Source organism: Bacillus cereus group sp. BfR-BA-01523, from assembly GCF_022662615.1.
Taxonomy (GTDB): domain Bacteria; phylum Bacillota; class Bacilli; order Bacillales; family Bacillaceae_G; genus Bacillus_A; species Bacillus_A mycoides.
Genome location: NZ_JAKUDX010000017.1, coordinates 1 through 57671 on the forward strand (window position 1 = coordinate 1; position 57671 = coordinate 57671).

Below are 57671 nucleotides of genomic sequence, written 5' to 3' on the forward strand. Positions count from 1 at the left end.
AAACTTCTATTATACTAATACGCTTGATAGAAATACGATTAATGCTGTTAATACTACCGCTCCACTTGCTGATCCTACGAAGTCACCTTTTGTTACTTGTAATACTTGCTCTTTCATATCTTTCATTCTCCCTTCATTTATCTTTTGTTACAAAACTTCTATTATACTAATACGCTTGATAGAAATACGATTAATGCTGTTAATACTACCGCTCCACTTGCTGATCCTACGAAGTCACCTTTTGTTACTTGTAATACTTGCTCGTTGTTCATAATTTTCATTCTCCCTTCTCTTATTTTTGTTACAAAACTTCTATTATACTAATACGCTTGATAGAAATACGATTAATGCTGTTAATACTACTGCTCCGCTTGCTGATCCTAAGAAGTCACCTTTTGTTACGTTTAATACTTGCTCGTTGTTCATATCATTCATTCTCCTTTTTTATAAGTTATCTATATGTAATTACTAAGAAATGATTAGTTCATAGTTTTCATGTTAACGTTACATTGAAATTAATTACGTAACGTTTGTAACACTAATGTAACATAACTATTATTACGTTGCAATATAATTACGTAAATTTTATTACACTTTTTTTACGTTTTTTTAAATTAACACTCAAAAACCTTGTTTTAATGCGTTTTCTACTACAATCATATTTGTAACACTAGTGTAACATTAAGGTCATAAAGCGAAATATAATATTATTCATCTCTATTTTGTTAAAAACCAAAGTGAAACTTTAATCAACGAGAGTTCCATTCCCTACTAATTATTCCCCTCACCAATCGCACTTTTACTAGAAATTAATGCGGGATAAAATACTATCTTTCCAAGATAAGTTTATATGTTTCCTCTATATAACTATGTATAATGGAAACAAAGAGGTGGTCATTTTGAAATTAATCGCACTAGATATGGATGGTACACTACTATCATCTAATCTTGAAATCTCCAAAGAGAACTTACAAGCTATCCAAACCGCAAAAGAGGCTGGTCATATTGTAATGATTTGTTCTGGCCGCGCGAAAGAGGATGCTTTGAAATTATTGGAAGAATATAAACTATCTCTTCCAGTTGGAGCAAGCAATGGGGCAATTGTTTATGTAGACGGAAAAGTAATTAACTCGCGTTGTTTACAAAATGATAAAGTATACAAGCTTGCAAAATTACTAGAATCTGAAGGTTTTCCATATAAGTTGTACACAAATAAAGGGGTTTACTCTCCTTATACATGGCAAGATCAAGTTATGCAGGCATTCGAAGAAAACAAGCATACACTAGATGTTACACTTGAGGAACTTGAAAGAATTACAGAAAAACAAAAGAAATCAAACTTAATTACTGATTTCCAAAAAATCGAAGATGTCGTAAATAATCCAGAATTAGAAATATCTAAATTCTTTATTTTGACATTTAATGCTGCTCATCGTTCGCAGCTATTGCAAACTTTACAAGAAGATACGGATATTTCAGTTACGGCATCAGCTCCTACTAATGTAGAAATTATGGATAAGCATGGCCATAAAGGCAATGGTTTGCAAGAAATGGCAGCTTATTTCAATATACCAATTGAAGATACTGTTGCAATCGGCGATAACTTTAATGATGTGCCAATGTTACAAGTAGCTGGCTTATCAGTTGCAATGGGAAATGCCGAAGAAGATGTCAAAAAACTATGTGACGTTGTAACATTAACAAATAATGAAAACGGTGTTGCTCATGCAATTGAGCAATTTGTATTAAAACAAACTTCATCTAGTAAATAAAGTTCAACTTTAATCAGAGGCGGGGTTCCTCTGATTATTAGTTGAACCAATCGGGCTTTTACGGGCAGTTAATCTCCCACCTAACTTCCCCGCATGTGTCGAATTTTCAGGTGGGAGTCTTACTGCCCGTTAATGCGAGGTAAAAAAAGGACTCTTTCACATTTTGAAAGAGTCCTTTTCTTTTACACATGATGACAAGCAACAAAATGATCTTCACCCACATTACGGAATTCTGGTACATTCGTTTTACAAATATCTGTAGCAACGGGGCAACGTGTATGAAAACGGCAACCTGATGGTGGATTTGCAGGACTTGGAATATCCCCTTCTAGAATAATCCGTTCTCGCTTAACCGTTGGATCCGGTATTGGCACTGCTGATAACAATGCTTTTGTATATGGATGAAGCGGATTCGCAAATAACTCATCACGTGATGCTGTTTCCACAATAGTTCCTAAATACATAATTCCAATTTTCGTACATAAGTGCTCCACAACACTTAAATCATGTGAAATGAATAAATAGGATAATCCCTTTTTATCCTGTAATTCACTAAACAAATTAATGATTTGCGCTTGAATAGATACATCTAATGCCGCAACAGGCTCATCAGCCACAATAAATTCTGGATCTAATACCATTGCCCTTGCAATAACGATACGTTGACGTTGCCCACCGGAAAACTCATGAGGGTACCGGTCAATATGATACGGCGCTAAACCACATAACTCCAATACTTCTATCACCTTTGCACGGACATTTTCTTTCGTCGCTAGTCCGTGAGCCAACATTGGCTCACCAAGCGCTTCTCCAATTCTCATTCTTGGATTTAATGAGCTAAATGGATCTTGAAAGACGAGCTGCATATTAGGACGATGCTTTCTCAGCTCTTCTTTTGATAAAGCATGAACATCTTGACCTTTAAATTTCACTTCACCTTCTGTTTTTTGAACGAGACGGAGAATTGTTTTTCCTATCGTCGTTTTCCCACTTCCAGACTCTCCTACAAGGCCAAACACTTCTCCTTTATCAATTGTAAAGCTTACCCCATCTACCGCTTTCACATGTCCAATCGTTCTACTAAATACGCCGCCCTTAATCGGAAAATACGTTTTTAAGTTCTTCACTTCTAATAATGGTTCACTCATTGCCCAGCACGCTCCTCATATAACCAACAAGCTACTTTATGATCCTCGTCATGCACATTAAGATTTGGCGCTTCATTTTTGCATATTTCCATGCAATGTTCACAGCGACCACTAAAGTAGCAAAACTCATCTAAGCCAACTAAATTTGGAACTTGCCCTGGAATAGAATAAAGTTTATCTGTTCGTTTCCCCATTACTGGTTTTGATTTTAGCAACCCTTGCGTATATGGATGTTTCGGATTTTGAAATATCTCTAGTACCGGTGCCTCTTCAATAACTTTTCCACCATACATAACGACAACATAATCGGCCATTTCTGCTACAACACCTAGATCATGTGTAATTAATAAAATCGATGTTTTAAATTCCTCTTTTACTTGCCTTAGTAAATCTAATATTTGCGCTTGAATCGTAACGTCCAGAGCTGTTGTCGGTTCATCTGCAATTAATAACTTTGGATTACAACTAAGTGCAATAGCAATCATAATACGTTGTAACATACCACCGCTTAATTCGTGCGGATAAGAATGGACAATTTCATCAGCACGAGCAATACCAACTTTACGAATTAATTCAATTGCTTTTTTGTATGCTTCGTTTTTGCTAAGTAGTTCATGCTCTCTTAACGTCTCAACAATTTGCTCTCCAACAGTAAAGACCGGATTAAGCGATGTCATCGGTTCCTGGAAAATCATCGCGATATCATTTCCTCTTAAACTACGAAGTTCTTTCTCTTTCATTCCTAAAAGACTTTTTCCTTCATAAAGAATATCACCACCAACGATGCCGCCAGATTCAGCAATAAGTCCCATAATAGATAAAGCCGTTACACTTTTCCCGCAACCTGATTCGCCTACTACACAAACTGTTTCACCTTCTCGAACTGAAAAGCTAACATGATTGACAGCCTTTACTGTACCTTCTTCCGTCTGAAAGTGTGTTTGTAAATCCTTTAGCTCTACTACTGCTTTACTCATGCTTCCTCACCTACCGCTTCATCTTTGGATCTAATGCATCACGAAGTGCATCGCCAAGTAAATTAATTGATACAACTGTTATAAAGATTGCAAAACCAGGCGGAATCCATAACCACGGACGCTTTTGGAAATCGATTAATGAGTTTGCTGCACTAATCATATTTCCCCACGATGGTGTAGGCGGGACAACGCCAAGTCCTAGGTAACTTAGTGCAGACTCTCCTAAAATAGAACCTGCAACACCTAATGTGGATACAACAATTAATATCGGCAGAACATTTGGGATTAAATGATATACAATTTTCCGGTAATCGTTTATCCCGAGTACATCAGCAGCTTGCATAAACGATTGTTCTCGCAGCGATAAAATTTGACCTCGTACGAGGCGTGCAAGTCCTGGCCAACCTACTAAACTTAAAATGATCATAATGACATAAAGACGATAATCAGATGGTACTTTCCATTCTGATAAAATAGCTCCCATTATAATAAGTAACGGTAATCCTGGCATCGACATTAAAATATCCGCAAGACGCATTATAATATTATCGACGATACCACGGTAGAAACCTGCAATCGCTCCTAATAAAGCACCTAGTATAACGGATAACACCATTGAGGCTAAGCCAATTGTTAATGAAATCCGTCCTGCTTGCATAAGCCTCGTTAAAATGTCTCTTCCTAATTGATCTGTGCCAAGCCAATGAGAAAAACTAGGTGGTTTGTTAATTAGCGTAACTTGTATTTTTCCTGATGCATACGGTGAAAAGAATGGACCAATAAAACAAAATAAAAACATAAAAACTAATGCGTAAAATCCTATAAGTGCCATTTTATTTTTCTTTATCCTTTTAAAAGCTTGCCTCCACGGCGATGATTCATTCCTTCTTTTCTTTTTTTCTTTTTTTTCCGTAGTTGCTGTAACAGTTTCCATCTCTTTCCCCCCCTTACTTCAACCGAATACGTGGATCAACAACTGCATATACAATATCCGCTAAAAAGTTTGAAACAATTGTCAAACACGAAAGAAACATCGTAAATGCCATTAATACCGTATAATCACGAAAATTTAATGCTTCTAATTGAATATTACCGATACCTGGCCAGTTGAAAATTTGTTCTATAATAATTGCCCCTGAAAACAACCCTGGTAATTCAAATGCAAGCAATGTAATAGCCGGCAAAATTGCATTTTTTAATGCATGTTTATAAATAACGGTCTTCTCCTTTAAACCTTTTGCTCTAGCCGTTCGAATGTAATCTTGCCGTACAACCTCTAACATACTCGTTCTAAAATAACGAGTTAATGAGCCAACTCCAAGAAGAGTTAAAATAAATACGGGTAAAACCATATGCTTTGCAACTTCTATTCCGTAAGCAAGCCCAGTTGAATTACTCCCAACATCAATCATCCCGCCTATCGGTAACAGCTTAAAGTCAACCGCAAACACTTTAATTAAAAACAAACCGATAAAGAATGAAGGAAATGACATCGCTGCAAATACACCAATTGTTACAAGCTTATCGAATAAAGAATGTTGCTTTGTCGCTGAAAATACACCGATAATAAGTGCAATTAGCCAAATAAAGAACAATGCAATAATCGCAACAATAAACGAATTCCATATAAATTTATTTAATAATGACGTTACAGATTCTTGATATTGAAGAGAAAAACCAAAGTCCCCCTGCAATGCATTACCTAGCCAGTGAAAATATCGCTCAACAATTGGTTTATTCAATCCATACAATTCCCTAAGTTCAGCTGCTCTTTCCGGTGTAATCTTCGGGTTTGAATCAATATAATCTCCTGGAAGAAGTGCGAACAGGAAGAAGATAATAATCGATGTCCCCAACAGTGTAGGAATCATTTGTAACAGCCTACGAATGATATATGTTTTCACCCTTTTTCTCTCCAATCTTATGCTTAAAATAGAAGAACATTTTTTCAAAGCGGCACACTACTTGCCGAATGAAAAAATGTCTTCTACTTATACATTCTTCTCGTTATTTTTCGATAGATAGAGCTGGTAAGTTTGCACTAATACTATTGTATTTTTCAGGGTCAATTCCTTTTATATTCCCGTTATAACCAGTAATTGTTCTACGATAGTTTAATAGAATTACTGGTGGATCATCACTTAATTCTTTATACAGTTCTTTATAGATTGGTTTACGTTTTTCAATATCTACCGTTTCAATACCCTTTTGAATTAACTCATCTACTTTTGCATTTTTATAACCAAGACTCTTCTCATTGACACCCGACAAATATTCACCAGCTGTTTCACTCGGATCACTTGTAATTGGTGTCGAAACAGAAGCTAAATCATAATCACCTTTGTTTACCTTCGAAAGCATAGTATTAAAGTCCATAAATTCAGGGTTAAATTCTACACCTATTTCTTTATAATTCTCTTTTGCAATCGGAATTAATAAATCGCTATCTTTAGCCGAACTTGGGCCGAAATAAGAAAGCTTTAATTTTTGACCCTCTTTTTCACGAATTCCATCCGAACCAACTTTCCATCCTGCTTCATCTAATAATTTTTTCGCTTTTTCTTTGTCGTATTCATATTTATTAACTCCTTCTTCCGTATAAGCCCAAGAAGTTGGATGAATTGGTACATTAGCTACCGTACCGTATCCTTTCAATGCTGTATCAACATATTTTTTACGATCTAATCCGTAAATAAGTGCTTGACGAACCTTTTTATCCTTTAAGTACGGCTTATTATTATTCATATAAATATAGCTAAATGACGCTGCTGTTTCGATTTGGATATTTGCAAATTCTAAAGCCTTAGCCTGTTCAAGAACTTCGTCACCAGTACCTAGGCCAGTGTAGTCAACCTCACCTGTTTGGAATAATTGAAGCTTCGTATCACCAGAAGTAATTTTATAAATGAAGTTTGGAATTTTTGGTTTACCCGCATAATAATTTTCATTTGCTACAAATCGCACTTCTTGCCCTGGGATATACTTTTCAAATTTATATGGACCCGCAGCTATCGGTTTTTCATATAACGCTTTTAAGTAATCTAAGCTTGTATTTTGTTTGTAATCTTTTCCATAATAAGCTTTTGATAATACCTCTCCACCTAAGGCTGTTAGTGCCTGTGAATTAACTTTTTCAGTTGTAATTTTAATTGTCTGTGGATCAACAACTTGAATTCCTTCAATAGAAGTTGCTTTTCCTTCTTTATATTCTTTACCACCTTTAACAGCATATTGAGAAATGTCTTTGTCACCCTCATATGCCTTATCATGTAAAAGCGTCAATGTGAACGCTACATCATCTGCTGTTAATGGTGAACCATCGCTAAATTTCAAATCTTTACGTAAATGGAATGTATATGTTAACTGATCAGAGGAAATATCCCACTTCTCAGCTAATTCTGGAGTTGGTTTTCCTTGTTTATCTGTAGATACAAGGGATGCAAAAATAACTGAAGTGACGTTTCCATCCCAACCATTTTGTTGGAAATATGGTAAAAATACGCCGCCTGGTTTACTAATGCCAACTACTAACGTATCTTTTCTATTCTTCGCTTTATCTGGTACTTTCGTCTTATCTGTCGCAGCAATATTTTCAATTTTTATATTTTTTAAATCTTGCTGTTTTACTGGTTCTGTAGAAGCCGTATCCTCCTGTCCCCCACAAGCAGATAACACAAGCGAACTACTCAGTAATACCGAAAATACACCAGCCCATTTTTTTGTCTTTTTCTTCATTGTCCCCACCCTAACTTTTTTTTAATAATTACACCTTATGAACTGCTTGCCTAATGTATGCCTCCCACAGCAACATTTTATAGCCAATCGGAAAAGTCGGTTTTGGTTATAAAAAAATAGTTGTTTTTGAGGGGTAACAATCTTATTCCGACCTTTCCGGTAGACTTTATGGTTATTAGCTTATATCTTTCAGTATATTTTGTCAATTATTTCTATATAAATATTTCGATAATTCCCCAAAAATTATTGAGCAATATTCAATTTAGGTAAACTTAACAAAATACCATTATAATTATCTTCTTGTAACCCTTGAATTCGTGCATTATGTGCAGACACGACTTTACTATTGTTTAAGAAAATAACAGGTGGATCTTCACTTAACTCTTGATATAGTTTTTTATAGATCTCTTTTCGTTTTTCAATATCCAATGTTTCTAATGCCTGCTTAGCTAATTCATCTACTTTCGGATTATGATATCCATCATAATTACGCTTACTTGTCGAAACAAACTCCTCAATTGTTCCGCTCGGATCATCAATCATCGGTGTGGAGACCATCGCTAAATCATAATCTCCTTTAATTACCTTGGAAATCATCGTATTAAAGTCCATGTATTCAGGATTGAAATCTACCCCAATCTTTTTATAATCCTCCTTCATAACGGGGATCATCACATCATTGATTTTACTTGCAGAAGAAGCAAAATAACTTACCTTCAATTTTTGGCCATCTTTTTCACGAATACCATCTGATCCAGCTTTCCACCCAGCTTCATCGAGCAATTTCTTCGCCTTTTCTAAATTATATTCGTATTTATTGATTCCTTCTTCTGTATACGCCCACGAAACTGGTGTAATTGGTACATTAACGAGTGAAGCGTATCCTTGGAAATATGTATCAATGACCTTTTGACGCTCTAATCCATAAATAAACGCTTGGCGTACACGTTTATCTTTAAAGTATGACTTCTTATAATTCATTTTAATGTAACCGTATGAACTTCCCGTATACACATTAACATTAGCAAAGCCTAACTCTTTTAATTGTTCAATCGTCTCCGCATTTGTCGTGAAGCCATCATAATCTACTTCGCCCGCTTGAAATTGTTGCAGCTTCGTATCACCTTTTGTAATTTTATAAATAAAGTGCTCAATCTTCGGCTTACCTTCAAAATAATTTTCATTTGCTACAAAACGAACTTCTTGACCTGGAATATATTTATCTAGTTTATAAGCTCCTGCTCCCATCGGTTTTCCATATAACTCTTTTAAATACTCTAAATTCCCTTGCTTATATTCTTTACCGTAATAAGCTTTTGATATAACTTCTCTACCAATTAACGATAATGTTTGGGCATTTACCTTTTCAGTTGTAATCGTAATTGTTTTCGGATCGATGACTTGAATCCCCTCAATAGATGTAGCCTTTCCTTCTTTATATGCTTGCCCACCCTTTATTGCTGTTTGGCTTATGTCCGTTGCACCACTATAAGTTGGATCATGTAGTAAAGTTAATGTAAATGCTACGTCATCCGCTGTTAACGGTGAACTATCACTAAACTTTAAATCATCTTTCAAATGAAACGTATATGTAAGCTGATCCTCCGAAATATCCCATTTCTTCGCTAGAATTGGAATTGGTTTCCCCTCCTTATCCAATCCAACGAGAGGAGCAAAGATAGCTTGTGTTATATTACCATCCCACCCATTTTCCATAAAATGCGGAAGGAATATCCCGCCAGGGCTCGGCATTCCCACTACAAAGGTATCCTTTCTTTCTTTTGCCTTTGCTGGACTTTTTGCTTTGTCACTCGCTTTAATAAACTCATCTTTTACTTTCGGCATCTTTGTTGCTTCATTTGTACTTGTCTCTTCTTGAGCACATCCTGCTAATAAAACCGATGTACTAAGAAACGTAAAAAGTAACCCTTTAAAAACCTTTCGCATAATTCTCACCCTTACTTTCCTGTTTTTTTATTAAGTGGTAACATAACGCCCATTCTGTAACTATCTTTACTTTACCTATAAAAATAGTATGAATTAATTTCAAGATTATTCCTTTTCACTAGTTATGTCAATCCTTGCTAATTGATGTCTTTCAAAAAATAAAAAACACCTTCTATTACCTAATAGTCCCGCATAGAATAATAACAATTAACTACCAAGAAGGGGGCGAAAATATGGACAACCTATTCCAATATGTCCTGCACTATGTATTATTAACAATCATAATAGTCGGGGCGTTATTACTATTCCCTTTCTTCCCAAAGTTCGTCCTCTTTTTAGCTTTTTTTATTATGCTCGGGATCGCTATTATAATTTCAACAAGGGAAGATACCACACAAAAAGAAAGCAGAGTTCAGCGCGTAAAGCTGTAACTCTGCTTTCTTTTTTCAGTCATAACGTATTCTTGTTAAACCAATTACGAAAAATACTCCTGCAAATAAAATGAGTATACCAATATATCCTCCTATATCAGCTAATGTACCTCCCCTTACAATTAACTCAGTAAAGCCACGCATCGCCCACGTTTGCGGAACAAAATTTGCCGCCGCTTGCATCCATGAAGGCTCAATTTCAATTGGCCAATAAAGACCACCAATCATACACGTTGAAATTACAACGATATTCCCTAGTGCGGACTGCTGTTCTGTTGTTTTCACGATACTTGCCAATAATAAAGCTAGACCAATAACCGCTAATAGCAATACTGAAACGAGTGTAATAACCCCTAATAAATTTCCCCACTGCACATCAAATAATGAATGCGTTAATATCATTAAAATACCAAATTGAATCCACCCTATTAAAAAGAAGGAAAGGATATATCCTGCTAGTATTTGAACTTTTGAAACTGGTGCCCCTAATAAACGAGACCAAACACCAAGTTGTCTAGCTTTCAAAATAGTTCCCGTCGCACTTAACATGACAATCATGACGAATAGAATTGAAAAACCTGCCGCTCGCCCTGTAACGTTATTTAACTTTTGATCATCGTGTAAAATCAATTCTTTTTGAATCGAAACAGGATCTATTTTTGTATAAATTGTTTCATACATCGTTTCCCACGAAGTGTTACTTTTCTTCTCAAAATCTCTTGCTGCACTAACTTCTATCTCCATCTTTTTTAATGCACTTGCTAATACTTGCTCTACAGAAGTTCCACCCGTAAAATCAGCACTGGCTTGAAATTGGATATTTTCTACTTTTCCATCTAGCATACTCTTTTGAAAATCTTTCGGAATGATGATTATACCAGATGCTTTCTTATCTTCGATCCTCTGTGTCCCTTCCCTATACGTTACCTTTTCTATAGAAATTAAATCACTTCTCTTTATTTCCTCATAATACTTGCCGGATAATACAGAACCATCTTTATCTACTAAACTAATATTTACTTTCTCATTCCCACTTCCGCCTAAAAGTCCACCGAATATGAGTGTAAAAATAATAGGCATTCCAAACATGAGTATATAACTTTGTGGCTTAATTAAAATTTGTTTTAATTCTAGCCAACAAAGCGCCCAAACTTTCTTCATCATTTCCCCTCCTATCTCGTACGTAAACGTAACGTTCCAATCATAACGGAGATAATTCCTGCACTACATAAACTTAAAATGACAGGGAATAGCACATCCCAAGATGTTCCCGACATAATATTTAAAAAGCTCTTAAGTGCCCATTTATTCGGAGCAATATTTGCAACTGTTTGAAGTGTATCGGGAAATACGTAAATCGGTAACATTGATCCTCCTAATATAGCTAGTATTTGAATACCGATTCCCCCCATTAAATCTGCCGTTTTTTCCTCACGAATAAAAGCGGCGATTAACATAGATAAACCAGAAACACAAATTGCATAAGAAATTCCCAACACTACTATTTGAGACACATCTTCGCCCCATTCCACATGAAACATAAAGCGTGTAGCAACTATAAATATTCCAAATTGTATACAGGCAAATAGTAATGTACCTAAAAACTTCCCGAATAAAATTGAAAATGAGCTCGTCGGTGTACTGAACAAACGCGCCAACGTTTCAGTTCGTTGCTCTGTTACAACTGACTTTGCACCTACTGTTATGTTATATAGTAAAAACATGACTAACATTGCTGCTGCATAATATTGCATCGCTGCAACTGTTTTTTTGCCTACCGTTCCTTTTTGGATGTTACCCACACTTGCAGTTGCTATCGTCTGTAGACTTCCACTTACCTCTTTTGCAACTTGTGCTACATCACTCTGCTGAGATTTTGCTAATTCTGTTACAACACTTTTAGTAGATACTGCGACTGTTTGAACACGTTCTGAAAAAGAGCGGATCATTGACTCAGCAATTTTTGCTTGTATATCTTTTGATGGGTCTATAAGCACCTTTGGTTCTTTTAATTTTCCATCTTGTACTTGTTCGCTCCATTTATTTTGGATGACAATTCCTACATCTATTTTCTTTTCCTTTAACATATCTTCAAGCTCTTCCCGAGAGTTAACTACCTTTACTTTCACATCATCTTTTATTTCTTTAGATTGCAATACATCTTTTTGAAAGACATCTGCAAACTCATCCGTTCCCTCTTGATAATAGCCAATTACTGTTTTCGGTAGTCCACCACTCTCAAATACATTACTTAATGCTGAACCTAAAATAGCCGTTAATACAAGTGGCATAATTAACATCATCATAAATCCGCGCCGATCAATTAAACGGATTTTTAAATCTTTCCATGCAATAATGAAACTTCTCATCTCGTACTAACCCCCTTAATCACGAAGTGAACGTCCTGTTAATTGTAAAAAAAGTGCCTCTAAATTCGGTTCTTTTACTTCCAGTTTTAAAATTTGAGCTTTGTTTTCAACAACTTCTGAAACAACTATGCCAATTGCCTCGCCACCATTTAGTCCAATATCAATCGTGCTACTATCTTCGTCAAAAATAATCCGCTCAACAACAGGTAGTGCCTTCAACTTTTGTAGCAGTTCCGTACTGTAGCGATTTAATTGCAATTTCACCATAAACCCATCTGTTAGACGATTACATAGCTCTCTTTTCGTTCCTAGTGCAATTACCTTTCCATGATCAACGATGGCAATTCGCTCACATAAATACTCAACTTCTTCCATGTAATGACTCGTATAAATGACCGTCATACCTTTTTCATTTAACTTTTTAACAGTCTCTAAAATATGATTTCTCGATTGCGGATCAATCCCGACTGTCGGTTCATCCATAATTAATAACTCTGGTTCGTGCATAAGTGCTGCACCAATATTAATACGCCTTTTCATTCCACCTGAAAATGTTTCAATTTTATCCTTCCCCCGGTCCTGTAAACCGACGTAAGCTAACACTTCCTCTGCCCGCTCTTTTGCAACTTTTCCATTTAAACCGTACATCTTTCCCCAGAAGATTAAATTTTCCTTTGCTGAAAGTGTCGGATACAGCGCAATGTCTTGCGGGACAATACCGATTTTCTTTTTCGCTTCTAATGGATACTTTTTTACAGATTTCCCACCAACTTTTATATCACCACTATCGTATGGAATTAACCCGCAAATCATTGATATCGTCGTTGATTTCCCCGCTCCGTTTGGTCCAAGCAATCCAAATGTTTCACCTTTTTTCACTTCAAAAGAAACATTCTTTACGATTTCCTTCTTGCCAAATGATTTCGTAATATGATCTATGACTAACATATTGATTCAGCCCCTTTGTATTCATCTACACTTTCAGTGTAGAAAAATTTCTTCTTCTCTCCATCACCCTTAAGATAGAAATACAAAATAAAAAAGCAGCAAATTCTGCTGCTTTTTCACACTTATATATGCCAAAAGTCATGTGTACATCGTGACGCCATACCTTACTGCGTATATTGCTGCTTGTGTTCGATCTCTCAGTTCTAGCTTACTAATCAAATTAGAAACATGATTCTTAACAGTTCCCTCTGTAATAAATAGCTTTTCGGCAATCTCTTTATTATTTAACCCCAGTCCAATTGCTCTTAAAACATCTACTTCTCGCTCAGTTAATTGTTTTAGTTGTTCTGGTGGGTTACACTCTACTGCCACTTTCGTCTTTTTTAATTCCTCTATAATTTGTGCTGTTATATCCTGAGGAAGCACAACCCCGCCACTATGCACCGTTAAAATTGCTTGCGCGATTGCATCTGTCTCCATATCCTTCAATAAATAACCACTCGCTCCTTGCTCTAATGCCTCAAAAATAAGCTCACTATCACTAAAAGTTGTTAACATAAGAACCTTTATATAAGGAAACTTTTCTCTAACTAAACGAGTTCCTTCAACACCATTCATACGAGGCATCCGAATATCCATCAAAATAATTTCAGGCTGTAATTGTTTCACCTTTTGTACGACTTCATCCCCATCACTAGCCGTCCCTACCACTTCCAGTTCCGGACGTAAATTTAATATCATTGCCAATCCATCACGAATCAGTGATTGATCATCAACAATCATAATTCGAATCATAACGCTCCCCCTATTACCCATGTTTTTTCTCGGAGTGGAAATTCGATTTTTAGGCGAAAACCTTTTTCTATTTCACTCTCAAATTGAATGATTCCACCATGCTCCTCTACACGTTCTTTCATATTAAGTAAGCCAAATCCAGGGCTTACTTCATTGACTCCCATACCATTATCCAAAATACATAACTTAACTTGTTCCACTGAACAAACTAAACTCACTTCACATAAACTAGCTTTTCCGTGACGTTTTGCATTCGTTAAAGACTCTTGCATAATACGAAGCAACGTAGGCTGTAGTGACAACGGAATCAAAACCGGATCTCCTTGTAATTGAAAAGATACTTGTACTTTCGTCACTTTAGAATATCCATGTAACATTTCACGCATATTCTCTATTATGTTCCCTAGTTTACTTTCCTCTTTTAAGGCATGCACAGAAGCTCTCACTTCTTGAAGTGATTTTCTAGCTAACCCATGGCATGTATGTAAAACCTCTTCTGTAGCGTCCGATTTTTGTTTCCATAAAACCTCCGCCAATTGTAACTGAACAAGTAATGCCGTCATATTATGACCAACAGTATCATGAATTTCTCGGGCAATATCATTTCGCTCCCGAACAGCTGTCAATTCTTCTACCTCTTTTGCATATAGACGTAATTGCTCATGTGCTTCTTTTAAAGCAGTATGAGATAATGCTAATTCCCCATATTGCTCATCTACCATTTGCCGAGCAGCTGTAAGTTTTTTTATTAAGTTTCCAGCTAAAGCACTGAAAATGATAAACATAAAGTTAATTGCATTACTCTCCAATTCCAGATTCTCTGTATGTTGATACGTATGTAGTATATTTATAAACCAACAAAGAAAGAAAAAAGCGATAAAAAAATAAGTCATCCTTTTACGCCAATCATGAATAAATAATCCTACCGCATCAATTCCAAATATAATTAAATACAAACATGTCTCGGGAAATAAAAACCCTAATAACGCTGTGACAATACCGTTTGTGAGCAAGGTATAAAAAACAAGTTTCCTACTCCCTTTTGCTTTTACAAGCAAAATATGATTCACAATATAAATAAAAAGTGCAATACCGACAAAAATTTGTAAATTTTCTGTTTCACGTGAAACATGATTTGCGTAAACTAAGCAAATCATGACGATTGTAGCAATCCGCGCATATCCTAACATAAAATTCTCCCCACGTTTTAGTGACCTAAAGTGTATTCTCTTATCACAGCAATAAGAAAATTATACCAATTTTTCTACTTTCATTATACTAAAAAGAGCAAGCTCTCTCCCAAAATATGAGGAAACAACTTGCTCTTTTTCATTCTATTTTCTTTACTCCACAATATTCTCTAACTCATTATATAACTCCGCTCGTAAAAACTCTTTTTTCTTTTTTTCTTCATATAATTGTTCAAGCATTTCAACATCAACTACATTTTCCATTTTACATTCGAGTGCATATATATCTTCTTCTATATGCATTAACTCATTTTCAACTGCCTCTAAATCCCTAGACTTCTTCTTTTTTATAGGCATTACTTCTAACGCTTTATTCCCTTGCTGTTGCTGCTTCTGTTTTATTACCTGTTTCTCAATTTTTTCTTCCCACTTTTGACGAGCCCATGCATAGTTCCCTGCAAACTCAAATAATTTGTGCTCATCAATCCAATATGTCTTTTCAAACAATTTATTTAAGAAATAACGATCATGTGAAACAGCTAAAATCGTCCCATTATATTGTTCAAGGGCCTCCTCTAAAACTTCCCTTGATTCAATATCAAGATGATTCGTCGGTTCATCTAAAATAAGAAAGTTAACATCTTGATACATAAGTTGCGCGAGCCTTAACCTCATTTTTTCTCCACCGCTAAGTTGTGTTACTTTCTTAAAAACAGCTGGACCATAAAATAAGAAACGAGCTAATATATGTCTTGCTTCTCCCTCTGTTACAGCCACGCAATCTCTGAAAGCTTCCAATACATTGTTCTTCATATTCCCGTACGCATGTTGCGATAAATAACCGATTTTCACACTACTACCAATCCGAATTTCTCCAGCATCTTGCTGCATTTCTTTTAGTAATAGTTTTAATAACGTAGTCTTTCCTGTACCATTACGTCCAACGATAGCTGCGCGCTCCTGAAAACGAATATGCAAATTTACTTTCTCGAATAAAGATCGTTCATCAAATCCTTTACTCACTTCTTTCATTACAACAACATCTTTCCCGCTTCTCTCTTGCCCTTCAAACTGAAGTCCCATCTGTTTTCTATCCAAAATGGGTCTCTTTAGTTTCTCTATGCGCTCTAATGCACGTTCCATATTTCTGGCTCTCTTATGCAATCCTTCATTCGGCGGATTCGCTTGATTTGCCCATTCACGTAGACGCTTAATTGCTTCTTTCATTTTCTTTATTTTCTTTTGCTGTTCTTGATACGCTTGAAATTCTTGAAGCAGCCTTTCTTCCTTTTCCTCAACAAACTGTGAATAGTTCGTATGATATACGTGAATTTCTCCATCTTCTAAATCAAAAATTTTCGTTACAACTTCATCAAGGAAATAGCGATCATGCGAAATGACCATAACTGTTCCTGTATATTCTTTTAGAAATTGCTCTAACCACTCGACTGCAAATAAGTCCAAATGATTTGTTGGTTCATCTAACAAAAGTAGATCTGGTTTCTGCAATAGCATATACGCAAGGCTTACTTTTGTTTGTTCTCCACCACTTAACTCCATAAATGATCTTGGAAATAGTTCCGTCACCTGTAGACCATTTGCTACCTTCATAATATTCGCTTCTATTTCATAACCACCGAGAAACGCGTACCTTTCTTGAATTACTCCGTATCTCTCCATCAATTTTTGTAAAGCAGATGATTCCTGTTCTTCCGCCATATTTTTTTCTAAAGCATGCATTTCTATCTCCAACTCTTTTTCCTTTTTAAACGCGGAGCTTAATACATCATATACATTCATTTCATTGTTAAATTTTGGAATTTGCGCTACATGACCAATGCGCGTACCTTTCTTCACATGAATAGCCCCTGCATCCAAACCCTCAATTCCTGTTAAAAGCTGAAAGATAGTTGTCTTCCCACTACCGTTACGACCAACTAATCCAATACGTTCTCCATTCTTTATTTCAAGCGATATATTTTCAAATATGATGTTTCCACCAAAAGATTTCTTTACATTATTTACACTACAAATTGTCATTTTCCGTACTCCTTTCAATATAAAAAACCATGGGAAAGAAACATTCCCCATGGTTTTTGTCATAGAAAAAGGAAGCCAAATAGCTCCCTTTTCACACGTTTATCAAAAATGGGTGAAGAGACTTCTATCGTTCAATAGCTACTATGCAATTGTTAAAAAAGGGCATACGTATCCCGTTAACAACTACATCATGAAAAATCGCACGACAAATATAGATATAATCTAAAAATTTTGCGCGCGTAGCTAAAGAACATTTCATCTCATTCACTCCTTTCGTACGGAATTTAATACTTACTTCTTTATTATACTTCCCCGATTTATGTTTGAATAGTCATTTTTCTGAAAATAATAAAGATAGACTAAACATTTCAATAAGTGACATCAAATCTTACAAAACTGTTATGTTCACGTAATGGAAAGCGATAGTACGAAAAGATACCTCCCTATACAATAAAGATGTAAACAAGAGAGACAAAAACAAGGAGGAAACAATCATGATGAAAGAAATCGTAAAAGCAATCTTTGAGGTATTAGTGAACGGACAAGCAGTTGTAAAAGAACTAAACGAACTATAAAAGGGAGGAAAGAACTATGATGAACATGGTAAAAATGATCTTACATGCTTTAGTTGATGCGAAAGCAGTTAGCCAAGAATTAAACCAACAATAAAAAGGGGTATATGAATATGAAGAAAGCCATTATTGTAATCGCAAGTACAGCAATTGCCTTATACACAATAAAAAATAGAAAAAAGAAACAAAATGAAAATGCTCTATATTATCCATACACACTATTAAAGAAAAAATAAAAGACAAGGTACCCTATTGCAATGAGGATATCTTGTCTTTTATTTTTCCCTATTCCCTTTAAAGGATTTCCTTCTCCTTTTCCCGAATGTATTAAGCGGGATTTTACATATATTTTAAAGGGGCATAAATACAAATGGATACACAACAACTATATTTTTTAAACGATATCGGTAAACAAAAACCAGAAAGTATTCGGAACAGAAACACTGCATGTCCTTTTTGTGACAGAGAAAATTTAACGGATATTTTAGCAACTGAGGGCTCTATTATTTGGTTAAAAAATAAATTCCCTACATTACAGGATACCTTTCAAACCGTGCTAATCGAAACAGATAATTGCGAAGACCATATCGCAACATATACAGAAGAACATATGAGAAAACTAATTCGCTTCTCTATTCTCCATTGGTTAAACTTACAGGAAAATGAAGAATTCACTTCTGTGATTTTATACAAAAATCATGGTCCATTTTCAGGCGGAAGTTTGCATCATGCACATATGCAAATTATCGGAATGAAACATGTAGACTATCTTGAAAATATTGAGGAAGCAAATTTCCAAGGGGTAATTGTTCAAAAAAATAAACGCATTGAACTCAACATTTCAGAGCGTCCTATTATTGGCTTTACTGAATTTAACATAGTCATTGAAGATATTGCATTTATAGATGAAATGGCAAATTATATTCAGCAAACTGTACGTTACATACTGACAGATTTCCATAAAGGATGTAGTAGTTATAACTTATTCTTCTATCATCTAAATGGAAAAATCATTTGTAAAGTTGTTCCTAGGTTTGTCGTTTCACCGTTGTATGTAGGATATAAAATACCTCAAGTTTCTACAAAACTAGAAGATGTGAAAATACAACTAGCGCAGTATTTCATGAAAGAAAAGGATGAAATTATTCATAAAAAAACAGAGTAGGTATAGAAAACCTACTCTTTGATTACACCTTTATTTCGATAGTATACATCCTCTAATCCGATGTTATACTTCATATTGTTATCCGTCCACTCTGGTCCTAAATTCCCTGGCCATCCAGATGTATTCGCTATATATTTCAGTAATGCAAAATCAGTCAAACCTTTTTGCACCCCGCGCTTATAACCTTTCATTAAATGCGGCATTGCAATTTGCGCATTTGTACGTGGATCTTTCAGCTCTTCATCAGTTAAATGATCTGGCGCAAGCCCACCACCGCGGTGTAATTGAAACAATCCGAATGAAGTTCCGTTATCTCCAACACTTCTTGGATTTAACCTACTTTCGTGTTCGGCAATTGTAAGAGGTATCCATTCCGGAAGGTTTACTTTCTTTGCTTCCTCTATAATGATTTGTTTCATCTGTTTTGCTTCTTCTGAATCAACATAGCTTGTCTCATTCATTAGCTTACCCATTCCTTCAGACTTTCCTTGGAAATATAAATACACTCCAAGAACAACTAAAAATCCTACAAAGAATTTCTTCACTACCTCTACCTCTTTCTCCGCTGAAATTTGTCCCCTTTCAGCCTTTCTTTTACAATTACCAACACTCTATCATTCTCTTACCTTTCAATCATAGCAAATTACTATACATATTATCATCATGCTTTAGACCGATTTTGCGAAAAAAACATATGGTAAATACGTGCAAAAATGTAACTTACATGGACTATAACTTATTTCTTGTATATAATTGTAAATTGAATTCTATATATAGAATAGGAGCATAAATAAATGAAAAGAACTCTACTAATCTTTTTCAGCATTTTACTACTCATTCCTATACATACCTCTGCACAAACATCATCAAAATCAAAAGTACTCGTTTTGTATAGTACAGAAGACAACAAAATTACAAACAATGTACAAATCCTTAATACTCAGTTAGGGCACTTTACAAAAGATATAACAGTAAAAAGCTTAAAGGAAGTAAAGGAAAGTACTGAATCATCTTCTTATACACATATTGTTTATATCGGAGAGAAAAAAGAAGATTTTTCTATTGCAGCAAAACAATTTCTAGAAAACTTCTCAGGTCCCGTATTAGTTTTAGGACAAAATGTTGAACAATTATCTAATCGTTTTTCTTTCATTACCTCGAAAGAAACCGATATACGAATTCACACCATAGAATATCCGACTAACCAGTTAAAAAATGAATTACATGAAGAACGCTTAATGAAGAAAATTGAAACAAAAGGAACAACTCTTGCTTACGCCTTGAGTGCTGATGGAACTCATCCGTTAATCATTCAGCAAGGAACATCCTATTATGTTGCAACTCCAAACCTTTTCGATTGGATGTCTCATTACGTCGGTGAAATGTTATTTTCTTATTTCGGACAAAAACCTGAAACAAATAAAACTTCAGCTTATTTACGCCTTGAAGACGTTCATCCAGCTGTAGATGTAAAGCAATTAAAAGAAATCGCTGAATTACTAAAAGAGAAAAAGCTCCCTTATATGATTACCGTTATCCCTGTTTACAAAGATCCAGACACAGGAAAAACAGTACATTTAAGGGATAACTCTGAATTAATCGATGTTTTACACTTTATGCAAGATAATGGTGGCTCTATCGTTATGCATGGTTACACACATCAGTTTTATGATAGTGAAACTGGCGAAGGTTTTGAATTTTGGGATGTAAAAACAGATCAACCAATTCGCCAACCAAACCATGAAAAATCAAAAACAAAAAAAGATTTTCAGTCTACAGAAGACTATAATAAATACGTAAAAAACGGGAAAGCCTTCGAAGAAAAATATATTAAAGATCATATTGAAAAAGGGATTACAGAGCTTGTAGAAGCTAAATTATATCCAGTTGCCTTTGAAGCTCCGCACTATACAATGTCTCAAAAAGGATATGAAATACTATCACAATATTTTTCAACTTATGTAGGACAAATACAACTAAACGATACAACTTGGAAATCAATGCACTCACCGGCTTATATAAGTACACCGTCATTTTTACATGGGATGAAATTAATTCCTGAAACTGTTGGCTTTATTGAAGAAGGGAAGCCACAAGCTATAGCAAAAATGAAAGAACGTGCTTTATCTATCACTAAACTATCTGATGGAATTATCGGTGCATTTTATCATCCTTACTTGGGCGTTGAACCATTAAAAGAAGTATTAAAAGAACTAGAAAGTATTCCAAACATAGAGTGGATTGATTTACAAAAAGACATGAATGAAGTAAAAATGAAAGATATTCATATTACTACTAATAAAGAAGGCATTCACGTTGAAAAACCAACAAGTGCGAATGACATAATTGATTATATAAAACAATATGGGTTCTTCCTTATAATTGGGTTCATTATAATTGTCTTTCTTTTATTATTAAGACGTGCGAAAAAATTAGAGTCATAAAAAAACACCAAGCGAGATGCTTGGTGTTTTTTTATGACTCACTAACTTTATAAAATCGCACCGTATTCGCATATATTTGCTCAGTAACTTTCTCTACTGATATTTTTTTTATTATACTAATTTCTTGTAATACATCTTTTATCATATAAGGATGTGTCATCGTATCCTTCTGAAATTCCCACGGCCCATCTGTTTCTACCATCATATATTCAAGCGGGTAATACGAAACTATTTTTCTAATTTTCTCCTTATGTAAAACATCCGGTGTGATAGAAATATAATAACCGTTCCTCATCATCCGTTTCATTGTCTCTTCACTTCCTTTAAACCAATGAAAGTGTGCACGCGAAACTTTATATTCTTCAAGTAAACCGCATGCAATATAATTGGTAAATCGTATTTACTAGCTAGTTCCACAAACTTTTTTAACACCGCTATGTATGGATCAATAGCAATATTTTCATCTTCTTTCCTTAAATAATATGGCAAGCCCACTTCACCAATCGCAACAATTTCCTCTACATGATCTTCAATTAATTTATAAATTTGCTCACATTCCTCTTTATGAATCGGCTGCTCCGGATGAAAACCTATTGCTGGATGTACAAAAGGATATCGCTTTGCTAAAGATAAAGTTTCTAGACATGATTGATAATTCATAGATACTGCAATAAGCCCTTGTATCTCTTTACTGTTTTCCACATCTATAAATAATCTACTTTTCTCTTCATTCTCATATTGATCAACATGTATATGACTATCAATCAATTTCATCTTTATGCCCCCATAAAAAAAACAAGAAAGGGTCTTCCTTCTTGTTTTATCATCTATATTAGTTAACAATTAAATTTGTTATTATATCAAATAATCCAATGCATACTACGGCAACAGTAAAGTAGCTACAGAAATCTTTAATTGGAAACTTCACTACTTCTTCTTTACGCATCCCAGTTTTCTCCCTTCTTAATATATCCCTAATTATTTTTTATCTATTTGTATCTATTATGCAAAAAATATGACAAATTTACTATCGAATTAACTTACGTAAACCTTACAATGTTGTAAGGTTTGAAAAAGAGCCTCATCTAAATAGAGATGAGGGCTATTAAAAATTAGTTGGTTTTTCATTCTTCATTAACATTACAAACAGAAAGTGATACAGTGAGACTTTCTAGTTACACTATATGAAATTTACTATATTTTAACCATCGAATTACATTACAGAAGGCTTACATGTTTGTAAGCTATGTGTAATGTAATTCGATAGTTTCCCTTACCTATATTTCGTACAATAAAGTTAGAAAGTAAGCCAAATAAGAAGAATACTCACATAACCAAATTACATTGCTAGTAGCCGACTCTTCTTATACCTTTCACTCATGCTACTACAATGTACCCCCTTCCCCTTTATATAATAAGAAAAACCTTAGTCCATATGGACTAAGGTTTTTTCACGAACCTAAAATACCCCTACCTAGTATTTTTATTTTCGACAAAAAATAGGTGGGGGTATAATTCGCTATCTCATCGTTAAAAGTTTACTCTTCGCATTAATAGGAATATTTACAGCTTCAATTTCTTCAATTGCCTCGCCGTAGCGTCCTTTTGCGTACACCTTTAATGCTTCATCTCTCTTTAACATATGCTTAACAGTCTTCTTTATTTTTTGTTCTCTTCCACGTTCATCAAATGCAATAAATTCATATTCATACCATTCATCACCGACATGCTGACCAATCGCATCCACAATTGTATAGTATTCTTTCGTCGTATAAAGCGGATTATATTTATCAATAACTGGTCCAAGTTTCGTAGGTAGTAATACTACTACTATCACTACCATAGCTATTACAGTAGTAATTATTTTTTTCTTCATAATACTGATCTTCCTCCTCTGCAGGATACTTATACATCCATTCTAAAGAGCAGGAATTTAATCTACCATTCAATCCCATTACATTACCCTTACATTTTTGTAAGAATAAAGTTAAACTTTAATCAGCCCTCACCAATCGGGCGTTTACGGGCAGTTGATCTCCCACCTAACTTCTTTGCTCCAGCTGAATTTTGAGGTGGGAGTTCTACTGCCCGTTAATGCGGGATAAAAAAAAGATGAACGAATTTTCTCGTTCACCTTTTAGCTTGCTTTAAAGCCACCGCCAAGTACATCACGCACATCGTGAATGACAACGAAGGCATCTTCATCAACTCTACTAATAACTTGCTTTAACTTAACAAGCTCTTGTTTATTAATAACGATATATAAAACTTCTTTATTTTTACCAGTATATCCGCCGCGTCCTTCTAATACAGTGACACCGCGCGTCATGTTTTTCGTAATAGTCTCTCGAATTAAGTCTGGTTGATTCGAAATAATCGTAACAGCTGTTTTTGTATCCATACCTTCCACGATGAAATCAATTACTTTCGCTCCGACAAATACAGCTACAAGTGTATACATTGCCTTTTCTTGTCCTATTATAAATACAGAGCCAGCAATTACAACGATATCAATAATAAGTACACCTTTACCAACGCTCCAACCTAAATATTGATTTGCTAGTCGAGCTAAAATTGCCGATCCTCCTGATGTACCTCCAGCTTTGAACATACAGCCTAATCCGATACCTACAAATACACCAGCAAATAAAGCTGCTAGTAACGTATCACTATTTACTTGATATTCGATATGTTCTGTAACATATAAAAACAAAGATGTTTCCACAATACCTATAATTGTGTAAACCATCGTTTTCTTATCAAAAAATTTATAACCTACAGCTAATAAAATTGCATTCAAACCAAAATTCACAATTCCCGGTGACCAATCAAATAAATAGTACGTAACAACTGTTAAACCAATAATTCCACCCTCTGATAAACGGTTTGGAATTGCAAAGTAATTAATACCAATTGCGAATAATAATGAACCAATTGTAATTAGTGTTATTTCCTTTATACGTTGATTAACCATAGTTCATACCTCCCCCCATTTGACATTGTATCACTATCTCCTAGAGGTTTAGAAGTTGTTTTTATTCCGCATTTCCCCTCACAAAGACCAAGATATTATGTTTAAACAAAGGGGTGATTAATTATTCATATTCGCTCTAACTGTACGGACAAAGCGCTCCACATTCCCACTCTGAATATACTTAGCTCTAATGGTTTCATGATTACAAGTACATTCGAAATATGGATGGAAATCTATGTCATCTATATGCAAATACGAATACTCTTCAAATATCGCAGGATAGCACGGAAATTTCCCGTAAAATAGAAGACGTCTAGTAGTGGCAACAAAAATCCCATGTTGATAACATAAAGTAAAGTCATCCTTTTCAAATATCCCTACGACAAACGCTAAAATCTTTTCGTCATCCTCTACATATTTTTTCATACTTAATAAAAGCTCATTCATGCATATCCCTCCAAATTCTATTCATTGTTTTAACACTTGAAAAGAATCCATGGATTATTACAGACCGGTGTAACTCTTTTATAAAGTATGAAACGCGTTTCCTGTCAAAGACATTTCAAAAAATAATCCGTTATGTGATTATACACATAACGGATTATGACTAAACTGTAGAACGTTCCACAAGTTTATATGGAATTTCCATCTTTTCTTGTTTAGAACTCTCATCACTTACTTGCCTGTAAAACATTTCAAAAGCCGTCTTACCTATTCCCTTTAAATTTTGGTCAATGGTTGTCAGTTGTAAAACTTGAGAAATCGGTTGGTTATCAAAACCAATAATCGCTAAATCCTCTGGAACTTTAATACCTAATTTTTCAACTTCTGTCATGATCCCAATAGCGACCTCATCTCCTGCCACTATTAATGCTTCAGGAGGATTCTCCATCTCCTTGAATTGATGTGCAACTCTTACACCATCTTCTAACGTAAAGCATTCTGTGAAAATCCGATCTTCCATCACTTCTTCATCTATTAATTGTAGCTGTTGTTTATAAGCATCAAAACGTTTCTTACTACTTGGCCCTAACTTTCTTCCCGTACAATATCCAATCTTCTTATAACCTTTTTCAATAAGGTAGCTCATCCCTAATTGAAAGGCATTAAAATGATCTGTATATACACTCGATATGCTTTCAATATCATTATCCTCACAAGCAATAACCGCCCCATACGCTGCATAAGGCTCTATAGTTTCCCACTCATTAGCACGAGAACAAATGATAAGACCGTCTAGTTGCTTTGTTTTCAACATATGTAAACTTTTCATTTCTTCTTTTTTATTGTAGTTCGTTTGACAAAGAAGTACTCGATAGTTGTGAGCTAACGCAACTTCCATCATTCCACCCACCATCGCATCAAAAGACGGATGATTAATATAAGGTAAAATCACGCCAACAATATTCGTCTTCCCTTTTGATAAATGAACAGCATTTGCATTTTGCGAGTAATTCAATTTCTCAACTATTTCTAAAACAACTTTCCTTTTTTCTTCACTTACATATGGATGATCATTTAATACCCTCGAAACAGTCGTAACTGAAACCCCAGCCATCTTTGCAATATCTTTAATATTAGCCATACACTCACCTCTACTTTTAACTTAATGAATCACATGAACATATGTCAAATCTTCTCATCATGACACTTTCATTCGTTTTTCTTACAAAAGTGTAATTTCCCTGTAAGCTAATTCGATAGTGACTCTCCGCAACATTTCATATAATTAAGTCAGAAACAGGGCAACAACCATTTGAAAAGGAGCGGATCTATATGATGAACAAAATGAAAATGAACAATTTCTTAAATACAATGAGCTTGGTATTTTCCGCTCTTATCGATGCAAAAGCTGTTGCTTCTACATTAAACAAGTAAGGAGAATACATTATGAACAACATCACTTTTAATAAATTAGATTTTTTAGGAATAGCTAGCGGCACGGTTCTTCTTACTGCTTTCATTTACGCTGCTACACTATAACTTCGTGTCCCCTTTATCCCGCTTTAACGGGCAGTAACTCCCACCTCAGAATTCGGCGAATGCGAGGAAGTTAGGCGGGAGATCAACTGCCTGTAAAAGCCCGATTGGTTCAACTAATAATAGAAAAGACGACCGTCTATGCACGATCGTCTTTTCTTATTTTTGATTTGGCTGCAAAACTTCCTTTAGTTCTTCAAACTTTGCATTTAATTCATCTGTCATCATCTTCATAGCCGTTTTTCGATCTATTTGTTCTTCAGCATCAATTTGAATTGGGTCTCCAAAAACTAATCGCGCTTTTTTTCCTTTTATCAATTCTTTTATACTTGATGGACCAACATAAGCTGCCGGTATTAACGGAACGTTAGAACGCATTGCAATCGTAACAGCCCCAGCTTTTAGTGAAACGTCTTCTGATGACCTCGTCCCACTCGGGAAAATCCCTACTACTTTTCCTTCTTTTAATAAACGTGATGGAATTTTTAATGTGCTTGGCCCTGGATTCGCACGGTCTACAGGGAATGCATTTACATTTTTAAAAAACCAATTTTTAAATTTCCCTTCAAACAATTCTTTTTTTGCCATGTAATGAATTTGGGTTGGGTACATTCCTGCCGCTAACATTAAAACATCCATAAAACTTGTATGTGTACACGCAACAACATAAGGGCCATCTTCCGGTAATTTCTCTCTCCCTTGTACTTCTACCTTCCCAGCCATTTTAAATATATATTTCAACGAAAATGTAATTGGTTTATACATTTGTTTCGTTCCTTTCTGAATATCCGAAGTATAATTATTTTCTTACAACGATTATAACACTAAGTTTTAGGAGTTGGTAATAAAAATAAGTATTTATTGTTAAATTTCAATTCTTACAAAAGTGTAATTTTCTTGTAAGCTAATTCGATAGTGGTTCCCTCCACTATCTTATACAATTAAGTCAGAAAGTAACAACAACCATTTGAAAAGGAGCGGATCTATATGATGAACAAAATGAAAACGAACAATTTCTTAAATACAATGTGCATGGTATTCTCCGCTCTTATCGATGCAAAAGCTGTTGCTTCTATATTAAACAAGTAAGGAGAATTTATAATGAATAACATGACTTTTAATAAATTAGATTTTTTAGGACTAGCTAGCGGCTCGATTCTTCTTACTGCTTTCATTTACGCTGCTACGCTTATATAACTTTGTGTCCCCTTTCCCCTTTATATAAATAATAATTTAAAAGACGACCGTCTATGCCCGGTCGTCTTTTAAATTTTTTCTTTCCTTCAAGTCTTTTAAAAGCTGTATCAGTTCAGCTTGTTGTTTTATATTTTTACGACCGTTTCGATTAATTGCTGCAAGCTCGCAGGCAACTCCAGCAGCAAAGAAAAACAATAAACTTTCTAACATATAAAATCCTCCAGTTGCCTATTAAACAGCTTGACGCAATTGCTTTTCTTGCAAAATTTGTTTATTTATATTTTCTTCTTTTCTCTGACAAACATTATTACGAATAAGCGCTGCAATAACAAATAATGTTCCTACAATATCAAATGTTGTTATTTTATACCCTTGCATCATCATAATAACTAAAGTAGTAATTGGCACAAAGTTAATAAATAAAATACCATTAATGGATGATAAGATTTTCACACCATAGTTCCAAGCAAGTAGTGCTACGATACCTGGTAATGTCATCATAAATAACAAATCATACTTCACAATAGAAATCGTTTCCATACTTGGAACAGATACATATCCAAGCACTGTAATGACCACAGTTATAATCCCTGTGACAGTTGTACCCAATACACATGTCAAAGTAGAATAGCGTAATGTTGACCAATCGCTACACGTTTGACCACCCATCGTATAAATCACCCATCCTACAACACCAACAAATATAAATGCTAGCGAAAACATGTTATCTTTCAATGTTAAAAAGAAACTCATATCACCTTTCGTAATAACAAATATAGCCCCTACAAACGCAATAATCATGCTCGTTATCATATATTTCTTCGGCTTTATATTTTTATATCCCCATAAAATACAAATTGAAATCATTGGCATAAGCGCCTCCATAATAGAAGCTACCATTACACCTGATTTTCCCATTAACATTTGTCCTAGAAAAATTAATACATTATATACGGTAAAAGCCATTGTTCCAAAAAAGACGAGTAACTTCCCTCTTCCTTCTAAGCGAAATGCCTTCTTTCCTTCTTTCATTAGCAATAATACAATCAATACAATTGCTACCGCACCATAACGAATAAACGAAAAATAAAATGGATCTATGTATTCTAGAGCATGATCAGCAACCGGAAACATCGCTCCCCATGACATACTTGCAATTAAACATGCCAAAGCACCTATTATCATTTGACCTTTTCTCACCACAATCCCCCGCTTCTTTCTATTTGCACAAAGAGAATTGTAAAAGAAAAAATATATCACGTAAAATGATTCAAAATGATGTTAACTATCATTTATAATGATAGTTAACATCAAGGAGGAGCATAAAATGGAATTACGAGACTTACAAATCTTCCAGAGCGTTGCCGACCGCGGTAGTGTAAGCGGCGCAGCAAAGGAATTAAATTATGTACAATCAAATGTAACCGCACGTATTAAACAATTAGAAAACGAGCTGAAAACACCTCTCTTTTACCGTCATAAGCGAGGCATGACTTTAACAGCTGAAGGAAGAAAAATGCTCGTTTACGTTCATAAAATTTTGCAAGATGTTGAAGAGCTAAAACAAGTGTTTTTAGATAGTGAAACACCATCTGGCATATTAAAAATTGGTACAGTCGAAACAGTCAGTACATTACCTATCATCTTGTCTTCTTACTATAAAAGCTATCCAAATGTCGATTTATCATTACAAGCTGGTCTAACGGAAGAACTTATTAGAGAAGTACTTGATCATCAATTAGATGGCGCCTTTATATCAGGTCCTATTAAACATCCACTAATTGAACAATACGATGTTAGTACTGAGAAATTAATGCTTGTTACACAAAATAAAGCTTTTCATATAGAAGAATTTACTACGACGCCCCTACTCGTTTTTAATCAAGGATGTGGATACCGTTCCAAGCTTGAACGATGGCTTAAAGATGAAGGTTTGCTACCAAAAAGAATTATGGAATTTAACATATTAGAAACTATATTAAATAGCGTAGCGCTCGGTCTTGGGATTACACTCGTCCCCCAGTCTGCGGTGCAGCACCTTTCTACAGCAGGTAAAGTCCACTGCCATCCAATTCCGCAGAAATACGGCAGTATTTCAACTGTTTTCATACGCCGTAAAGATAGTTACATGACCAATTCGATGCGCAGCTTTTTAAAAACAATTAAAGAGCACCATCATATCAATATGCTTTAAAAGACATTCTTACATGAATGTCTTTTTTTCTTACAAAAGTGTAATCCTCCCGTAAGCTAATTCGATAGTTGCAGGCGGCCATATTTCATATAATTAAGACAGTAAGCAGGGCAACAACAATTCGAAAAGGAGCGGATACGCATGATGAACAAAATGAAATCAAACAAATTTTTCAATACAATGGGCATGGTGCTATCCGCACTTGTCGATGCAAAAGCAGTTGCAACAACATTAAACAAATAAGGAGAGATTATGATGAACAACATTACCTTCAACAAATCAGACTTTATCGAACTTGCAAGTGGAGCTACTCTTCTTACTGCATTCATTTACACACTTGCTCAAAGTCTCGTTTAACAATTTGTTTCCCCAACCCCCTTTATATATAGAAAAGGCTGCTCGTCTTATAGACAAGCAGCTTTTTAGTTTGTTTCATATATAATTTGGCCTGTTTTGCTTATATCATATCCACCAATTGCTTTTAATTCATTGTGAAACTCTTCAGATTGCAAAACCTCTTTTATAACCTCAATAAGTTCCTCATTTTCTCTATTCTTCAGAAGTACTAAATCATACTGTTCTTTCATTATTGGAATAAAGTCTACGTTCACAATTTGGGAAAACTTTTCTGATCCTACCCCAACATCAGCTTTTCCATTCGCGACTTGCGAGGCAACGCCAAGGTGATTCGATTCTTCCCATTCATACCCGTTAATATCTTCTTTACTTAATTTTTGAATTCGCAATTGCTCATCCACTAACACCCTAATACCAGAACCTTTTTCTCGATTTACAAATCGTATAGATGGCTGAGCTAAATCAGCCCATGTTTTTATATTTTGTGGGTTCCCTTTTTGCACATAAAACCCAACATTTCTTGCTAATAAATTCATCATAATATATGGTTGTCCAACTAAAATACGTTTTACGTAAGGAACATTATATGTACCCGTTTCACCATCAAATAAGTGTAAACTAACGACGCTTCCTTCTCCTTGGTACATCTTCACTAAACTCGTTAAACTACCTTGATACGCTCTCAATATATTAGAATTTGGCAATCGATTTTCTATATGCTTTGCCAACATATCTAACGTTAGTTCTTGACCACTAATGATGCGTGTATTCGAACTACTAATTTCGTCCTTCTTTACAGGAGTAAATTGTACCTTCCCTGTTTTCATTTGCTTTATATATTGTTCTAAATCAGCTGCATCAATGCGCATTTGTCTACCAACCCTATAAGAAGGAAGTTCTCCTTTTTTAATTAGGTCGTATACAGTTAATTTTGATACTTTTAATTGCTTTGCTACTTCTTCCGTTGTGTAGGAATGATGATCCATAGACGATTCCTCACTTTCTTCCTTCATTGTAACAAAGAAAAGAATATTTCTCCTAGTTTTTAAAAACAACTATATCGTTCAAATTATATTCAATTATAACTAGTTATAATTAGTTATAATTAGTTATAATTATTTTAGTAAACGAAGGGAGATTTTTTATGAACAAATTTACTTTACGATCCATTGGGGTACTTATACTTTCTTTTCTTCTTATATTCAGTGTAGCTTGTTCAAGTGAAGAAAAGTCAGCTGCTAAAGAGGGAGAATCAGTGGAGCTGACTATATCAGCTGCTGCAAGTTTACAAGATGCATTAAAAGAAATTGAAAAGCAATATAAAGAGAAAGAACCAACTATTCAACTTTCTTTTAACTTCGGTGCTTCTGGTGCACTTCAACAACAAATTGAGCAAGGTGCACCTGCTGATTTATTCTTCTCTGCAGCAGAGGATAAATTCCAAACTCTTGTTAAAAAAGGATTTATTAATGAAAAAGAAGGGAAAAACCTTCTTGGAAATGAACTAGTTCTAGTCATTCCAAAAGATAGTGCTCTTACAAAACTTCAAGATTTAAAGGATGAGAAAATCAAGAAAATTGCACTTGGTACACCCGAATCTGTACCTGCAGGAAAATATGCAAAAGCTTCTCTCACATATGAAAATCTTTGGAATGACGTTCAAAATAAAATCGTATTTACAAAAGATGTTCGCCAAGTGTTAACATATGTAGAAACAGGTAATGTTGATGCTGGTATTGTATATAAAACAGACGCTCTCGTTTCAGACAAGGTGAAAATTGTAGAAGCGGTAGCAGCTAATTCTCATGAGCCAATCCACTATCCTTTAGGTGTTATAAAGGAATCTAAGCATAAGAAAGAGGCGACTTCATTCTATGAGTATTTACAATCAAAAGATGCACAATCTATCTTTAAGAAATATGGATTTACAATCCTGCCATAATCGCTATGAGCTTTGATGCAATTTTGTCACCTGTCTTTCTATCCTTGCGAGTAGCTGCGTGCGCCACAATAATCGTTACGATCTTAGGAACGATTATTGGACGAGCATTAGCGCGCTCCTCGTGGCGATATAAAGTACTACTAGAAACTATTTTCTTATTACCAATGGTGCTTCCACCAACTGTTATCGGCTTTTTTCTAATTATCATTTTTGGAAATAACAGTCCCATTGGAAAGTGGATTGAATCATTATTTCAGCAGTCCATTATGTTTACATCTACTGCTGCTATCATTGCTTCTACAGTCGTTGCATTTCCGCTCATGTACCAATCAGCAAAAACAGGATTTTCTATCGCAAATGTACAAATTGAAGATGGCGCGCGCGATCTTGGTGCAAGTGAATATCAAGTTTTTCTACATGTTACACTCCCGCTTGCATTCCCCGCACTACTTAGCGGTATGATTTTAAGCTTTGTTCGCGCACTCGGTGAATTTGGTGCAACTTTAATGTTTGCAGGAAATATACCTGGCAAAACTCAGACGATTCCAACGGCGATTTATATGGCTATTGATGCGAGTAATATGCAACTAGCTTGGACGCTTGTAATCATAACGATTAGTATGTCCCTTCTATTCTTACTATGCATTCAACTCATTAATAGAAGAATTACTACTTCTTAAAGCAACTTTCGACAAAAGTTGCTTTTTATTTCCCGGAAAATAAAATGATTTGATTAATAACTGAATTTTTTCCCTTATTTAAATATACATTTTATTTGAATTCACTTTCTAAAATAGGTAATTTCCTGTTATTATATGAAAGTGTTTCAAAAAATGAAGAAATGAAAACGCATTTATATCGTAAATTCTTCATCCTGTTTTAGCGATCGGTAATCTTCTACTCTATTAGTGGGGCATTACCGATCGTTAGAACGCTATGTAATTATATTGGTATAGAAAACCGAAGGGAGTCTTGTAATGGACATTTTATTAGCGCTTCTTCCTGCAATCGCATGGGGAAACATCTTATTAGTAAGCGTAAAAATGGGCGGTGGTGCATATAGCCAAACGGTAGGTATGACAATCGGTGCTCTATTCTTCGCAACAACTATGTATGTATTTACTCAACCAACTTTAACAATGACAGTCTTGATTGTTGGCTTTATTTCAGGTTTATTCTGGGCTTTAGGACAAGTAAACCAATTAAAAACAGTTGAAAAACTAGGTGTTTCAACTACTGTAACTATTTCTACTGGTATGCAACTTGTTGCAACTTCTATCTTTGGAGTTATCGCTTTTCGTGAGTGGACTACTACTACAACGATTGTTCTGGGAACGATTGCAATCCTATTAATCGTAATTGGTGTAGTATTCACATCACTAGATGATAAAGAAAATGCACAGCCACCAGGACAATTGAAAAAGGGACTTCTTACTTTAATTGTTTCTACTTTCGGCTATCTTGTATATGTAATTATTATTCGTTGGTATAATATCGATGGTTGGTCTGCTATTTTACCACAGGCAGTTGGTATGTTCGTTGGTGCGGTTGTACTGACGTCTAAACATAAACCATTTAACAAATATGCAATTCGTAATGCTGTATCTGGTTTACTTTGGGGAACAGGAAACTTATTCTTACTTCTTTCATTACCACGTGTCGGAGTAGCGACAAGCTTCCCATTATCTCAAACTGGAATCGTTATCTCAACATTCGGTGCGATTGTCTTCTTAGGTGAAAAGAAAACAAAACGTCAATTGATCTTTATTGCCCTAGGTAGTGTTTTAATTATCGGCGGCGCTGTATTGCTTGGTATGACAAAAGCATAAATTCACACTATATTTAAACCCCCTGAAACGTATATGCTTCAGGGGGTTTTTGATTACAATTATTTTCTAAATATAATTTTTTACACGTTCTCGCTCTTTATGGTTTTTCTTCCATTCTAGCAAGCCATCGATACATAAAAATAGATTAATAATAGCTAATACTAACATGACGTATAAGCCCGTTGAAATATAAATCACAATGCTAACTATGTTATACAAAATCCATAAATGCCAATTTTCTAAGATTTTTCGGCTCAGCATAAATTGAGCTACTAATCCTAATACAGCGTTTAAAGCATCTAAATATGGACTTGTCGATTCTAAATAACGGACTTGATAATATCCCCAACCAATCCAAGCAACTAAAATAAAAAATATATAAATAATCCATCCTTTCAAATCTAAGCGAACTGTCGGTTTTACCTTCTCCTCCCCACTACGCGCAATCCAGTAATACCAACCGTACACATTAAATATAAATTGGAAGGCTGCTAATACTGCCATTGCGTATAAGCCTTGTGTAGTGAAAATATACAGAAATACCGCAACTGTAATCATCCCAAATAAAAAGTTTGATACCTTTTCCCTTGCAAGTAACCAAACATTAATAATCCCCATAACCGATGCGAAAATTTCAATATAACTTGATCGGATATAGAACCCAACTAATATACAAATAATACTAGAAATGAGTAAAAAAAGTGGACTTCTGACCATATTTATCTCTCCCCAGATATGTAATAAACTCCCTATCAACAGTATAAGAAATAACTCTTATACTTACTATAAATTTTCTCCTGTAAAACTCCCCACTCATCTATTCCACTTACGATAAGCCGTTTCTTTTTACAAAATTCTCTTAAAAATGGTATCGTTTTTTATAACATATTCTCATCAGAAAGGAATAAAGGATATGCCTAATAAACATCGAATTTTATTTATTGGTGCCGGTCGTATGGCAGAAGCTATATTTGCCGGACTACTTACAACAAGTAAAGAATACATCGAAGAAATTATTGTTTCCAACCGAAGTAACATAGAAAAACTAACGCAATTACAAACTAAATATGATCTATCGATTACAACAGATTGGAAACAGCATATTAAATCTGTAGATACAATCGTTTTAGCAATGCCGCCTGTCGCACATGAACAGCTATTAGCGGATCTATCCCCTCTTCTAACTAATCAATTTGTCGTGACAGTTGCTGCCGGAATCGGACCATCTTATCTAGAAGAAAGACTTCCCCAAGGGACACCTGTTGCTTGGATTATGCCAAATACAGCTGCTGGGATTGGAAAGTCTATCTCCTTATATACGACGGGACATTCTGTAGATAAAACACATCAAGAAACGTTACAACTTCTTTTAAAAGGTATCGGTACCTCACAGTTTTGTACCGAAGAGGAAGTTCACCAACTTACCGCAGTTACTGGTAGTGCACCCGCTTTTCTCTATCACTTTGCTGAAGGTTTAATTGAAGCAACGAAAAGCTATGGTATTGATGAGGAAACAGCAAAACACCTTGTCATTCAAATGATTGCTGGCTCTGCCGCTATGCTCCAGCAAAATCAGGATCCAGCTATGCTCCGCGAACAAGTAACAACACCAGGAGGTTCAACGGCTGAAGGCTTAAAAGTTCTATATGAAAATAATTTTTCAGAAGTCATTCAACAAGCAGTTGAAGCGACCAATAAAAAAGCTAGGGGGAATTAATATGACTTTAACAAGTTTAAACGACTATACAACATTACATAACGGCGTGAAAATGCCTTGGTTCGGCTTGGGTGTTTTTAAAGTTGAAGATGGTACAGAAGTAATTGATTCTGTAAAAGCAGCTATAAAAAATGGATACCGTAGTATCGATACTGCTGCGATATATAAAAACGAAGAAGGCGTTGGACAGGCAATTCAAGAATCTGGTATTCCTCGTGAAGAGTTATTCATCACTTCAAAAGTGTGGAATAGTGATCAAGGTTACGAGTCAACACTACAAGCATTTGAAACTACATTAGAAAAATTAGGTCTAGAATATTTAGATCTATATTTAGTACATTGGCCTGTAAAAGGAAAATACACTGAATCATGGAAAGCTTTAGAGCAGCTTTATAAAGATGGTCGTGTTCGTGCTATCGGTGTGAGTAATTTCCATATTCACCATTTGCAAGACGTATTTGAAATTGCAGAAATTAAACCAATGGTTAACCAAGTGGAATACCACCCACGTTTAGCACAAGAAGAATTACATGCCTTCTGTAAAGAACATAACATCCAGCTTGAAGCTTGGTCACCATTAATGCAGGGGCAGCTACTTAATCACCCAACATTACAAGAAATCGCTACGAAATATAATAAATCGACTGCACAAGTTATTTTACGTTGGGATCTACAAAATGAAGTTGTAACAATCCCTAAGTCTATTAAAGAACACCGCATTATTGAAAATGCAAACATCTTTGACTTTGAATTAAGCTCGGATGATATGAAAGCAATTCAAGCTTTAAACGAAAATCATCGCGTTGGTCCAGATCCAGATAACTTTAACTTCTAGTAGGGAAACCACTGCCATATGCAGTGGTTTTTTTATTTTTAATAAAACTGAAAATTTAAACTATATTCCATTTGATTGACACTTCATTATCTAAGGTGTAAGATTTTGAATTATCAAAGAAACACAAAAATTAATAAAATTTATTTGTTTACTCATTGTATCAAGAGAGGTGGAGGGACTGGCCCTTTGAAACCTCGGCAGCAGGTTCATTTTGAATACTGTGCCACTTCCTGCAAGCTTTGTGCTTGAAAGATAGAATGAGGGACTTCGTTTATATACGGGTGCATAACTTGTACGTAAAAATCCCTCTTTCTCAATACGAAAAGAGGGATTTTTTGTTTTTCATTTCCCTCATCATCATCCAATCTTATTAACTATTTAGGAGGAAAATCAAATGAAAAAGAAGTTTGTACCCGGTATTGCATCAGTTGTAGGAGTAAGTATTTTATTATCTGGTTGCGGTAGTTATAAAAACGAAGCGAGCGGAGCAAATGCAAAAGATGAGGCACCTAGTAAGCAAGTTTTAAACTTATCTTCACCTACTGAGATTCGAACAATGGATACGGCTCGTGCTACAGATACTGATTCTGGTCAAGTAATGAGAAACGTATTTGAAGGTTTATACAATCTTGGTGAAGGTAATAAACCTGTTCCTGGCGTTGCGAAATCTCATGAAGTAAGTGCTGATAAAACGAAATACACATTCCATTTACGAGATTCAAAATGGTCGAACGGCACACCTGTAACAGCGAAAGATTTTGTCTTCGCTTGGCAAAGAGCTGTCGATCCAGCAACAGCTTCTGAATATGCTTTTTTATTCCTGGATATTAAAAATGCTAAAAAAATTAATAGCAAAGAACTCCCATCCGATCAACTTGGTATAAAAGCAGTTGATGACCATACGTTTGAAGTAGAATTAGAGCGCCCTGTTCCGTATTTTATTAGCTTAACGGCGTTCCCAACATTTCTACCAATCAACGAGGAATTCTTTAAAGCACAAGGTGATAAGTACGCTTTAGAAGATAACAAAATCTTGTACAACGGAGCTTTTACACTAAGTGATTGGAAGCATGAACAAAGCTTTAAATTTAAGAAAAACCCTACCTATTGGGATAAAGATAATGTCAAACTCGAAGAAATCAATTTCAACGTTGTGAAAGAGAAATCAACAGAAGTAAATTTATTCGAATCCAAACAATTAGACCGTATAAAACTAACATCTGACTTCGTTGATAAATATAAAAAGGATGCTAACTTTAAAGAACGTCCGAACGTAGGGGTACAGTTTTTACGTATGAATCAGCAAAACAAAGTACTTCAAAACGTTTCTGCACGCCAAGCAATCGATCAAACAATTGATCGAAAATCTTTTGTAAATACGTTATTAAATGATGGCTCTACACCAACCTTTAGTCTCGTGCCGAAAAACTTTGCAAAAGGGCCTGATGGAAAAGACTTCCGTACTGCAAACGGTGATTTAACAAAAGTTGATACAACATCTGCACAAGAATTATGGAAGAAAGCAAAAAAAGAACTTGGTTCTGAAAAGATAACATTAGAATTATTAACAAGTGATGGTGACCTTGAGAAGAAAACTGGTGAGTTTCTAAAAGGACAACTAGAAAAGAATTTAGATGGCTTAACGGTAAATATAAAACCGCAACCACGTAAACAACAAGTTTCACTCTTATTAAAAGGTGACTACGAGATTGGAATTGACGGTTGGAGTCCTGACTTTGCTGATCCAATTACATTCCTTGAACTATTTACGACGAATAACCCTTACAATTTAGATCATTACTCTAATAAAGAGTTTGATGACACAATTGAAAAAGTTAAAACTACTTTGGCTGGTGATGAAAAAGCTCGCTGGGAAGCATTACTAGCATCAGAAAAAATCTTATTTAAGGACTCTGTTATTGCTCCTCTTTACCAAAAAGGAGAATCTTATTTAGAGCGTTCTTATGTGAAAGGCATTGTACAAGTAGACTTTGCAGGTCAATTAAACTTCAAATGGGCAAAAATTGAAAAATAAAGTGAAACTTTAATCAGCCCTCACCAATCGGGCTTTTACGGGCAGTTGATCCCCCCTAACTTCTTTGCTTTCACTGAATTTTGAGGTGAGGATCTTACTGCCCGTTAATGCGGGATAAAATGCAAATTAGATCATCGTGTTCTCACCCACACCCATTGTTTTTTTAGCAAAATATATTAAAAGCAGATTCCCTAATATGAGGAAATCTGCTTTTTCAATATATTATTCCAAGAAATTAACACTCCACTTTTTATTATTGACATATAGTTCTTTCCAGTGTTAATATTCTAAATAATCAAAGAAACAAAATATTTCACCATCAAAATGTAATGTCTACTAAGTTGAAACATATAACGATAGATTATAGTTCAACATGTATATACATATAGAATACCTGATTACCTATATACACATATTTATAATAGGTTTTCTCTCCTTCTATAGCTACACTTCAAGACATGGACATTATGACGTTACGAACAACACATTTAGGGAGGAAAGAACAATGAAGAAAAAAGTTGTACCTATTGTTGCATCTGTTTTAGGGGCAAGTCTACTACTAACTGCTTGCGGGGGAAATAAAGATAATGCAGGCGGAGCAAAAGCGAACGATAAAGCACCTGATAAACAAGCGATTAACTTATCATTTGCTTCAGAAATTCCAACAATGGATGTTGCAAAGGCGACGGATGGGGAATCCATGAATGTAATGAGAAATGTTTTTGAAGGTTTATATGCTATAGGAGAAGATAATAAACCGATCCCTGGTGTTGCTGAATCGGTTGACATTAGTCCGGATAAAACAAAGTATACTTTCCATCTTCGTGATTCAAAATGGTCAAACGGTACTCCTGTTACAGCAAAAGATTTTATTTTCGCTTGGCAACGTGCCGTTAACCCTGAAACAGCTGCTGAATATGCATTCTTATTCTTTGATATAAAAAATGCGGAACAAATAAACCAAAAAGAAGTAGCAATCGATCAATTAGGCGTTAAAGCTCTTGACGATAAAACTTTAGAAGTACAACTGGACCGCCCTGTTCCCTACTTCTTAAGCTTAACGACATTTGCAACATTCTTACCAATCAATGAAGAGTATTTAAAATCTCAAGGCGATAAATACGGTTTAGAAACAAATCATTTAATTTACAATGGTGCTTTCACATTAGATAACTGGAAACATGAACAAAGCTTCCAATTGAAGAAGAACCCTAACTATTGGGATGCTAAAACTGTAAAACTAGAAGAAATCAACTTCAATGTCGTTAAAGATAAATCTACAGAAGTTAACTTATATGATTCAGGACAAATTGATCGTGTTGCTTTAACTGCGGAGTTTGTTGATAAGTATAAGAACGATTCCAACTTCAAGGAACGCGCTGAAGTCGGTATCCAATTCTTACGACTAAATCAGAAAAATGCAGTATTAAAAAATCAACATGCACGCCTCGCTATTAACGAAGCAATGAATAAAAAAGCGTACGTAGAAACAATTTTAAATAACGGTGCAATCCCAGCAGAAGGAATGGTTCCTGCGAAATTCGCAAAAAGTCCAGACGGTAATGACTTCCGTAAAGAGAATGGAAATCTAGTCAAAGATGATGTGAAATCTGCAAAAGAAAACTGGAAAAAAGCGAAACAAGAACTTGGTACTGACAAAGTAACAATTGAACTATTAACAAGTGATAATGCTTTAGCTAAGAAAACTGGCGAATATTTAAAAGGTGAACTAGAAAAGAATCTAGATGGATTAACAGTGGCTTTAAAACCTCAACCACGTAAACAGCAGTTAAAACTACTATTAAGTGGTGATTACGAAATCGGAATCGATGGCTGGGGCCCTGACTTCGCAGATCCTATTACATTCTTAGATCTATTCACAACAGATAGTGCTTATAACTTCGATAAATACTCTAACAAAGAGTACGACGAGCTTATTCGTAAAGTGAAAACTGATTTGGCTGGTGATGAAAAAGGTCGCTGGGAGGCAATGAAGCAAGCTGAAAAAATCTTATTACAAGATGGTGCTGTCGCTCCTTTATACCAACAAGGCCGTTCTTACTTACAACGCGGATTTATTAAAGGACTTGTAACAACTGACTTCGGCGGTGAATTTAACTACAAGTGGACAGAAGTTGCAAAATAATAAACGCTAGTAAAAAAGGTATCCCACGAAGGATACCTTTTTACTTTATGCTTCTTTAACTACAGAACTTCTCCTCTTTACTATTCCTTTTATACCTATAGTGATTCCCGCTACCAATTGTGTAACTAGTATAATAAGTAATAACGAAATAATATTTTCCACTAAATTAACTCCACTAAATATTATTGTGTAATAACCATTCGCTGCATATGTTGCGGGAAATAATCCACCGATTGTTTAATATGTTTTAGAAAACATCACTGCATTTCCAAATACAGCGATGCTTATTTGTGTTAATGATTAGAAAGCGCAAAGATATTTTTTAAAAATCCCCATATACATACAAATTACTTTCAATTTAATTAATGCGCATGTGTGTCCCCCTTAAGGAAATAATTTATTAGGTTTATACATAATTACATAAAATTAGGAAAAACTTGTATAGAAAGAAGTTACATAAGGAGGAATTTATAATGAGAATTTTACTATCAATTTTATTAGCTCTTATGCTAGTACCTGCATTAACAGGATGTAAAGCTCCTGCAAAAGAAGATACAACTTCTAATAAAAAGACTACAGAAGAGGCTAAAAACGAAGCTCCTGCTGATTTAAAGCTAAACTTCCATGAATTCGATTTAAAAGCGGACTATCAGGATACAAAGAAAGACTACGAAGCTGATTATAAAAATGTAGCAGCCGATAAAAAAATGGAAGCAAAAGTTGAAGACCATAAAGCAGATGTAAAATTAACAGGCGACGAGGCTATTACAAAATTAAGCCCACTTCTACAAGAATTAAAATTTGATAAAGATACTCCTGACCAAGAAGTAATTGATCAAGTAGTAAACGTGTTCAAACTTGATAAAGACTACCAAAAATTCGCTTTAGAAGTTGTATTCTCTGATGGAACGAAAAAAGAATATAAAAGAGAAATAAAATAAAGAAGTAGGCGATTGCCTACTTCTTTATTTTTTAATTTTTACGTATCTTAGTTCTGGACTAGAACCAATAATGAATTGGACGCCAGATACTGATGATTTTTGTAAATATGAAGAGCTTGGGAAAATAATTGGGATTAATGGTGTATCATCAAACATAATATCTTCTGCTTTATGCAATAAGTCAAAACGCTTATCTTCGTTTTGTTCAACTTTTGCCTCTTTTACTAAAGCATCAAATTCTTTATTATGCCATTTTGCATAGTTGTTTGGACCATCACCTGCATATAAATCTAGTTTAGTAATCGGATCCAATAGAGAGCCGCCCCATCCCATATAAGCTAATTGGAAATCACTTTGCTTATATGTGTCGATGTAACTCTTCCACTCTTTATTTTCTAATTTAATATCTACACCAAGATTTTTCTTAAACATTTCTTGCATTGCTTCTGCTACTTTTTTATGTTGTGTATCTGTAGTGAATTTTAATGTTACTTCAGGTAATGTAGACCAACCTTGCTCTTTCATGCCCTCTTCTAATAATTTTTTCGCTTCTGCTGAATCGAATTTTACGTAATCACCTTTTTCTTTACGAAAATCACGACCACCTTGTGTTTTTGCCCCTTCTGGAACAAAAGCATATGCTTCTTGTGCATTATTTTTATACAGTTTTTCAACGATAAACTTACGATCAACCGCTAATGAAAATGCTTTACGTACTTTTGCATTTGTAAACGGCTCTTTTTCTACGTTAAACGAATAAATATAAGATGAGAATCCTGCAACACGCTTATATTCTTTGTTTCCTTTTTCTTTTTCAATCATCTCTTGTGGTAAGCTACTTAGCAAATCTAATTCTTTTGACTTGTACAATTGGTACGCTGTTTTAGAATCTGGAATAATACGAAACTCAATTTCTTTTAATGTTACCTTTTTATCATAGTATTCTTTATTTTTTTGTACTGTAATAGCTTGGTTATGCTTCCATTCTTTTAACGTGAATGGTCCGTTCGTAATTAACTCTTTTGGATCTGTTTTTAATTTATTATTATCATCAATTGATTTTTTAGATAATGGAATAAATAATGAACTTGCTAATTTTTGTTTAATAGAAGCAACTGGGTGCTCAAGTGTTATCTTTAATGTTTGAGGATCAACGACTTGAATACCAACTTGTCCTTCTTCACCTTTTCCAGTATTATATGCCTCTGCTCCTTTAATAAAATACATTTCTGTCGCATTCATAGAACCTGTTTTCGGGTTTAATAATCGCTTCCATGCGAACTCAAAATCATTTGCTGTAATTGAAGAGCCATCTGACCATTTAATATCTTTCTTTAAATGAATTGTATATTCAGTTCCATCCGCATTTACTTCTTCTTTCTCTGCCAATTCATTTTGATATTTCCCATCACTATCTTGCGTATATAAACTTGAAAACAAATGTCCAATTACATAACCTGACGTGCTATCTGTCGCAATGGCAGAATCAAGCGTATACGGATCACTGCTAATATTCGTTACTAATCGATCCCCGTCTCCCTTACCAGCACTCGCCCTTTGCGTCTCTTTCTTACCGCACGCAACAGAAGTTATTGCTAAAACAGTCATAATGACAAACAGTAAAAACTTCTTCATCCTACATTCTCCTTTAACCTGAAATTTTTGGTGTTGATGCTAATAATGTTTTTGTATAAGAATGTTGTGGATTACGGAATACTTCGTCCGTATATCCAAATTCAACAAGTTCTCCTTTGTATAAGACAGCCACTTTTTCACATAAGTAGTGAACCATCGGTAAATCATGTGCGATAAATAAATATGTATAGCCTTGTTCCTTTTGAATCTTTTGCAGCAAATGTACAATTTGGATTTGCAGTGAAACATCTAATGCTGAAATTGGTTCATCAAGGATTAATACTTCTGGCTCACATAATAGCGCTCTTGCAATGGCAATACGTTGACGTTGTCCTCCGCTAAATTCGTGTGGATAGCGATCAATATATCGTCTATCTAATCCAACACGCTCTAGTGCATCACCTGCGACTTTATCTTTCAATCCTTTATCGCCTAAACCGAATGAAATATAGCCTTCTGTTACAATATCGCGTACTTTCCAGCGCGGATTTAATGCAGCTGTGGAATCTTGAAAAATGAACTGTACTTTCTGCAAGAAATCCCGCTTATGAGCTGACTTCAGCTTGTGAACAACTTGACCGTTATAATCAATTTCACCAGACGTTGGACGCTCGATCCCAGCTATGAGCTTACCAAGTGTTGTCTTTCCAGAACCACTTTCTCCAATAATGCCAAGCGTTGTTCCTTTTGGGATAGAAAGTGATATACCTTTTAACGCTGCGATTTCTTTATTTTTACTTCCATACGTTTTCGTTACTTGCTTTACAGTAATTAAATCTGTCGTCATGAGGCATTCACCCTCTCTTTTGATTTCGCTTTATTATGCTCCAGAATATGCTGCCAGCAATGTGAACTATGCTCCTCAGAATATGTTGTTCTCTCTGGGAAGCGATGAATACATTCTTTTATCGCTACAGGACAACGATTCACAAACGGGCATCCAAAACTATTTAACGTTTCAATTGAAGGTGTTGTTCCCTCAATTGCTCTAAGTACCTTTTCTGAATCATCCATATTCGGAATTGCTTGCAATAAACTTTTTGTGTAAGGGTGCTTAGGTGAGCCAATTACTTCTTGAATCATTCCTTTTTCAACAACACGTCCCCCGTACATAACTACTACTCGGTCAGCTACTTCACGTACAAGTGCCAAATCATGTGTAATTAATAAAATACTCGTATTTTGTTTTTCCTTTCTTTCTTTTAACAACTCCATAATTTGCTTTTGAATCGTTACATCTAATGCTGTTGTAGGTTCATCTGCAATAACGAGCTTCGGGTGACAAGCAAATGCAATTGCTAAACAAATACGCTGCCTCATACCTCCGCTCAACTGATACGGGTATTGTTCAAAGCGTTTCTCTGCTTCATGTATCCCTAAATCATTTAGTAAGTTAATTGCAATTTCTTTTGCCTCTTTTTTCGATTTCTTTTCATGCTGCACAATTACTTCTGTAATTTGTCTTCCAACCTTCATCGTCGGATTTAAAGATGAAAGCGGGTCTTGAAAGATAAAGGAAATATCTTTCCCGCGAATTTGATTCCATTCTGATTCTTGTAAATCCGTTAATTCCTTTGATTGGAAAGATATATTTCCATCATCAATATGAATCGATTCTTGATTTAAGCCGATAATTGATTGTGCTGTAACACTTTTCCCTGAACCACTTTCTCCGACAAGTGCAACTATTTCACCTTCGTTAATAGAAAAGGAAACATGCTTCACAATTGCTTGCTTACTATTCTCTTTTTCAACGGCCAACGTTACGTTTTCTAAAGATAAGATTTGTGCCATGTTTTTTCTCCTTTCGATTACGTTTTACGATTTTCGGATCAATCGCATCTTGCAAACCATCACCAATCGCATTAAATGCGAACATGATGAGTGCAATCATGATTGCCGGGAAGAAAAGTTGCCACCACTCTCCGCTCAGTAATGTCCCGAGTGCATCGTTTGTCATCGTGCCCCAGCTCGCTGCTGGTGATTGTACTCCAAGTCCGATAAAACTTAAAAATGATTCTGAGAAAATAGCTGCTGGAATTGTAAATGATAAATTTACGATAATAATCCCTGTTAAGTTTGGAATTAAATGTCCGTATATAATTTTCATATGAGGTGTACCTAATCGCTCTGCTGCAATAACAAATTCTCTTTGTTTCAATGAAAGTACTTGCGCCCGAATGAGACGTGCCATACCAATCCATCCCGTTAACGCAAGGGCGATTATAATTGTAAAAAGTCCTGGTTTCATAACGATTAATAGCAAAATAACAATTAATAAATATGGGATACCGTATAACACTTCAACCCCTCTTATAATCCACTCATCAATTAACGTTCCAAGACGATTACGTCCTCTCACATATCCACTAAAGCCACCGATAAGTACACCAAGCCCTATATCAAGAGCTGCTGCTACCAATCCAACTGTTAATGAAATTTTCCCACCAGCCCAAGTACGCGCCCAAATATCTCTCCCTAAATCGTCTGTTCCGAACCAATGCTCACTACTAGGCGGTAAATTAGTTGCTTCTTTTACTTGTTCACTCGCAGTAAATGGCGTTAAACTTTCGCCAATAAGCGAGAAAACAATAATTAGTAATAACGTCACTGCCCCTAAAACTGCTATAGGGTTTGATATAAACTTGCGAAACACTTCCTTTTTCCGGCTAATCGTTTGCTGATCTTTATTTATCGTTAATTCTTTTTTCTCTTCATTCGTTAATAACTGGTCATTAATTTCATAAGCCCCCATTTAAACATCACCCTCCTTACGTAATAGAACGAATGCGCGGATCAACAATACGATGAATGATATCTGTAATAAAAATACATACAATTAATAGCGCACTATAGAAAATGGTTGTTCCCATAATCACCGGATAATCTCGGTTGAAAATACTGTCTACAAAATATTTTCCTAAACCAGGAATTGAAAAGATTTTTTCAATAACGAAAGTCCCTGTTAAAAGTCCAGCCATTAATGGGCCAACAAATGTAAGTACCGGAACAATCGCATTTCGAAGAGCATGTCTTATAATGATTTTCTTAATTGGTATACCTTTCGCTCTCGCTAGCTTAATATAATCACTCTGCAACACTTCAATCATATTAGAGCGAACAAATCTTGTAATAACTGCGATTGGTCCTAACGCTAATGCGAAGGAGGGTAATACAGTATGCTCAAATGTTCCCCAAGACGCCACTGGTAGTAATTCAAATTGTATGGCGAATACTTGTATAAATAGTGGTGCTAAAATAAAACTAGGAATAGAAATACCGAGAATCGCAAGCAAGCTCACACTATAATCAATCACTTTCCCATGATATAGCGCGGCAAATGTCCCTGCGGCAATTCCGACTAACAATGAAATAACAAGTGCTTGTAAACCAATAATTGCCGATGGTCCAAAACCAGTTGTTATAATTTCCGATACACCTTGACCTGTCGATTGAACAGATTCGCCAAAATCAAAATGAACTACCCCATCCAAATAAGCAACATACTGATTCCATAACGGTTCATCAAGGTGATACTTCGCTCTCATGTTTTGTATTACTTCTTCAGGAAAGATTTTCGCATCTGATGAAAACGGATCACCTGGAATAATATGCATAATTAAAAATGTTACTGTCGTAATGACCCATAGCGTGAATACCATAACCGATAGTTTTTTAATAACATACACTTCAATAACCCCCTAAACAAATGAATTTACTTTGTTTTATTGACATATTTGTTGCCATTACTCCTTCTCTACTTCTTAAAACACAAAAAGCCTTGATCTTAAAAAATAAGATCAAGGCTTAATAAACGAAGGCCCATCACTTATCTTTCAAGACTTGCTTGCTGGAATTAGCACGGTGTTCCTGTTACAGAACCCGCTGCTGAGGTGTCATAGGGCCAGTCCCTCTACCTCTCTGGATAAGTAAATTGCTATATTATTATTTGGTTCAAATTGTATATTTCGAATTATAATTCTGAAAAAATGAAAAGTCAATCAAATTGGATATATTTAGAAAAATCAGTTTTTAATGGCGTTATTTCTTAAAATCACTACTTTCACTTATAATAAAATTAATTACTTTAAAGGAGTTATAAGATGGATCCCTTACTTCTAGCCACCATAGGATTGCCATTAACAATTGTCATACTCGTCATCATCGGCTTCTACAAACTCTTCTTTAAGAAGAAACGTATCACTTCTTTTTATACTCCATTCGATAATATTACTGGCCAAACAATTTCAGAATTTCACGAAGAACAGAAGGTATTAGTATCCGAGGATGAAGACGGAGATGGTAAAAAGAAAAAATAACCTTGCGCATGCGCAAGGTTATTTTTTCGCCTCTGTTTGAAAGCGTTTATAGTATGTCGATGCTGTTGAAAAATTAACTTCTATATCACGAATCAACGATGAATCTTCTTCTTTAGCTAACTTCTGTAATTTTTTCATCGCTTGTTCTGCTTCATTTAAGAAACCAACATATAGTTCATGTTCGTCCTCTTTCGACTTCGGCACACGAATTTCTTTACGCATATGATCAATATCTTCTAACATGCCCGTCGTTACCTTCTGCACGTCTTCTTTATATTTAGCATTCGTTATTTCCTTACCGCCCTTTTCTTTTGCCACTTCCCATAACTGTAATGCTTTATTAATTTCTTTGTTCATCTTCATATCATATTTTTCATGTATTTCGCGATACACTTTCATCTCTTCTGTTTGTTCAGTAGATTGCTCTACCTTTTCTTTCGGTTCTTTCGTATCTTTATTTCCATTACACCCTGCTAGAAGGAGCATACTTCCCATTACAGCAATACCCAAAACCTTCTTCATCTCTTCTTCTCCTTTTATCTACAGCTATTACTCATTATAGTTTCTTTTATCTCCACTTGTTATTATACCGAGAACACCCTACTTTTTACACTTAAGACGAGATCTTAATATACACACCAACATTTTTGTCACAGTATCGTCACTTTATGCAAATAACTTTTGCATCACCTTACAACACTGTATAAGTTATTTCAAAGAAATGAAAAAAGAGCTGATTCAACACATGTTTGAATCAGCTCTTTTTTATAAATTAAGCCTCTAAATTTTGTCTTTGTTGCAGTTCAAACTGCTTCTCACTTCTTCTGGCCATAAATAGATAACATAACACAGCACCAATTTCACAAAGCGCTATCACAACCCCCATCGGTAATGCTGTATTGCTTCCGCCAATACCTACTAGCGGTGCTACAAGTGCTCCTGAAATAAACTGTAATAAACCTAGTAAAGCTGATGCTGTTCCTGCTGCTTGTTTTTGATTTCTCATCGCTAACGAGAAGCCAGTTGTTGATACAACCCCAACACTTGATACAACAAGAAATAGCGAGCATAAAACACCGATTAGCCCTATTCCAAGTGCGATTGTAAGTAGTAATGATAGACCGCCAACAGCCGCAATAATAATACCAGCAACAAATAACGTTTTCTCATTAACTTTCCCCGCTAAGCGGCCAGTAACTTGGCTAGCAATAATAATACCAATACCGTTAATTGCAAAGAACAAACTAAACTGTTGTGGTGATGCCCCGTATATATTTTGCAACACGAACGGTGAACCAGAAATATAAGCAAACATTGCAGCTGTTACTAACCCTTGCGACAATGCATATCCCATAAATAAACGATCTTTCAAAAGCTTTCCGTATGTTGCCAGCGTTCCTGATAATCCACCTGTCTCTCTTTCTTCAGGAGGTAATGTTTCACGTAATACGAAAGTAGCTGATATTAGCATGAATACACTAATTGCTCCAAGCACGATAAAGACGCCGCGCCATGATGTGAACTGTAATAATTGTCCTCCAATAATCGGTGCCAAAATAGGTGCTGCCCCGTTTACTAACATAAGTAATGAGAAAAACTTCGTCATTTCAGAACCTGAATACATATCGCGTACCATTGCACGTGATATAACAATACCAGCAGATCCTGAAGCACCTTGTAAGAAACGTAAAAGCACTAAACTCCAAATAGATGGTGCAACAGCACAAAGTAACGAAGAAGCAACATAAATAATAAGAGCGATAATAAGAGGTTTGCGCCTTCCGTAAATGTCACTGATTGAACCAATAAATAACTGCCCTACTGAAAGCCCAAGCAGACAAGCAGTTAATGTAAGCTGCGCGAGGGATGCACCCGTTTGTAAATCATCCGTTAACTTTGGTAAAGAAGGCAAATACATATCAATAGATAATGGCCCAATTGCCGTAAGTGTCCCTAATACAAGAATCATCCATAACCTGTTTGTCTTTACAGGTTTATATACTTCGTGATTAACTCCATTCACTTTTTCCATTCACCCTTTCATATAAATACTCAATCGTAACAATTATAGTTACAACATAAATATACGTCAAGTATACCGTATTTTCCTGTTTAATAATGTAAAAAAAAGCGATAGAATCTCTATCGCTTTACTTTTTCAAATTACTATTTGTAAATTTAGATACAGATGCCATCATTTCTCCTGTGTCTAAATATGTGATTTGAATTGGATCTCCTACTTCTGTAAACATTGCATATGGGAATTTCTTCGCCGGTACCATGAATACTTTTTGCTCGTTTTCTAATAGTACGTAAACAATCGTATTTTCACCTGATTTTTCTTTATACACACGTTGTACAGTACCTTCTTTTTGCGCTTCTTTCCCATTTGAAGTCGGTCTAAATGAATCACCACTTCCGCTCAGCGCATTTTTATAATTCTCAAGTGCTTCTTTTTGCGTTGAACCTGTTGCAAACACTTTTGCATTAGAAGCATATATGACAGTATGAGCACGTACTAATCCGCCGTCATCAATAACCGGTACAATCCAAGAAGGTTTACCATATACGTTATAAATAACCGGCATTGTTCCGTGCCATTTCTCTCTCTTAAAGGAATTATCCACTACTTCTGTAGCAGCCGAACCGTCCATAATTCCCTTCACTTCTTTTCCGTTATAGTAATACAACTTTCCTGTACGTGCATCAACTAATGAGTAACCGAGAGCAGAATCTACTCCTTCTTTCGGAGAGGTAAAGTCTGTAAAGTAATACAATTTACCATCCTTCCCGAAGATTGGCGTAACGCCTTCCTTCGTCCCCCACTCAGTCGGCATCTTCATGTCAGTTTGTGAGAATTTCGTATTCCAAAATCCGTGAATATATTTTCCGAAGTACGTATTTAGCGTAGATGCTGTTTCATGATTTAATACACCATCAATGAATTTAGGTGCATTCCCTTTATCATATCGTTTCACATCACCTGTTTGTGCATCAACAACGACAACGCCTTCTACTTCAAACCCTGATCTTCCTGAAATAAACTCACCGTATGTCATTGTATAATACGGTTTTCCTTTATCATCAACTTCAAATTTTGGTTTCCCTTTAAAAACTAAATCTGGCTCTGCTTTTCGAACGACACGTTCTAATTTATTACCGAAAAACATGCTTGGTACATACTTCATTTTATATCCAAGATGTAATTTCGCTTCCGCATCAGGATTTGTACCTGACATTGTTACGTAACCTGGAATTGTTTCCGCTTTACGTGCTTTAAAAAATCCCGAAACTTCTATCGGTGCTACATACAAGGCTTCACCATTTACCATTTGTGGCGTTAATTCCCCTAGCTCAAAATAAGCTACTTTCGGAATATCACCAAATACCTTTTTCATTTTATTCTCCGCTGTTTTAGGCGGAACTGTAAACGGTTGGTCATTTTCAGTAAATGGCTCTGAAATATCTTTCTCTACCTTCACGACCGAATCATATTTCTTTTGCGAGATTACTATATCGTGCAAATAACCAAAATAGCCGTAACTTGCGAGTAAAACGAACATTAGAAGTCCTTTTAGCGTACCTTCTAATTTCCCTACCTGCTCTTGTGAGAATAAAACAAGCCCAATTAAAATCGCTACTGCAACAGAATAATGAGTAAGAATAGAATCTGCTCGATCATCAATTAGCCAGAAATATTCATAGATTACAATACCTATCCAAAATAAAACAGGAATAACTAAAATAGATGATTTCTTACCCTTTACAACTTTCTCATTTCCTCCTTTATCCACCGCGCGAATTTTATTACCGCTTCTAGTCCATGGAATCAAAAACAAAGTGAGAATAGCTAAAACTATAAATTTCATCAAAGGCAATGTCCCCTTTTCTTTTGTCTTCTCCATAAGTATAACAAATAAAGGGTAATCAGGTAAAAATGGGTATGATTATATTTTTTTGCTACTTAATACAATTCCACTCACTGCATATAAAATAGATGCAATATAAAAAATGGTGCCAATCGTAAAGAAATCTACTAAATATCCCGTTGCAATAACTGCTACTGCTCCTCCAACCGATGTCCACACATGATATTTTCCAATTTCATAACCAGCTTTTTTCTGTTCTACCTTTCGTGCTAACGATGTCTTCTCCGTATTACGCTGCACAGCACCTAAAATACCCATTAAAATTTGGAGAATGTATACATGCCAAACTTCTGTTGCAATAGGGAAAAAAAGCATTAATATAGCCATGGACCATGCGTATATAATTAATAACTTTCTATCACCTACCCTATCAGAGATTCTTCCAACTAACGGATATACTAGAGCTGAAGTTAAGGCAAATAAGCCGTACGCCCAGCCAAATTGCGAGAAACTATTTCCTACATTTCGAAGCAATAGTATATAAAAAGGAAATACCATACTACCCGCCATCATAATAATGCTTTGTGAGGCTACAAATCTTCTATATGTCATTTGCTATACTCCTTATAAAATAAATTCACAAACCTTTCCTCTGGGTCTACTTCCTTCTTCTTCTGAAGGAATTCTTCTATGCGAGGATACGCTTTCTTTAGTTGCTCCTTTTCCGGATAAGAATAATACGGTAAATAATAACTTCCATTGTGCTTTAACGTAACATCAATCATCTTTTGAATGACCACTTTTATTTTCTTTATTTCATCTTCAGAACGCCCTTGATTAATTAGAAGCACAAGCGCAAACATATCATCTTTCGCATAAGATAGCACCGCATTCTCATTCTTTTCTACATAGCGGATTGTGATGTTAAGAAGGTTTAATTCCTCTTCATTTAAAACACTTCGCAAATCATCTATATACTCTGCAAAACCATCTATCGGTACAAAGTACTCTTGTAAAACTTCGGTCAAGTTTGGATTATCGTATTCCATAAAAGCACTATCAGATCTCATTACGTTATTTCGAGTTTCGTACTTACCATCTGTACGTTCAAAATAACTTCTTTGTATATCCCAAAATGCGCCCTTTCCCCAGTCACTATAACGTGATAACCCAAGTAAGAATTTCGGCGCAGCTATAATATTTTCTTCTTTTAATTTGCTGTGCTCTCCCAGCTTCTGTTGATCTTCTGCCAGTACATAATCTGTCACATACATTTCTTTTAAAAATGAATTTGGGGCAACAGAAATACGTGCTAAATGCATACGTATATTCTCGTCCCTTCGCACTTTATTCTTAAAGTATGAAGAGTATTCTTTATAATCTAGTACCTTCGTGTCCGTTTCATACAATTCATCGTTTGTTAACTGTAGCGTCACATCTAAAATCACACCAAATAATCCATATCCTCCAATTACATACGGAAACAAGTCAGCATTTTCTTCTCTATTTACATTACGCACCGTACCATCTGCCATTAACAATCTGAACGACTCTACTGTATCAATCAATGCTTCATGACGAATATCACGCCCATGTACATTTACACTTAATGAACCACCAACAGTAAAAATATTTTGAGATTGCATCACTTGAACTGCAAGACCATATGGATTGATTTTCTTTTGAATGTCATTCCATGTGACACCACTTTGCACCCTAATCCTCTTCTTCTCCGGATCGAATTCTAATATTTCATTATATCCTTTCATATCAAGCATCGTACCGTTAGGATAATATGTCTGCCCGCCTTGGCTATGTTGCATACCTGCAATAGAAATCTTCTCTCCAGATACTTTTGCATCTTGCACTAACTTTTTTAATGAACTTTCATCCTCAGCACTTTCAACACGTTTAATTTTCGTTGGAAGCAACTTTCCTACATCACTCATAATAGGATGATCCAGTTGCTCTTTGTATGTATATATAGATGTCACGAGCAACACTGTATACGCTACAATAACAACTGCTATCTTTCTTTTTTTCAAATGGCACTCTCCCCTTCTAACGTTCTTCCTCTTCATATTGTACCTACTTTCCTACGAAGAAGGTATTAACAAAAAAGAGAGAGACCCTTTATTTTAGGTCCCTCCCTCATCAAAACTGTTACTTTGCTGCTGGCAGCTGTATTGGCTCAAACTTTTCGTACGATGTATATTTTGCATTCGTAATAATGTGTGCCTTATCCTTACCATTACTACTCATAATCATATCTATCTTCGCTGATTCATATTTAAAATCTTTTGTAATGATATATTCTGCATCCACTTCTTCTATCTTTGCGTTTTGTGCTTGTAGCATTTTCTTCTGCGTTTCATCCATGCTAGCTAACATACTCTCTGTTTCTTGCCCTTTTAATATGAACTTCAGTTTATATTTGTCTCCGCTTTTCTCCATCTTCATTTTATCTAAAACTACTGCTGGCACTTCTAAATTATCTACAATATCTTGAGTTGCTTTCATTCCGCTAGCATTTAATTGCTCCTCCGGTACAGATATAACTTCTCCTGTATTAGGATTTTTCACCTGACCAGCAACTTTACCATCCACCGCATACACTACAACATCTGTACCAGAAACATTCATTTCAGAACGAGAATTCTTTTTCTTTGGCTCTAATTGCATCTTAGCCTTTAATATATTCATCTCTGTTCCTTCAGCTTTTATCTCTACATCATATGTCATCGTTACATTTTCTTCATTTTTAAAAGCGTCATTCGTTTTCTTGAAAACATCCTTCGCTGCTAATTCTTTTTCTTTCTGCATGGCTTCTTTTTTCGGTTCATCAGTCTTTGTTGTTTTCTCATTGCTACACCCTACCCCCAGACTGATTGCAAGCACTAAACTTGAAATAAAAATAGTTTTTTTCATAATGTCGCCCCCTTTCTCAAAATAATATCACCTCTTTTCCTACGAAATCTATATAATTTTTAATCTTTATTCGCTATATAGCAACATGTTTGATGAGAGTTTTAAATATGATGTAAATAACAACAACTCATTTCAGGAGGTCATTATGAAGGCGATTATTTGCACACAGTATGGACCACCTAACGTTCTTCAGCTTCAAAATATAGAGAAACCTACACCTAAAAAGAACGAAGTATTAATTAAAATTCACGCAACAAGTGTAACGATTGGAGATTGTAGAATACGCGGCTTTAATAGCCCCCTCTTATTTTGGATTCCTATGCGGATCATATTAGGTTTCAGAAAACCGAGAAAACCTGTACTCGGCGTAGAGTTATCCGGTGAAATCGAAGAAGTAGGAACAGATGTAACTCAATTTAAAAAAGGTGATCCAATTTTTGCATTAACAGAACTAAACCTCGGTGGTTATGCCGAGTACACATGCGTACATGAAAGTGGATTAATAACATTAAAACCTACCAATGTGACGTATGAAGAAGCGGCAGTTATTCCTTTTGGTGGAACTTCAGCATTACATTTCCTGAGAAAGGGCCGTATAAAAAAAGGGCAACAAGTGCTCATATATGGTGCCTCCGGATCAGTAGGAACAGCTGCTGTACAACTTGCTAAATATTTCGGCGCGACCGTTACGGCTGTTTGTAGTAATTCAAATTTTGAACTCGTGCAATCTTTAGGAGCTGATAAAGTAATTGATTATACGAAAGAAGATTTTACTAAGCAAGGCAAATGCTACGATATTATATTTGATGCAGTTGGGAAGTATAAAAAATCCCTTTGTACAAACACATTAACACCCAATGGAAAATATGTATCTGTTAATGGAATGATGGCCAAGGTAAGTAAAGAGGATATGATTCTATTAAAAAAACTAGTCGAAACGGAAAAACTAAAGCCCGTTATTGATAGAACTTACCGATTAGAAGAAATTGCTGAAGCTCATATGTATGTGGAAAAGGGACATAAAAAAGGGAACGTTTCGATTACCTTAAAATAAAATATATTCAGAAAATAATATTGACAATTCTTTTTGTAAGATTTACTATTAGTACCATATTTAAAAACTACATACACATACTCTTATCAAGAGTGGCGGAGGGACTGGCCCGATGATGCCCGGCAACCGAGCTTAGAACGTATAAGCTAAGGTGCTAATTCCTGCAGAACGATTTTCGTTTTGGAAGATAAGAGAGGAACCTATTTCGTCTATTCGGCACCTCTCTTATTTTTGAGAGGTGCTTTTTATTTTGGAACGTATATTAAGGGGGAATTATAGATGAAAAAGGTATTATTAAGTATTGTAAGCGGAGCTGTATTATTGTTAGGTGCGTGTGGTGCTAATTCTGATAAAGAGGTAAAAGCATTAGATGAGAAAAAGATTACTGTCGGTGTAACAGGCGGACCGCATGAACAAATTTTTGAAAAGGTAAAAGAAGTGGCAGCAAAAGATGGTCTCGAAATTGATGTAAAGGTATTTAATGATTATGTAGCACCAAACGTATCTTTAGATGAAAAAAGCCTCGATGTAAATAGCTATCAAACTAAATCTTATTTAGACGTATTTAAAGCTGAACGCAACATGAAATTAACTGAAGTATTTTCCACAGTAACATTCCCTATGGGTGTATATTCTAAAAGCTTAAAAGATGTAAAAGAATTAAAAGAGGGCGATGCAATCGCTGTCCCAAATGATCCAACAAATGAGCTTCGTGCTTTAAAGCTATTTGAAAAAGCAGGTGTTTTAAAGGTTGATCCAAAAGCTACAGAAAAAGCGACTGCAAAAGATGTAATTGAAAACCCGAAAAATTTAAAGATTGTTGAATTAGAGGCATCTCAATTACCAACACAACTAAGTGAAGTAAAGGCAGCTGCAATTAATACAAACTTTGCATTAGGTGCAAAATTAAGCCCAGCGAAAGATTCTATTTTCCGTGAAGGAAAAGATTCACCATATGTGAATTGGGTCGTTGTTCGTACTGAAAATAAAGATGATGCTGTTGTTAATAAATTAAAGAAAGCTTATCAATCTAAAGAAGTAAAAGATTTCATTGAGAAAAAATTCGATGGTTCTGTTTTACCGTCTTGGTAGGAGCTGACTATAATGATTGAATTAAAAAATGTCTCCAAAGTATTTACAACAAAAAAAGGGAATGTTGAGGCTCTTAAATCAACTTCCCTTAAAGTAAAAAAGGGCGAAGTATTTGGAATCATCGGATATAGTGGCGCTGGTAAAAGTACATTAATCCGTTGTGTAAATTTATTAGAAAAACCAACGACAGGAGATATCATTGTAAATGAACAAGAGTTAACAACCTTATCGACAAAAGAACTCGCAAAGGCGAGAAAAAAGATCGGCATGATTTTTCAAGGATTCAATTTACTTAAAACCGTTACCGTTTATGAAAATATCGCACTACCCTTACGTCTATCTGGTCTTCCCAAAAATGAAATTGAAAAAAGGGTAGAAAAGTATTTACGCATTGTTGATCTCTTTAATAAAAAAGATGCCTATCCAAGTGAATTATCTGGTGGTCAAAAACAACGTGTAGCGATCGCTCGCGCACTATCTCATGAGCCTGAAGTTTTATTAAGTGATGAAGCAACGAGCGCATTAGATCCGGAAACGACCGATTCTATTCTTGATTTATTATTAAAGATCAACGAAGAAATCGGAATTACGATTTTGCTAATTACACACGAAATGAATGTCATCCAGCGTATTTGTGACCAAGTTGCTGTAATGGAACATGGGGCGGTAGTCGAAAGTGGAACCGTAAAAGATATTTTCACAAACCCACAACATGTAACAACGAAGAAATTTGTAAATAGCGCGTTTGCAGCTAAAATTCCAGAAGATGTGCAGAAAGAACTACAAAGCACCGGGGAAATCGTAACACTTTCATTTATAGGAACCGCTTCAGGAGAACCAGCGTTAGCTATCGCTACAAAACGTTTCCACGTATATCCGAATATTTTATCAGGCAATATTACGCAGTTAAAACATGAGGCATATGGGAAACTGACCGTTCATATGCAAGGTGAAAAAAGTGAAGTACACCGTGCCTTATCATTTTTACAAGAACAAGGGATCATCGTAGAAGGAGGTAGAACAGATTATGGGAAACAAGTCCTTTTTGGATGAGTGGGGTAACGTAATATGGGAAGCAACAATTCAAACATTTC

General features: G+C 35.3%; 59 protein-coding genes, 1 pseudogene and 3 riboswitches (1 of these 63 running past the window's edge). Of the genes and pseudogenes, 22 read left to right on the plus strand and 38 right to left on the minus strand.

The window, feature by feature from the left end; translation table 11 throughout:
* Positions 1-9 precede the first annotated feature (9 nt).
* The 3 genes from MR066_RS24475 to MR066_RS24485 are packed head-to-tail and all read right to left on the minus strand — an operon-like array spanning position 10 to position 435.
* The gene (locus tag MR066_RS24475; protein WP_000654250.1) at positions 10-126 is read right to left on the minus strand and encodes a DUF3948 family protein; all 117 of its coding nucleotides are present in this window, start codon (positions 124-126) and stop codon (positions 10-12) included.
* Between the two features lie 35 nt (positions 127-161).
* Positions 162-281: a DUF3948 family protein gene (locus MR066_RS24480; protein ID WP_000700010.1), complete on the minus strand. Its 120-nt coding sequence runs from the start codon at positions 279-281 to the stop codon at positions 162-164.
* Positions 282-315: 34 nt separating this feature from the next.
* Complete coding sequence (locus MR066_RS24485) at positions 316-435, minus strand: DUF3948 family protein (protein ID WP_002009865.1); 120 nt, start codon at positions 433-435, stop codon at positions 316-318.
* 464 nt (positions 436-899) lie between these two features.
* Here MR066_RS24485 and MR066_RS24490 point away from each other — a divergent pair, with 464 nt between their 5' ends.
* Entirely contained in the window at positions 900-1772 is an 873-nt protein-coding gene (locus MR066_RS24490) for a Cof-type HAD-IIB family hydrolase (protein ID WP_002091393.1), read from the plus strand.
* 182 nt (positions 1773-1954) lie between these two features.
* Here MR066_RS24490 and MR066_RS24495 read toward each other — a convergent pair whose 3' ends face one another.
* The 6 genes from MR066_RS24495 to MR066_RS24520 form a co-directional block, all read right to left on the minus strand.
* On the minus strand, positions 1955-2920 hold the full coding sequence (locus MR066_RS24495) for an ABC transporter ATP-binding protein (RefSeq protein WP_242248807.1): 966 nt from the start codon (positions 2918-2920) through the stop codon (positions 1955-1957).
* Entirely contained in the window at positions 2917-3897 is a 981-nt protein-coding gene (locus tag MR066_RS24500) for an ABC transporter ATP-binding protein (protein WP_002029422.1), read from the minus strand. Before MR066_RS24500 ends, MR066_RS24495 begins: the two co-directional genes overlap by 4 nt.
* Before the next feature lie 10 nt (positions 3898-3907).
* Positions 3908-4831 carry an oligopeptide ABC transporter permease gene (opp4C, locus tag MR066_RS24505; RefSeq protein ID WP_002029421.1) on the minus strand — a complete coding sequence of 308 codons (924 nt, stop codon included), beginning with the start codon at positions 4829-4831 and terminating at the stop codon, positions 3908-3910.
* Positions 4832-4844: 13 nt separating this feature from the next.
* The gene (locus MR066_RS24510) at positions 4845-5801 is read right to left on the minus strand and encodes an ABC transporter permease (protein WP_002091399.1); all 957 of its coding nucleotides are present in this window, start codon (positions 5799-5801) and stop codon (positions 4845-4847) included.
* A gap of 103 nt (positions 5802-5904) precedes the next feature.
* A complete protein-coding gene (locus tag MR066_RS24515) occupies positions 5905-7632 on the minus strand; it encodes an ABC transporter substrate-binding protein (protein WP_242248809.1) in 1728 nt (575 codons plus the stop codon).
* Between the two features lie 243 nt (positions 7633-7875).
* On the minus strand, positions 7876-9579 hold the full coding sequence (locus MR066_RS24520; protein WP_242248811.1) for an ABC transporter substrate-binding protein: 1704 nt from the start codon (positions 9577-9579) through the stop codon (positions 7876-7878).
* Between the two features lie 233 nt (positions 9580-9812).
* Between MR066_RS24520 and MR066_RS24525 the strand changes: the two genes are divergently transcribed.
* Entirely contained in the window at positions 9813-10010 is a 198-nt protein-coding gene (locus MR066_RS24525) for a hypothetical protein (RefSeq protein WP_002115459.1), read from the plus strand.
* A 15-nt stretch (positions 10011-10025) separates the two neighbouring features.
* Here the strand turns inward: MR066_RS24525 and MR066_RS24530 are convergent, their stop codons facing one another.
* From MR066_RS24530 to MR066_RS27340, 7 genes are all read right to left on the minus strand, one after another.
* Entirely contained in the window at positions 10026-11171 is a 1146-nt protein-coding gene (locus MR066_RS24530) for an ABC transporter permease (RefSeq protein ID WP_242248814.1), read from the minus strand.
* A gap of 11 nt (positions 11172-11182) precedes the next feature.
* Positions 11183-12379, minus strand: coding sequence for an ABC transporter permease (locus tag MR066_RS24535; RefSeq protein ID WP_242248817.1), 1197 nt, complete (start codon positions 12377-12379; stop codon positions 11183-11185).
* 15 nt (positions 12380-12394) lie between these two features.
* Entirely contained in the window at positions 12395-13327 is a 933-nt protein-coding gene (locus MR066_RS24540; protein WP_242248820.1) for an ABC transporter ATP-binding protein, read from the minus strand.
* A gap of 138 nt (positions 13328-13465) precedes the next feature.
* Positions 13466-14122 carry a response regulator gene (locus MR066_RS24545; RefSeq protein WP_000619338.1) on the minus strand — a complete coding sequence of 219 codons (657 nt, stop codon included), beginning with the start codon at positions 14120-14122 and terminating at the stop codon, positions 13466-13468.
* Positions 14119-15312 (minus strand): sensor histidine kinase, encoded by a 1194-nt coding sequence (locus MR066_RS24550; RefSeq protein ID WP_242248822.1) that lies wholly within the window; start codon positions 15310-15312, stop codon positions 14119-14121. The genes MR066_RS24545 and MR066_RS24550 overlap by 4 nt, the downstream gene beginning before the upstream one ends.
* A gap of 153 nt (positions 15313-15465) precedes the next feature.
* Complete coding sequence (gene abc-f / locus MR066_RS24555) at positions 15466-17352, minus strand: ribosomal protection-like ABC-F family protein (RefSeq protein ID WP_201063719.1); 1887 nt, start codon at positions 17350-17352, stop codon at positions 15466-15468.
* A 124-nt stretch (positions 17353-17476) separates the two neighbouring features.
* On the minus strand, positions 17477-17611 hold the full coding sequence (locus tag MR066_RS27340) for an RAxF-45 family protein (protein WP_002139888.1): 135 nt from the start codon (positions 17609-17611) through the stop codon (positions 17477-17479).
* Between the two features lie 420 nt (positions 17612-18031).
* Here MR066_RS27340 and MR066_RS24560 point away from each other — a divergent pair, with 420 nt between their 5' ends.
* Both MR066_RS24560 and MR066_RS24565 read left to right on the plus strand, forming a co-directional pair.
* Positions 18032-18160, plus strand: a complete 129-nt coding sequence (locus tag MR066_RS24560) for a hypothetical protein (RefSeq protein ID WP_002029408.1) — start codon at positions 18032-18034, stop codon at positions 18158-18160.
* A 134-nt stretch (positions 18161-18294) separates the two neighbouring features.
* Complete coding sequence (locus MR066_RS24565; protein WP_242248825.1) at positions 18295-19089, plus strand: DUF4931 domain-containing protein; 795 nt, start codon at positions 18295-18297, stop codon at positions 19087-19089.
* Between the two features lie 11 nt (positions 19090-19100).
* Here the strand turns inward: MR066_RS24565 and MR066_RS24570 are convergent, their stop codons facing one another.
* The gene (locus MR066_RS24570; RefSeq protein ID WP_000713256.1) at positions 19101-19634 is read right to left on the minus strand and encodes a transglycosylase SLT domain-containing protein; all 534 of its coding nucleotides are present in this window, start codon (positions 19632-19634) and stop codon (positions 19101-19103) included.
* Between the two features lie 249 nt (positions 19635-19883).
* Between MR066_RS24570 and MR066_RS24575 the strand changes: the two genes are divergently transcribed.
* Positions 19884-21533 (plus strand): DUF2334 domain-containing protein, encoded by a 1650-nt coding sequence (locus MR066_RS24575; RefSeq protein WP_242248827.1) that lies wholly within the window; start codon positions 19884-19886, stop codon positions 21531-21533.
* 31 nt (positions 21534-21564) lie between these two features.
* Here MR066_RS24575 and MR066_RS24580 read toward each other — a convergent pair.
* The 5 genes and pseudogenes from MR066_RS24580 to MR066_RS24600 all read right to left on the minus strand — a co-directional run bounded on the left by MR066_RS24580 (position 21565) and on the right by MR066_RS24600 (position 26092).
* A pseudogene (locus MR066_RS24580) lies at positions 21565-22307 on the minus strand (TatD family hydrolase).
* 745 nt (positions 22308-23052) lie between these two features.
* Positions 23053-23409: a YxeA family protein gene (locus MR066_RS24585; protein ID WP_002029403.1), complete on the minus strand. Its 357-nt coding sequence runs from the start codon at positions 23407-23409 to the stop codon at positions 23053-23055.
* 261 nt (positions 23410-23670) lie between these two features.
* The gene (locus MR066_RS24590) at positions 23671-24507 is read right to left on the minus strand and encodes a YitT family protein (RefSeq protein ID WP_002009911.1); all 837 of its coding nucleotides are present in this window, start codon (positions 24505-24507) and stop codon (positions 23671-23673) included.
* 117 nt (positions 24508-24624) lie between these two features.
* Complete coding sequence (locus MR066_RS24595) at positions 24625-24954, minus strand: PH domain-containing protein (RefSeq protein ID WP_242248828.1); 330 nt, start codon at positions 24952-24954, stop codon at positions 24625-24627.
* 160 nt (positions 24955-25114) lie between these two features.
* Positions 25115-26092, minus strand: coding sequence for a LacI family DNA-binding transcriptional regulator (locus MR066_RS24600; RefSeq protein ID WP_085308652.1), 978 nt, complete (start codon positions 26090-26092; stop codon positions 25115-25117).
* Between the two features lie 305 nt (positions 26093-26397).
* Here MR066_RS24600 and MR066_RS24605 point away from each other — a divergent pair, with 305 nt between their 5' ends.
* Entirely contained in the window at positions 26398-26490 is a 93-nt protein-coding gene (locus tag MR066_RS24605) for a DUF3948 family protein (RefSeq protein WP_242248831.1), read from the plus strand.
* Positions 26491-26646: 156 nt separating this feature from the next.
* Here MR066_RS24605 and MR066_RS24610 read toward each other — a convergent pair whose 3' ends face one another.
* A complete protein-coding gene (locus MR066_RS24610) occupies positions 26647-27252 on the minus strand; it encodes a lysophospholipid acyltransferase family protein (protein ID WP_002091412.1) in 606 nt (201 codons plus the stop codon).
* Between the two features lie 336 nt (positions 27253-27588).
* On the opposite strand from MR066_RS24610, the gene MR066_RS24615 reads away from it, so the two are divergent.
* Positions 27589-27684, plus strand: coding sequence for a DUF3948 family protein (locus tag MR066_RS24615; RefSeq protein WP_002124767.1), 96 nt, complete (start codon positions 27589-27591; stop codon positions 27682-27684).
* A gap of 51 nt (positions 27685-27735) precedes the next feature.
* On the opposite strand, the gene MR066_RS24620 is transcribed toward MR066_RS24615, so the two are convergent.
* Both MR066_RS24620 and MR066_RS24625 read right to left on the minus strand, forming a co-directional pair.
* Positions 27736-27894: a YrzO family protein gene (locus MR066_RS24620; RefSeq protein WP_002029389.1), complete on the minus strand. Its 159-nt coding sequence runs from the start codon at positions 27892-27894 to the stop codon at positions 27736-27738.
* 21 nt (positions 27895-27915) lie between these two features.
* Entirely contained in the window at positions 27916-28884 is a 969-nt protein-coding gene (locus MR066_RS24625; RefSeq protein WP_242248834.1) for a DMT family transporter, read from the minus strand.
* A gap of 127 nt (positions 28885-29011) precedes the next feature.
* Here MR066_RS24625 and MR066_RS24630 point away from each other — a divergent pair, with 127 nt between their 5' ends.
* Together MR066_RS24630 and MR066_RS24635 are read left to right on the plus strand one after the other, a co-directional pair.
* A complete protein-coding gene (locus MR066_RS24630) occupies positions 29012-29878 on the plus strand; it encodes a LysR family transcriptional regulator (RefSeq protein WP_242248837.1) in 867 nt (288 codons plus the stop codon).
* Positions 29879-30133: 255 nt separating this feature from the next.
* Complete coding sequence (locus tag MR066_RS24635; protein WP_242248840.1) at positions 30134-30235, plus strand: DUF3948 family protein; 102 nt, start codon at positions 30134-30136, stop codon at positions 30233-30235.
* A gap of 65 nt (positions 30236-30300) precedes the next feature.
* Here MR066_RS24635 and MR066_RS24640 read toward each other — a convergent pair whose 3' ends face one another.
* Complete coding sequence (locus MR066_RS24640; RefSeq protein WP_242248870.1) at positions 30301-31248, minus strand: substrate-binding domain-containing protein; 948 nt, start codon at positions 31246-31248, stop codon at positions 30301-30303.
* A gap of 131 nt (positions 31249-31379) precedes the next feature.
* Between MR066_RS24640 and modA the strand changes: the two genes are divergently transcribed.
* From modA to MR066_RS24655, 3 genes are all read left to right on the plus strand, one after another.
* A complete protein-coding gene (gene modA, locus MR066_RS24645; RefSeq protein WP_002140142.1) occupies positions 31380-32177 on the plus strand; it encodes a molybdate ABC transporter substrate-binding protein in 798 nt (265 codons plus the stop codon).
* Between the two features lie 5 nt (positions 32178-32182).
* Positions 32183-32857, plus strand: a complete 675-nt coding sequence (gene modB, locus MR066_RS24650; protein ID WP_002029397.1) for a molybdate ABC transporter permease subunit — start codon at positions 32183-32185, stop codon at positions 32855-32857.
* Between the two features lie 297 nt (positions 32858-33154).
* A complete protein-coding gene (locus tag MR066_RS24655; protein WP_002140141.1) occupies positions 33155-34006 on the plus strand; it encodes a GRP family sugar transporter in 852 nt (283 codons plus the stop codon).
* A gap of 66 nt (positions 34007-34072) precedes the next feature.
* Here MR066_RS24655 and pnuC read toward each other — a convergent pair whose 3' ends face one another.
* Positions 34073-34723 carry a nicotinamide riboside transporter PnuC gene (gene pnuC / locus MR066_RS24660; protein ID WP_088038181.1) on the minus strand — a complete coding sequence of 217 codons (651 nt, stop codon included), beginning with the start codon at positions 34721-34723 and terminating at the stop codon, positions 34073-34075.
* Between the two features lie 196 nt (positions 34724-34919).
* Here pnuC and proC point away from each other — a divergent pair, with 196 nt between their 5' ends.
* The 5 genes from proC to MR066_RS24685 all read left to right on the plus strand — a co-directional run bounded on the left by proC (position 34920) and on the right by MR066_RS24685 (position 41680).
* A complete protein-coding gene (gene proC / locus MR066_RS24665) occupies positions 34920-35723 on the plus strand; it encodes a pyrroline-5-carboxylate reductase (RefSeq protein ID WP_242248843.1) in 804 nt (267 codons plus the stop codon).
* 1 nt (position 35724) lies between these two features.
* On the plus strand, positions 35725-36558 hold the full coding sequence (locus MR066_RS24670) for an aldo/keto reductase (RefSeq protein WP_002063472.1): 834 nt from the start codon (positions 35725-35727) through the stop codon (positions 36556-36558).
* Positions 36559-36712: 154 nt separating this feature from the next.
* A riboswitch (SAM riboswitch) is annotated at positions 36713-36817 on the plus strand.
* Positions 36818-36952: 135 nt separating this feature from the next.
* Positions 36953-38593 carry a peptide ABC transporter substrate-binding protein gene (locus MR066_RS24675; RefSeq protein WP_002009939.1) on the plus strand — a complete coding sequence of 547 codons (1641 nt, stop codon included), beginning with the start codon at positions 36953-36955 and terminating at the stop codon, positions 38591-38593.
* A 505-nt stretch (positions 38594-39098) separates the two neighbouring features.
* The gene (locus tag MR066_RS24680; RefSeq protein ID WP_242248845.1) at positions 39099-40739 is read left to right on the plus strand and encodes a peptide ABC transporter substrate-binding protein; all 1641 of its coding nucleotides are present in this window, start codon (positions 39099-39101) and stop codon (positions 40737-40739) included.
* Between the two features lie 473 nt (positions 40740-41212).
* A complete protein-coding gene (locus tag MR066_RS24685; RefSeq protein ID WP_002091438.1) occupies positions 41213-41680 on the plus strand; it encodes a YusW family protein in 468 nt (155 codons plus the stop codon).
* 24 nt (positions 41681-41704) lie between these two features.
* Here MR066_RS24685 and MR066_RS24690 read toward each other — a convergent pair whose 3' ends face one another.
* Genes MR066_RS24690 through MR066_RS24710 form a run of 5 tightly spaced genes read right to left on the minus strand, consistent with a single transcriptional unit; the run spans position 41705 to position 47004 of the window.
* Positions 41705-43315 (minus strand): peptide ABC transporter substrate-binding protein, encoded by a 1611-nt coding sequence (locus tag MR066_RS24690; protein ID WP_242248849.1) that lies wholly within the window; start codon positions 43313-43315, stop codon positions 41705-41707.
* A gap of 13 nt (positions 43316-43328) precedes the next feature.
* Positions 43329-44102: an ABC transporter ATP-binding protein gene (locus tag MR066_RS24695; protein ID WP_002091442.1), complete on the minus strand. Its 774-nt coding sequence runs from the start codon at positions 44100-44102 to the stop codon at positions 43329-43331.
* The gene (locus MR066_RS24700; RefSeq protein WP_242248851.1) at positions 44099-45109 is read right to left on the minus strand and encodes an ABC transporter ATP-binding protein; all 1011 of its coding nucleotides are present in this window, start codon (positions 45107-45109) and stop codon (positions 44099-44101) included. Before MR066_RS24700 ends, MR066_RS24695 begins: the two co-directional genes overlap by 4 nt.
* Entirely contained in the window at positions 45066-46070 is a 1005-nt protein-coding gene (locus MR066_RS24705) for an ABC transporter permease (RefSeq protein WP_242248853.1), read from the minus strand. Before MR066_RS24705 ends, MR066_RS24700 begins: the two co-directional genes overlap by 44 nt.
* A gap of 16 nt (positions 46071-46086) precedes the next feature.
* On the minus strand, positions 46087-47004 hold the full coding sequence (locus MR066_RS24710) for an ABC transporter permease (RefSeq protein ID WP_002140132.1): 918 nt from the start codon (positions 47002-47004) through the stop codon (positions 46087-46089).
* Positions 47005-47141: 137 nt separating this feature from the next.
* A riboswitch (SAM riboswitch) is annotated at positions 47142-47247 on the minus strand.
* Positions 47248-47418: 171 nt separating this feature from the next.
* Between MR066_RS24710 and MR066_RS24715 the strand changes: the two genes are divergently transcribed.
* A complete protein-coding gene (locus tag MR066_RS24715) occupies positions 47419-47634 on the plus strand; it encodes a DUF3951 domain-containing protein (RefSeq protein ID WP_193653054.1) in 216 nt (71 codons plus the stop codon).
* 18 nt (positions 47635-47652) lie between these two features.
* Here MR066_RS24715 and MR066_RS24720 read toward each other — a convergent pair whose 3' ends face one another.
* From MR066_RS24720 to MR066_RS24745, 6 genes are all read right to left on the minus strand, one after another.
* Positions 47653-48156, minus strand: coding sequence for a hypothetical protein (locus tag MR066_RS24720; protein ID WP_193653055.1), 504 nt, complete (start codon positions 48154-48156; stop codon positions 47653-47655).
* Positions 48157-48406: 250 nt separating this feature from the next.
* Positions 48407-49666, minus strand: coding sequence for a multidrug effflux MFS transporter (locus MR066_RS24725; RefSeq protein WP_088038167.1), 1260 nt, complete (start codon positions 49664-49666; stop codon positions 48407-48409).
* Between the two features lie 118 nt (positions 49667-49784).
* Complete coding sequence (locus MR066_RS24730; protein WP_242248872.1) at positions 49785-51503, minus strand: DUF3981 domain-containing protein; 1719 nt, start codon at positions 51501-51503, stop codon at positions 49785-49787.
* 78 nt (positions 51504-51581) lie between these two features.
* The gene (locus MR066_RS24735; protein ID WP_012260185.1) at positions 51582-52115 is read right to left on the minus strand and encodes an MFS transporter; all 534 of its coding nucleotides are present in this window, start codon (positions 52113-52115) and stop codon (positions 51582-51584) included.
* Positions 52112-53548, minus strand: a complete 1437-nt coding sequence (locus tag MR066_RS24740) for an FAD-binding oxidoreductase (RefSeq protein ID WP_242248855.1) — start codon at positions 53546-53548, stop codon at positions 52112-52114. The genes MR066_RS24735 and MR066_RS24740 overlap by 4 nt, the downstream gene beginning before the upstream one ends.
* A 118-nt stretch (positions 53549-53666) precedes the next feature.
* Positions 53667-54431 (minus strand): hypothetical protein, encoded by a 765-nt coding sequence (locus MR066_RS24745; protein ID WP_242248857.1) that lies wholly within the window; start codon positions 54429-54431, stop codon positions 53667-53669.
* Between the two features lie 145 nt (positions 54432-54576).
* Between MR066_RS24745 and MR066_RS24750 the strand changes: the two genes are divergently transcribed.
* The 4 genes from MR066_RS24750 to MR066_RS24765 all read left to right on the plus strand — a co-directional run.
* Positions 54577-55485, plus strand: a complete 909-nt coding sequence (locus MR066_RS24750) for an NAD(P)-dependent alcohol dehydrogenase (protein ID WP_242248859.1) — start codon at positions 54577-54579, stop codon at positions 55483-55485.
* A gap of 80 nt (positions 55486-55565) precedes the next feature.
* A riboswitch (SAM riboswitch) is annotated at positions 55566-55679 on the plus strand.
* Positions 55680-55764: 85 nt separating this feature from the next.
* Positions 55765-56577 (plus strand): MetQ/NlpA family ABC transporter substrate-binding protein, encoded by an 813-nt coding sequence (locus MR066_RS24755; RefSeq protein ID WP_000756967.1) that lies wholly within the window; start codon positions 55765-55767, stop codon positions 56575-56577.
* A gap of 12 nt (positions 56578-56589) precedes the next feature.
* Positions 56590-57630: a methionine ABC transporter ATP-binding protein gene (locus tag MR066_RS24760; protein WP_061674526.1), complete on the plus strand. Its 1041-nt coding sequence runs from the start codon at positions 56590-56592 to the stop codon at positions 57628-57630.
* Positions 57605-57671, plus strand: partial view of a methionine ABC transporter permease gene (locus MR066_RS24765; protein WP_242248861.1) — the beginning only. The gene runs 602 nt beyond the window's last position; the window shows 67 of its 669 coding nt (coding positions 1-67); it begins with the start codon at positions 57605-57607; its stop codon lies off the right edge, out of view. Before MR066_RS24760 ends, MR066_RS24765 begins: the two co-directional genes overlap by 26 nt.

What these genes read in the sequence shown, in the direction of transcription:
- MR066_RS24610 (WP_002091412.1), bottom strand. Translation starts at nt 27,252, where the DNA reads ATGTATAAACCAATTACATTTTCGTTGAAATATATATTTAAAATGGCT.
- MR066_RS24485 (WP_002009865.1), bottom strand. Translation starts at nt 435, where the DNA reads ATGAATGATATGAACAACGAGCAAGTATTAAACGTAACAAAAGGTGAC.
- MR066_RS24565 (WP_242248825.1), top strand. Translation starts at nt 18,295, where the DNA reads ATGGATACACAACAACTATATTTTTTAAACGATATCGGTAAACAAAAA.
- MR066_RS24600 (WP_085308652.1), bottom strand. Translation starts at nt 26,092, where the DNA reads ATGGCTAATATTAAAGATATTGCAAAGATGGCTGGGGTTTCAGTTACG.
- MR066_RS24715 (WP_193653054.1), top strand. Translation starts at nt 47,419, where the DNA reads ATGGATCCCTTACTTCTAGCCACCATAGGATTGCCATTAACAATTGTC.
- MR066_RS24745 (WP_242248857.1), bottom strand. Translation starts at nt 54,431, where the DNA reads ATGAAAAAAACTATTTTTATTTCAAGTTTAGTGCTTGCAATCAGTCTG.
- MR066_RS24525 (WP_002115459.1), top strand. Translation starts at nt 9,813, where the DNA reads ATGGACAACCTATTCCAATATGTCCTGCACTATGTATTATTAACAATC.
- MR066_RS24640 (WP_242248870.1), bottom strand. Translation starts at nt 31,248, where the DNA reads ATGAAGGAAGAAAGTGAGGAATCGTCTATGGATCATCATTCCTACACA.
- MR066_RS24535 (WP_242248817.1), bottom strand. Translation starts at nt 12,379, where the DNA reads ATGAGAAGTTTCATTATTGCATGGAAAGATTTAAAAATCCGTTTAATT.
- MR066_RS24730 (WP_242248872.1), bottom strand. Translation starts at nt 51,503, where the DNA reads ATGAAATTTATAGTTTTAGCTATTCTCACTTTGTTTTTGATTCCATGG.
- pnuC (WP_088038181.1), bottom strand. Translation starts at nt 34,723, where the DNA reads ATGGTCAGAAGTCCACTTTTTTTACTCATTTCTAGTATTATTTGTATA.
- MR066_RS24630 (WP_242248837.1), top strand. Translation starts at nt 29,012, where the DNA reads ATGGAATTACGAGACTTACAAATCTTCCAGAGCGTTGCCGACCGCGGT.
- modB (WP_002029397.1), top strand. Translation starts at nt 32,183, where the DNA reads ATGAGCTTTGATGCAATTTTGTCACCTGTCTTTCTATCCTTGCGAGTA.
- MR066_RS27340 (WP_002139888.1), bottom strand. Translation starts at nt 17,611, where the DNA reads ATGAAATGTTCTTTAGCTACGCGCGCAAAATTTTTAGATTATATCTAT.
- MR066_RS24620 (WP_002029389.1), bottom strand. Translation starts at nt 27,894, where the DNA reads ATGTTAGAAAGTTTATTGTTTTTCTTTGCTGCTGGAGTTGCCTGCGAG.
- MR066_RS24530 (WP_242248814.1), bottom strand. Translation starts at nt 11,171, where the DNA reads ATGAAGAAAGTTTGGGCGCTTTGTTGGCTAGAATTAAAACAAATTTTA.
- MR066_RS24670 (WP_002063472.1), top strand. Translation starts at nt 35,725, where the DNA reads ATGACTTTAACAAGTTTAAACGACTATACAACATTACATAACGGCGTG.
- MR066_RS24680 (WP_242248845.1), top strand. Translation starts at nt 39,099, where the DNA reads ATGAAGAAAAAAGTTGTACCTATTGTTGCATCTGTTTTAGGGGCAAGT.
- MR066_RS24475 (WP_000654250.1), bottom strand. Translation starts at nt 126, where the DNA reads ATGAAAGATATGAAAGAGCAAGTATTACAAGTAACAAAAGGTGACTTC.
- MR066_RS24500 (WP_002029422.1), bottom strand. Translation starts at nt 3,897, where the DNA reads ATGAGTAAAGCAGTAGTAGAGCTAAAGGATTTACAAACACACTTTCAG.
- MR066_RS24495 (WP_242248807.1), bottom strand. Translation starts at nt 2,920, where the DNA reads ATGAGTGAACCATTATTAGAAGTGAAGAACTTAAAAACGTATTTTCCG.
- MR066_RS24690 (WP_242248849.1), bottom strand. Translation starts at nt 43,315, where the DNA reads ATGAAGAAGTTTTTACTGTTTGTCATTATGACTGTTTTAGCAATAACT.
- abc-f (WP_201063719.1), bottom strand. Translation starts at nt 17,352, where the DNA reads ATGACAATTTGTAGTGTAAATAATGTAAAGAAATCTTTTGGTGGAAAC.
- MR066_RS24760 (WP_061674526.1), top strand. Translation starts at nt 56,590, where the DNA reads ATGATTGAATTAAAAAATGTCTCCAAAGTATTTACAACAAAAAAAGGG.
- MR066_RS24695 (WP_002091442.1), bottom strand. Translation starts at nt 44,102, where the DNA reads ATGACGACAGATTTAATTACTGTAAAGCAAGTAACGAAAACGTATGGA.
- MR066_RS24540 (WP_242248820.1), bottom strand. Translation starts at nt 13,327, where the DNA reads ATGTTAGTCATAGATCATATTACGAAATCATTTGGCAAGAAGGAAATC.
- MR066_RS24735 (WP_012260185.1), bottom strand. Translation starts at nt 52,115, where the DNA reads ATGACATATAGAAGATTTGTAGCCTCACAAAGCATTATTATGATGGCG.
- MR066_RS24675 (WP_002009939.1), top strand. Translation starts at nt 36,953, where the DNA reads ATGAAAAAGAAGTTTGTACCCGGTATTGCATCAGTTGTAGGAGTAAGT.
- MR066_RS24705 (WP_242248853.1), bottom strand. Translation starts at nt 46,070, where the DNA reads ATGGGGGCTTATGAAATTAATGACCAGTTATTAACGAATGAAGAGAAA.
- opp4C (WP_002029421.1), bottom strand. Translation starts at nt 4,831, where the DNA reads ATGGAAACTGTTACAGCAACTACGGAAAAAAAAGAAAAAAAGAAAAGA.
- MR066_RS24590 (WP_002009911.1), bottom strand. Translation starts at nt 24,507, where the DNA reads ATGGTTAATCAACGTATAAAGGAAATAACACTAATTACAATTGGTTCA.
- MR066_RS24700 (WP_242248851.1), bottom strand. Translation starts at nt 45,109, where the DNA reads ATGGCACAAATCTTATCTTTAGAAAACGTAACGTTGGCCGTTGAAAAA.
- MR066_RS24575 (WP_242248827.1), top strand. Translation starts at nt 19,884, where the DNA reads ATGAAAAGAACTCTACTAATCTTTTTCAGCATTTTACTACTCATTCCT.
- modA (WP_002140142.1), top strand. Translation starts at nt 31,380, where the DNA reads ATGAACAAATTTACTTTACGATCCATTGGGGTACTTATACTTTCTTTT.
- MR066_RS24545 (WP_000619338.1), bottom strand. Translation starts at nt 14,122, where the DNA reads ATGATTCGAATTATGATTGTTGATGATCAATCACTGATTCGTGATGGA.
- MR066_RS24520 (WP_242248811.1), bottom strand. Translation starts at nt 9,579, where the DNA reads ATGCGAAAGGTTTTTAAAGGGTTACTTTTTACGTTTCTTAGTACATCG.
- MR066_RS24550 (WP_242248822.1), bottom strand. Translation starts at nt 15,312, where the DNA reads ATGTTAGGATATGCGCGGATTGCTACAATCGTCATGATTTGCTTAGTT.
- MR066_RS24725 (WP_088038167.1), bottom strand. Translation starts at nt 49,666, where the DNA reads ATGGAAAAAGTGAATGGAGTTAATCACGAAGTATATAAACCTGTAAAG.
- MR066_RS24605 (WP_242248831.1), top strand. Translation starts at nt 26,398, where the DNA reads ATGAACAACATCACTTTTAATAAATTAGATTTTTTAGGAATAGCTAGC.
- MR066_RS24685 (WP_002091438.1), top strand. Translation starts at nt 41,213, where the DNA reads ATGAGAATTTTACTATCAATTTTATTAGCTCTTATGCTAGTACCTGCA.
- MR066_RS24585 (WP_002029403.1), bottom strand. Translation starts at nt 23,409, where the DNA reads ATGAAGAAAAAAATAATTACTACTGTAATAGCTATGGTAGTGATAGTA.
- proC (WP_242248843.1), top strand. Translation starts at nt 34,920, where the DNA reads ATGCCTAATAAACATCGAATTTTATTTATTGGTGCCGGTCGTATGGCA.
- MR066_RS24635 (WP_242248840.1), top strand. Translation starts at nt 30,134, where the DNA reads ATGAACAACATTACCTTCAACAAATCAGACTTTATCGAACTTGCAAGT.
- MR066_RS24595 (WP_242248828.1), bottom strand. Translation starts at nt 24,954, where the DNA reads ATGAATGAGCTTTTATTAAGTATGAAAAAATATGTAGAGGATGACGAA.
- MR066_RS24720 (WP_193653055.1), bottom strand. Translation starts at nt 48,156, where the DNA reads ATGAAGAAGGTTTTGGGTATTGCTGTAATGGGAAGTATGCTCCTTCTA.
- MR066_RS24480 (WP_000700010.1), bottom strand. Translation starts at nt 281, where the DNA reads ATGAAAATTATGAACAACGAGCAAGTATTACAAGTAACAAAAGGTGAC.
- MR066_RS24750 (WP_242248859.1), top strand. Translation starts at nt 54,577, where the DNA reads ATGAAGGCGATTATTTGCACACAGTATGGACCACCTAACGTTCTTCAG.
- MR066_RS24615 (WP_002124767.1), top strand. Translation starts at nt 27,589, where the DNA reads ATGAATAACATGACTTTTAATAAATTAGATTTTTTAGGACTAGCTAGC.
- MR066_RS24515 (WP_242248809.1), bottom strand. Translation starts at nt 7,632, where the DNA reads ATGAAGAAAAAGACAAAAAAATGGGCTGGTGTATTTTCGGTATTACTG.
- MR066_RS24755 (WP_000756967.1), top strand. Translation starts at nt 55,765, where the DNA reads ATGAAAAAGGTATTATTAAGTATTGTAAGCGGAGCTGTATTATTGTTA.
- MR066_RS24560 (WP_002029408.1), top strand. Translation starts at nt 18,032, where the DNA reads ATGAATATGAAGAAAGCCATTATTGTAATCGCAAGTACAGCAATTGCC.
- MR066_RS24655 (WP_002140141.1), top strand. Translation starts at nt 33,155, where the DNA reads ATGGACATTTTATTAGCGCTTCTTCCTGCAATCGCATGGGGAAACATC.